The following is a 56,934-nucleotide window of genomic DNA, read 5'->3' as shown; positions in this document are numbered from 1 at the left end:
CTAGAAGACTTCCTTTCTCAGCATGAACCCCCCGAATCCAGAACTCGGGGGGTTTTCTGTTAGCTAGATTTGCTTGGTCTAGAGCGTCTTGAGAATGGCCAGGGCCTCTTCGATGTGGGCCTTGGGCTTGAACTGGGAGGAGAAAATGTGGCGCACCACGCCCTCGCGATCGATCACGTAGGTGACGCGACCGGGCAGCAGGCCGAGGGTGCTGGGAACGCCGTAGCGCTTGCGGAGCTCGTTGTTGGTGTCGCTCAGCAGCTTGAAGGGAAGCTGGTACTTGGCGGCGAAGCGCTGGTGAGAGTCGGCGGAGTCACCGCTGACGCCGAGGACCTCGGCACCGGCCTGCTGAAACACGGTGTACTGGTCCCGGAAAGCGCAGGATTCGGTGGTGCAGCCCGGCGTGTCGTCCTTGGGATAAAAGTACAGCACCACGGCGGACTTGCCGCGAAAGTCTTGGAGGCTGACGGATTCACCAGTTTGGCTGGCCAGGGTGAAGTCGGGGGCGACGTCGCCGACTTGGACTTTGCCGTTGACTGCGGAGTTAGATGCCATGGTTTTTCAAAGGTTGGGTCAACAAAAGATGGCGGCTAAGGGAGCGATCGCCCTTGTCTGCCGCCGAGCGTAATGAATGTTTCCCATGCTAGCGCGATCGCCACAGAGTCCGGATCTCTCGCCACAGCGGAATCTCCAGGCTGCCCCGCCCCGGCTGGGTCAGCACCCCATAGAGCGGGCTAAACAGCAGCGCCAGCACAAAAAAACCCGACACCACCAGCACGATGGCCGGCCCCGACGGGAGGTTGTACCAGTAGCTCAGGTACATGCCGCTGATGCTGGAAATCACGCCAATCACGGCTCCCAGCAGCATCACCTGATGCAGGCGCGGCACCAGCAGGTAGGCCGTTGCGCCCGGCGTGATCAGCAGAGACAGCACCAGGACGACGCCAACGGCTTTGAGGCTAGCGACGACGGTGAGGGCGATTAGGGCCATCAGGCCGAAGTTCAGCAGGTTGACCGGCAGGCCCACGGCCTGGGCACCCAGGGGGTCAAAGGTATAAAACAGCAGCTCTTTGTACAGCAGGCCGACGGTGATCACGACGATGGCGGCAATAATGGCGGTGTCGCGCACGTCGCCCCCGGTCACGCCGAGGATGTTGCCGAACAAGAAGTGGTTGAGGTCGATTTTGTTGTCTTTTTGCACCACGGTGATCAGCGTGATGCCCAGGGCAAAGAAGGCCGAAAAAACAATGCCCATGGCGGCGTCTTCTTTGATGGGCGATCGCGTGCGAATCCAGGCGATCGCCACCGTGCTGAGCATCCCAGCAATAAAGGCGCCAATAAATAAATTGAGATCCAGCAAAAAGGCGATCGCCAGCCCCGGCAAGACAGAGTGGCTAATCGCGTCCCCCAGCAAAGCGAGGCGCTGCACCATCAGATAGCTGCCCACCAAGGCGCACACGATGCCCACCAGCACGGCAATAATCAGCGATCGCTGCATGAAGCCGTACTGCAAAGGCTCCAAGAGCGCCTCCATCAAGCCGCCCCCGCCGCAAAGAACTGGACCCGCCCGCCATAGGCCCGGTCCAGATTGTCGCGGTTGAGCACCTCCTGGCGCCGTCCGTGGGCCAGCAACGTGCGATTGAGCAGCACCAGATCGTCAAAATGGGTGATCGACTCTCCGAGGTCGTGGTTGACCACCAGCACGATCTTGGCCTCGGCGGCGAGCTCCTGAAAAATCCCAAACAGGATCGCCTCGGTTTTTTGGTCCACGCCCACAAAGGGCTCGTCAAAGCAGAAAATGTCGGCTTCCTGGGCCAGGGACCGAGCCAAAAAGACGCGCTGCTGCTGGCCGCCCGACAGCTGACCAATCGGGCGATCGCGAAGCTCGGCCATGCCCACGCGCTCTAGGGCCGCCAGGGCCGCCTGCCGACTCACCGCCGAGAACCGCCGAAACCAGCCCGACTGCCGCACTCGGCCCATCATCACCACATCCCAGACCGTCGCGGGGTATTGCCAGTCGATCTGGGTGCGCTGGGGCACGTAGGCCACGCGCTGCCGCTGCTCGACCAGGGGGCGATCGCCGTAGATCACCTCGCCCGCCGTCATGGGAACCAGTCCCAGCAAGCTTTTCATCAGCGTGCTCTTGCCGGCCCCGTTGGGGCCGATGATGCCCGTCAGGCGACCGGGCGCAATCCGAAGGCTGACGTCACTGAGGGCGTGAACGTCCCGATAGCGCACATCCAGGTGCTCCACCGTCAGCATCGGCATCGAGCGCAGGTTTGGAAAGGCGAGGGTTCCCATGCAAGCAGTCTCCGGGATAGGCCAAGGCGTCGAGGTAACTCGACAATAAATGAAAGAATTATGAAAAATTCTAGCGAACCTGGCCTGAGAAAGTGAAAGAATTATGAAAACAAATGTGAAGCGGCGATCGCAGTCCCGACTCACAGGCGCGCAATATCGCGACCAAAAACACGCCAAAAACAAGTCAACTTGAGAAATTGGGAGCCCTGCCCATGCCATCAACCCTGCAATCAACCTTCTCTAGCGGCCAGCGGTGGGCCAAGGTGTGGCCCTGGGTGCTGGGCCTCTGCCTGACTGGCTGCGCCACGCCCCAGGGGAGTGACCCCGCCCCTGCCGAGCCCAATGTGGTAGCCACCAGCACGATCATTGCCAGTCTGACCGCCGAAGTCGGCGGCGACGACATCCAGCTCACCAGCCTCCTGCGGCCCGGAGCCGATCCCCACGTCTACGAGCCCGTCCCCCAGGACAGCCGCGCCCTCGAACAAGCTGATCTCATCCTCTACAACGGCTACAACCTAGAGCCTGGCCTGATCAAGCTCATGAAAGCGTCCGGTACCCAGGCCCGCCAGCTGGCCGTCGGTGAAGTGGTCACCCCCCTGGACCTCGAAAAAGAAGGCCAGAAAGTCCCCGACCCCCACGTTTGGGGCGATGTCAGCAATGCGATCGCCATGACCGAGGCGATCCGCGACGCCCTGATCGAGATCTCGCCCGAGGACGGCGATCGCTTTCGCCAAAACGCCGATCGCCTGATTCAGGAGCTGCGCCAGCTCGACGCTTGGGTGGGCGATCGCATCGCCACCATCCCGCCCCAAAATCGCCAGCTCATCACCACCCACGACGCCTTCCAGTACTACGCCAACGCCTACGGCCTGACCATCGCTGGCACCCTGATCGGCATCAGCACCGAGGAGCAGCCCAGCGCCCAGACCGTACAGCGCCTCGTCCAGGCCATTCAGCAAACCGGCGTACCCGCGATTTTTGCCGAAACCACCATCAATCCCCAGCTCATCACCACCGTCGCCGAAGAAGCCAAGGTCCAGCTCGCTGATCCGCCTCTCTACTCCGACTCCGTCGGAGCGCCAGGGACCCCAGGCGACTCTTACCTGAAGATGATCGTCTCTAACACCCGCAGCATCGTGAAGGCTCTGGGCGGCCAGGACGCTCCTTTTCCGGCCAGCCCCACCAACTGAAACCCTGGCCGGCGCTTCTGGGCAGGGGCCGCTAGGTCTGCGCGTGCCATAGGACTGTAGGGGTGAGGTTAGCCAGCAGGAATGGCAAAATGATCGAGGCGGCTGCTTTTGCATCGGGAAACTCGCGTTGTGCCGAGAGCGGTGGGCCGCCGTCCCCGCAGCGCACCCCACACCCTAGGAATCGGTTGGTACCCATGAGCCTCGTTTCAGACCATCAAGACATCGACCTAGCGCCGCTAATCGACCATGCGGTCCTGCATCCAGCGGCCACGCCCCGCGATATTCAGCAGGCCTGCGACATTGCCCAGCAGTTCAAGTTTGCGTCGGTGTGCCTGGCGCCGGTCCACGTCAAGCAAGCGGTGGATCTTCTCCACGGCAAGTCGACGCAGATCTGCGCTGTGATTGGGTTTCCGATGGGGGCGACCACCAGCGCCGTCAAGCTCTACGAAGCCCAAGAGGCGGCGGAGTACGGCGCGACAGAGCTGGATGTGGTGATCAATTTGGGATTTCTCAAGAGTGGCCAGACGGATGCGCTGCACCACGACATTGCCCAGATCTGTGACGCAACGGGTCGGCCGGTCAAGGCCATTTTGGAGATGGCGCTGCTGACCCCCGACGAAAAGCGCCTGGCTGCCGAGGTGTGCATGGATGCGGGGGTGGCGTTTCTGAAAACGAGTACGGGCTGGCAGGGCGGCGCGACGGTGGAAGACGTAAAATTCTTAAGAAATATTACGAAAGATCGGGTGGGGATTAAGGCTTCTGGGGGAATCAGGACCTTCGAACAAGTTCTAGAATTAGTGTTGGCTGGAGCCACTCGCATCGGGACTTCGCGGGGCGTCGAAATCCTGCGCCAGCGCGATAGGCTAGGAGAAGAGACCGCAACGTAACTTAAGAAAATCGTCCACTTCAGGTTAATCTTTGTGGAGCGCTCCTCAAGCGGCCCATGTCTCTAGATTGTTGTGCAGATGAGACGCAATTCCCTCTATGAGTCGGACCTATAAAGTCACTGGGATCAATCTCAAGGGAATGCCGCTGGGGGAATCGGATCGGCTGTTGACGATTTTGACGCAGGAGCAAGGACTGATCCGGGTGGCGGCGCCGGGAGCGCGCAAACATCAGTCGCGGCTGGGAGGCCGCAGCGGCCTGTTTGTAGTCAATGAGCTGCTGATTTCTAAGGGGCGATCGCTCGATCGGATTACCCAGGCTGAAACACTCGCTTCTTATCCTGGGCTGAGTCTGGATCTGGGCAAGCTGACGGCCAGCCAGTATTTGGCAGAGCTGGCGCTGTGTCAGGCCCTTGACGATCATCCGCAGCCGGAGCTGTTTAGCCTGTTAACCGAGCATTTGGGACGTCTGGAGCGATCGCCTGCAACAGAGGTGCTGCCCCGGCTCACCCATGGCCTGTATCACCTCATGGCCTTGGCGGGGGTGGCTCCCAATGTTCAGGTGTGCTGCCTGTCCCAGCAGCCGGTGCTGCCGGATCTCAGCGGTGCCGATTGGCAGGCGGGTTTTAGTATTCAGGCGGGGGGAGTGGTGCACCCCGAGGCCCTCGACCAGCTTCTCCAAGAAGGCGGGGTGGTGCGGCGATCGCCCGCGATTTCTCGCGCTGCTGCTCCCCAGTCAGCCCCAGCCAAGCCCCGCCCCAAGCTAGCCCCCCGGGCGATCGCCGCAGTGTCTACCCTCAGCGCCGCTGAGCTGTCGCTGCTGCAGCAGCTGCCCCAGCCCTATTTGTTCCCGACGGATGCTCCAGCGGCCCAGAGGATGGAAGAATTGCCAGAGGGGGTGACGTTTCTCGCTCCAGAGACGTGGCGCACCCTAGAGCAGCTGCTGCGCCAGTATGCTCAGTACCATTTCGATCGCACCATTCGTTCTGCCAGCCTGATTGATGCCTGTCTTTGATAGTTGTCCCTAGCCAAGATCATGAAGCACTTGCCTAACCCCGACCCGGACGTTCTCAGCCTTTCCCAGTCCCACCGATGGCATCACTTGCGTGACGAAGGAAACTATGAAAGGCCTCAAACGACTGGTCGGGTGATGGAAACCATGGCGGCGGACCCGTTTCAGAAAGAGTGTCAGGCGGAGCAAGAGACTACGGAAATCAAGGCGGCGCCTGCGGAGGCAGAGCCTGCCTGGCCCAGCTGGGCACCGCCCGCAGAGGAGCCTGCGGAGCCTGTAGGGCCATCACCGACTCAGGAATCGGGTGAGGGACCGGCGGATGGAGACCCGCCCGAGGCGATCGCCGATGACCCCGAGCCAGAGAGCGGCATCCTGGCGGTGCTCAAAAACCGTCAGTTCCTGGTGCTCTGGAGCGGTCAAGTTTTTTCTCAGCTCGCGGACAAGGTGTATCTCGTGCTGATGATCGCCCTGATCGCCAGCCGATTTCAGGTGGAGGGGCAGCCGATCAGCGGCTGGGTCTCCTCGATCATGATTGCCTTTACGGTGCCAGCGGTGCTTTTCGGCTCGGTGGCCGGGGTCTATGTCGATCGCTGGTCCAAAAAAACGGTGCTGGCGGCTACTAACCTGCTGCGGGCGGGGCTGGTGCTGATTTTGCCGATCTTGCTGTGGCTGTCCCAGGGCCACACGGGACTGGCCGGGATGCCCTTGGGCTTTTGCTTCTTGCTGGGCGTGACCTTTTTGGTCTCGACGCTGACGCAGTTTTTCGCGCCCGCGGAGCAGTCGGCGATTCCGCTGATTGTGGAGCGGCGGCACCTGCTGTCGGCCAACTCGCTCTACACCACCACGATGATGGTGGCGATGATTATTGGCTTTGCGGTGGGAGAGCCGGTGCTGGCGATCGCCGATTCTCTGCTGGCGAGCTTGGGTAGCGCCGACCTGGGCAAAGAGCTACTCGTCGGGGGCAGCTATGCGATCGCCGGGGGCCTCTTGCTGCTGCTCCAGAGCCGCGAGCAGCGTCCCGCCTCAGCCCAAGAGCCGCCCCACGTCTGGGCCGATATTCAAGATGGATTGCGCTACTTGGGCAAACAGCATCAGGTGCGCAGCGCTTTGTTACAGCTGGTGATTTTGTTCTCGATTTTTGCGGCCCTAGCGGTGCTAGCGGTGCGCCTAGCCGAGATTATTCCTGATCTAAAGGCGCCCCAGTTTGGGGTGCTGCTAGCGGCTGGCGGCCTGGGAATGGCCGTGGGTGCAGGGCTAATTGGGCAGTTTGGCCAGCGCTTTTCGCGATCGCAGCTAAACCTGTTCGGCTCGGTGGGCATGACCCTGTCCCTGACGGCCCTGTCCCTGTTTACCCATCAGCTGTGGCCAACCTTGGGGGCGATCGCCGGTCTTGGCACCTTTGCCGCCGTCGTTGCCATCCCCATGCAGACCACCATCCAGGAAGAGACCCCCGAAGAGATGCGGGGTAAAGTTTTTGGCCTCCAGAACAACGCCATCAACATCGCCCTGAGCTTGCCTCTGGCTCTCGCTGGCGTGGCAGAATCGTGGCTGGGCCTCAAGACCGTTTTCTTGATTCTGGCTGCCATTACCCTCGCCGCTGGTCTGTTGACCTGGTATATTTCCGGTACAGGATCAACGGCCTCCGACGCAGAACTCACGCCTCTCGACCAACCGCCGTTTTGAAAATCCCCTCTTTCTCTCTTCCTTTCAAATTACCTCTTTAATGCATATCGCCTGGCTGGGAAAAAAATCGCCTTTTTGTGGCAACGTCACCTATGGTCGCGAAGTTACCAACGCTCTTCTAGACCGGGGACACCAGGTTAGCTTTTTGCACTTCACCCAAGACGAAAAGTTCGTTCCCAACTCCCCCGACTTCCAGGAAGTTTCCCTGCCCTTCCTGTTCAAATCGCAAATCTATACCATTCCAGCACCCCGCTCCAAAGAAGTGCTCTCCCAGGCCCTCGAAGCGCTGCGGCCAGACATCGTCCACGCCTCCTTGACCCTGTCGCCCCTGGACTTTTTGCTGCCGGAGATCTGCGAAGAGCTGGACTTGCCCCTGGTGGCGACTTTTCACCCAGCCTTTAACCGCAAACTCCACAACATCACCTCCGGCACCCAACACCTGACCTACCGGCTCTACGCGCCCTTCTTGGCCAACTATGACCGCGTGATTGTCTTTTCGCGGATTCAGCAAGATTTGCTGGTACGGCTGGGCGTGCCCCTGTCGCGGGTGGTGGTGATTCCCAACGGCGTGGACTCCCAGAAGTATGCTCCCGGCCCCTCAAAGCTGCGCGACAGCCTCAACGTGGACTGCGTCTTCGTCTATCAGGGACGCATCGCCCCAGAGAAAAATGTCGAGTCGCTGCTACGGGCCTGGCGTCAGGCGGGCATGGGCAAAAACAGTCGCCTGGTGATTGTGGGCAATGGTCCGCTGAAGTCTTCCCTAGAGGCGTTCTATGGGGAAGAGCTGGGGATTATTTGGAAAGGATTTGTGGCCAGCGAGGACGAGCGCATTGATATTTTGCGGGGGTCCGATGTGTTTGTGCTGCCGTCGCTAGTCGAGGGCCTGTCGCTGTCGCTCCTGGAGGCAATGGCCTGCGGCGTGACTTGCCTGGCGACTGACGCGGGGGCCGACGGCGAGGTCCTGGAGCAAGAGGCGGGGGTGGTGATCAGCACGCAGCGAGTGGCGTCGGAGCTGAAGACCCTGCTGCCTCAGCTGCAAAATCACCCCCACTGGCGCAAGATGCTGGCCGATAATGCGCGCCAGCGTGTGCTCGATCGCTACACCCTCGACAGCAACATCACGCAGCTCGAAGCGCTCTATGACCAGACGCTGCGGGAGCCGCGCCACCGGGGAGTGCTGCCGACGGGAACGCCGTCACCCCTATTGCCCTAGGGGCCAGCCCAGACGAGTGGGCTGCTCGTAGACGCGGCGCAGCGTATTGAGGTCTCGCTCGGAGATGGCGGCGGGTTCGCGGACCTGAGCAAAATACAGGGCATCGGTGGCGACGGGGCTGTGACCCCAGATCCCGAGGGCGTGGCCCAGCTCGTGGCGGGCGGCGGCCTGGAGATAGGCCGGCGTTTGGTGGGGATTGAATCGGAGGGTGCAGCGAGGTAGCAGCGCCAAAACCCCCTGGCGATCGCGCTTTTTGACCAGTTCGTAGCGGGTTTCGGCGGAGCGAATCCGGTCGAGGGTGCCGTCGGGGCGTCGCCGCAGGGGCGGGGGCGATCGCAAGATTTCGATATCGGCGATCGCGCGATCGTCGACGCGCTCCATCGGCAAAAAGGGCTGCCACTCTGCGATCGCGGCTAGGACTGCTGTCTCCCACTGGCGGGCCTTCTGGAGCGCAAACGCATTGCCCTCAGCGGGCGGCGGCTCGACGTACACCCAGATCGGAAACTGCGACCACTGCAAATAGCCAGCGTCCGTCGGCTCGATCGCCTCGAAGTAGTCCCCCGCTGGCGTGGGCTGCCACTGCACCAGCCCCGGCGGCAGCGGATGGAGCGCAGCGGGGCTCTGGGACCAGGCGCGATCGCCTCCGCCCCCCACCAAGCTGAGCACCAAAACCACAAAGCCCAGCAGGGCCGCCCCTCGGGGCCGCCACTGCCGGGCTCGCGCAATTTTGGGCCAGACAAACGCTGCCACAGCGATCCCAGATCCCCTAGCCAGGAATCCAGCCAGCGCCGAGGACCACGGTCAGGCCAAGAAAAATCACCGTCAGCGCCCAGGTCAAACGGTTGAGCGTGGTTTCAGCGCTCTTGGTGCTGGTAAACAGCTGCGCCTGACCGCCCAGGCCGCCCAGGCCGTCGCCCTTGGGGCTATGGAGCAAAACCAGCACCGTCAAACCCAGCGCCGAAAAGGCCCAAATCGCTTCCACAATGTTGCTAATCATCGTCGTCCATTCATTCCAAAACGGTTTAACAAGGGAGCCACTACGCTCTAGCCAGAGATCTGCACAGGGGTCCGGCTCGCGCGAAATTCAACTTGGACCGGCTTCAGCATCGATCGTCCGGTCATCTCAGCGGGCTGCGGCAGCTGAAGGATCTCCAAAATCGTGGGGGCAATGTCGGCAAGGCAGCCATCGGATCGCAGCTGGACCTCAGCGCCGTGGCCCGGGATCTTGATTTTTTCGCCTTCTACGAGGATAAACGGCACCAGATTGGTGGTGTGGGCCGTCCAGGGATTCCCCTGCTCGTCCTCCATGGTTTCAGCGTTGCCGTGGTCCGCTGTGATCAGCACGGTGCCTCCGGCGCGGTTGACGCTGCTGATCAGCTCGCCCAGGCACTGGTCAACCGTTTGAATGGCTTCGACGGTGGCCTCCATGTTGCCAGTGTGGCCCACCATGTCGGGGTTGGCGTAGTTGATGACGATCAGCGAGTAAATGCGTTGCTCAACGGCGGCGATCGCCCCTCGCGTCACCTCTTGGGCTGACATCGCTGGCGCGCGATCGTAGGTCGCCACCATCGGGCTCGACACGAGCGCCCGGTCTTCGCCCTCAAAGGGCTCCTCGATCCCGCCATTAAAAAAGTACGTGACGTGGGCGTATTTCTCGGTCTCGGCGGTGCGAAACTGCTTGAGGCCGTGGCGAGCGACCACCTCACCCAAGATATTGCTCAGGTTCTGGGGCTCAAAGGCGACCGTGACCTGTAGCTCCGGATCGTACTGGGTGAAGGTCACCAGGGTTAGGGGCGTAACGAACTTGCGCTCGAAGCCCGCAAACCCCTCGCTCGCCAGGGCGTGGGTCAGCTGGCGGGCGCGATCGGGTCGGAAATTGAAGAAAATCAGGCCGTCTTCGGGCTCCACCGCTCCCGGCGCCAAGCGCGTGGGATCAACAAACTCGTCGGTTTTGCCAGCCTCGTAGGAAGCCTTGAGGGCTTCGAGGGCCGAGAGTCCCGTGCCCGGACCGTCCTCGGTCATGACGCGATAGGCGCGCTCGGTCCGGTCCCAGCGATGGTCGCGGTCCATGCTGTAGTAGCGGCCTGAGAGGGTAACAATCTGGCCGACGCCAGCCTGGGCGATGTAGCTCTCTAGCTTGGCGATCGCCTCCACTCCCTCGGTGGGATTGGTGTCGCGGCCGTCGGTAATGGCGTGGATGCAGACCTGCGTAATGCCCTGGGCTTTGGCCAGATCCAGCAGGCCCATCAAATGATTGAGGTGGGAGTGGACGCCGCCCTCGGAGCACAGCCCCACCAGGTGCAGCTTGGAGTTGCGATCGCGCACGTCGTGACACACCTTCAGCAGCGCTGGGTTTTGCAGCAGCGTGCCGTCTTCCACAGCGTCCGAAATGCGCACCAATTCTTGGGGGACGATGCGACCTGCCCCAATGTTGAGGTGTCCGACCTCGGAGTTGCCCATTTGTCCCTCCGGCAGGCCCACGTCTTTGCCGGAGGTACGGATCAAGGTGTGAGGGTATACCTCCCAGAGGCTATCCATCACCGGCGTCTTGGCAGCAGCAATGGCATTAGCTCTGGCATCTTCTCGATGACCCCAACCATCTAGGATGACGAGCACCACCGGTGAAACAGGTGCTTCAGCCATATTCAGTCGCCCTTCCGTTCTTGAATTCCTCAGCAATGATACCATTCGCGTTTACATCCTTAAAAATGCGACAATACGGGACTTTCAGCGATTCTTGAGCTTGACAATCCATGCCAAAAGACGCTCACAAAGCGAAGTGGTAATGATTCCAGCTATGACAGAACCTGCATGGAAACGGATTCTGAGTCCGGCAAATTTCACGCTGATGCTCGATCCCGATCGGGAACGCTCAAAAATCTCAAAATGGCGGCTGGTAGTTTGCGAAGGGGGCGATCGCGCTGCGTTTTGGCTCTGGGGGGCACCTGAGCCCTAGATCTGGCCTGTGGGCGATCGCGCTAGTTGGCGCTGCGCGTCTTGCGCTCCCGTTCCTTGGCCTTTTGCTTGTCGCGCTTGGCGGCGGCTTTAGCGGCCTTGGCAGCTTCGACAGCTTCTAGATGCGCCCGCTCCCGCTCTTCCACCAGCTTCGCTTGGTAGTAGTGATAATCCCCGAGATACACGCGGAATTCGCCATCGCGGATCTCAACAATCTTGTTAGCAACCTGAGAGATAAAGTACCGGTCGTGGGAGACCAAAATCACCGTGCCGTCGTACTCTCGCAGCGCACCCTCCAGCATCTCTTTGGCTGGGATGTCGAGGTGGTTGGTCGGCTCATCCAAAATTAGCAAGTTGGCCGGCTGTAGCAACATCTTGGCCAGAGCAAGGCGGGCTTTCTCGCCCCCGCTCAGGGCTTCGACCTGTTTGAAAACAGTCTCGCCGCTGAAGAGGAAACGGCCCAGCAAGGTCCGGACTTCCTCGTTTTTCCAGTCTGGCACCTCGTCATGAATCGTGTCCATGACAGTTTTGCTCAAGTCTAGCGCCTCGGCCTGATTTTGCTCGAAGTAGCCGGGGATGACGTTATGATCCCCTAACTTGACGACGCCGTCGGTGGGCTGCTCCATGCCCGTCATCAGGTGCAGCAGCGTGGACTTGCCAGCGCCGTTGGGGCCGAGGAAGGCCACGCGATCGCCCCGCTCGATCAGCAGGTCAGCGCCGAGGAACAGGATCTTGTCGCCGTAGGTGTGGGTCAGCTCCCGAATGATCACGACTTCCCGGCCGCTGCGCGGGGCCGGAGGAAATCGGAAGTGCAGACTGCGCACGTCGGCAACGGGAGCGTCGATGCGATCGATTTTGTCGAGCTGCTTCTCGCGGCTCTTGGCCTGGGTGCTGCGGGTGGCGCTGGCCCGGAAGCGATCGACAAAGGCTTGCTGCTTTTCGAGTTCCTTTTGCTGGCGCTCGAAGGCACTCATCTGGGCGTCGCGCAGCTCGGCTTTTTGCTGGAGATAGGCGGAGTAGTTGCCCAAATAAGTCGTGGAGACGCCGCGCTCGGTCTCGACGATCTGGGTGCAGAGGCGATCGAGAAATTCCCGGTCATGGGAGACGATCACCATGGGAGTGGTGAGGTTGCGCAGATAGTTTTCGAGCCACTCGATGGTCTCGAGGTCCAGGTGGTTGGTCGGCTCGTCCAGAAGCAGAAGATCGGGGGCTTGCAGCAGGATTTTGCCCAAGCTCATGCGCATCTGCCAGCCGCCGCTAAAGGCGCTCACTAGGCGATCGCCGTCTTCGGCCTCAAAGCCCATTTCTGGCAAGATTTTCTCGATGCGGGCTTCGAGGCCGTAGCCATCGAGGGCCTCAAACTGGCGCTGGGCGCGATCGAGTTTGCGGATCAGCTGATCGAGGGTGTCAGGATCGGCGTCTTCCATTTGCCGGGACACCAGATGGATTTGCCGCTGGGCTTCGTTGGCCTCCGTGAAGACGGTCCAAAACTCTTCCCGCACGGTCCGGGTGGGATCCACTTCGAATTCCTGCGTCAGGTAAGCGATGTGAAGGCTGTTGGGCCGAATGATTTCGCCGCTGGTCGGCTCCATTTCGCCAGCGATGATCTTGAGCTGGGTGGATTTGCCAGCGCCGTTGACGCCCACCAGACCAATGCGATCGCCCGGCTTGACCTCCCAGCTCACGTCTTTGAGGACTTCCCCAGTGGGATAGATCTTGCTGATGTGTTCGAGTCGCAGCATTGGGAAGTCTCCAGACGAGGGTCGGCAAAAGGGCGGGCAGAATTCATACGAATCGTAACAAAGTTAGGGGTCTGTCGTCGGCCCTCGGAAATTGCGGAGTTCTCACCCAACTGCCCTCTAAACGGCCCCCTAAACTGGAAAATATGGAGTCTTTGATTCAAACATTACCGGCGGAGGTGGTGCACCTGATCGCGGCGGGGGAAGTGATTGATTCCCTGGCGGCGGTGGTGCGGGAGCTGGCCGAAAATAGCCTGGACGCGGGGGCGACGCGGGTGGCCGTCTCGGTGTGGCCGGACCAGTGGCGCGTGCGGGTGGCGGATAACGGGGCCGGGATGGGGCTGGCGGATTTGCGCCGGGCGGCGACGCCCCACAGCACCAGCAAAATCCGCGATCGCGACGATCTATGGAAAATCAAAAGTCTTGGCTTTCGTGGGGAAGCCCTCCACAGCTTGGCTCAGCTGGCGTCTTTGGAAATTTGCAGTCGCCAAGCCAGCGACGGGGCGGGGTGGCGCGTGGCCTATGACGGGGACGGGACGGCCCAGACCCCGGAGGCGGTGGCCATGGCGCCGGGGACGATCGTGACGATCGCCCGACTGTTTGAAATCTGGCCAGCCCGTCGGGAAGGGCTGCCGCCGCTGGCCCAGCAGCTGCGGGCGATCCAGCGAGTGATTCAGCAAATGGCGCTGTGTCATCCGACGGTGACGTGGCAGGTGGAGCAGCGCGATCGCCCCTGGTTTAGTCTGTGGCCGGGAGAAACGGCTCAGGCCCTGATTCCGCAGATGCTGCGAGAGGTGCGCCCCGGCGATCTCCAGACGGTGACGCTGCCGGTCTTGCTCGAGGATGACCTGCCCGCAGGCCAGATCGAGGCGGTGGTGGGGCTGCCCGATCGCTGCCATCGTCGCCGCCCGGACTGGGTGTGCGTGGCGATGAATGGCCGCATGGTGCGATCGCCCGAGCTGGAACAGGCGGCTCTGGGGGCGTTTCGGCGCACCCTCCCGCGCGATCGCCATCCGGTGTGCTTTTTGCACCTCCAGGTGCCGCCGGAGGCGATCGACTGGAACCGCCACCCCGCCAAGGCCGAGATTTACCTCCACCAGGCGGAGCGCTGGCAAGACTGCGCCCGAGAGGCGATCGCCCAAGCCCTGCACCTCAGCGCGGCCCAGCTTCCGGCGGGCCACTACGCCGACCGGGTGGGCAGCGTCCTCAAGGCCGCCGAGGCGGGCGGGGCTTATCACGCCAGTCGCACGGTCCAGCCCGCCGACACTCCGCCCAGTCTCCGGGGCCTGCGGGCGATCGCCCAGGTCCACAATATGTATATTTTGGCGGAGCACCCCAGCGGGGTGTGGCTGGTGGAGCAGCACATCGCCCACGAGCGGGTGCTCTATGAGGAACTGCGCGATCGCTGGCAGACGGTGCCTTTGCCGACGCCCGTTGTGCTGAGCCACCTCAGCCCGGCCCAGCGCGAGCAGCTCCAGCGGCTCGGCCTAGACGTTGATCTGTTTGGGGAAGACCTCTGGGCGGTGCGCTCAGCCCCCGAGCCTTTGGCGGCGCGGCCAGACTGCGCCGATGCCTTGATCGAGCTGAGCCTGGGCGGGGATCTGGAGACGGCGCTGGTGGCGGTGGCCTGCCGCACAGCGATTCGCAACGGGACGCCCCTAAGCCTGCCGGAAATGCAGACCCTGCTCGATCGCTGGCAGCATACCCAAAATCCCCGCACCTGTCCCCACGGACGCCCCATCTATCTGTCCCTCGAAGAATCCTCCCTCGCTCGCTTTTTTCGCCGTCACTGGGTGATCGGCAAAAGTCACGGCATTTAGACGGTTTTTCCTTCGATGGGATTGAGGAAGCAGCCCTGAATGCGCCACGTGCCACTGGGCTGCTTTTCCATGGGGTAGTGGGCGCTGACGAGATGGCCGTTGGGGCTCAGCAAAAAGAGCTTTTGGGAGGGGGTGCCGTCGATGATAGCCACTTGCTCAAAGATCACGGCCCGGGGACGGTAGACGGCGCTGTAGGAAGATTTCACCATCGCGACAAACTTTTCGGGCGTGCTGAACTGGGCCTGAATACCGGGGCTCGCGAGGGCAAAGGCTCCGGCTGCATCATCGCGCTGAAAGGCTTCTAGCTGCTGCTCTACGATGAGTCGGATGTTTTGGCGATCGGTTTCGCTAAGGGTCATGGTTCTGCCTCTGGATTCACGGCAAGGGCACCGGCGATCGCCCTTTTGCTGAACGAGAGCACCCTAGCGCTGAGAGCCAGGGGCGATCGCAGATGCCTGAGTGACAGGAGAAGACGTTTGTGAGCACCCTAGCAGCCCCCCGAGGGGAAAATCTGTTTATCTGGCGACCGTTTGGGGGTTAGCTGGCCTGAGATCCCATCCAGGCGATGCAGGCTTCTAGGGAGCGGTGCATCGTCTCGCGATCGCCCTGGTGGCGGTGTCCATGGCCCGGCAAGACCCACTCAAAGGGATAGTCCAAGAGGCGACGCATGGAGTCGATCTGGACCGGCCAGGAGTACCAGCAGGCCTGCTTAAAGGCGTGGAGATGGCCCAGATCCGGGGACCAGGCCAAGTGGTCGCCGCTAAACAGAAACCGCTGGGCGTACCAGAGCACGGTGTGGCCGCGAGTGTGGCCAGGAACGGGAATGATCGTCAGATCGGGGGCCAGAGCGATCGGGTCTTGGCCCGTCAGGGGAATCTCCACTTGGCGGGTGGCCTCGGTCATGTCGTCTACGTGCAGTAGGCGATCGCACCCGAAATGCTCGTGAAACTTGGCGTGGTCGGCGACATCATCCCGGTGAGTCAGGTAGAGATAGCGCACGCCGCCGAGCTCCTCGAGGCGCTTCACCAGGGGCGGCGTGAACCGGGGAGAATCCACCATCACGTTGCCCTCGGGGCGCGTGATGAAGTAGCTAGCGGCTCCGAAGGACGAGCGGGCGTGGTAGCCGCAGTGGTAGACCGTGTCGGCGATCGCCAGCGGGAAACTGGCCTGGGCCGCCTGAATGTCGGTGGGTTTCTCGACGGTGCCAATGGAGCCGGTGGGGCAGGCCAGCAGCGCCTGGAGGGCGCGCTGACGCTCCGCTGGGGTGGTCGGTTGGTGATAGACTGCCGACTGATCTCCCGCCTGCCGAAAAACCTCCGGCGTCATCCAGCGACAGGTGTCGCAGTCGATGCAGGTGGTATCAACGTAGAAATCGCCCTTCACGTTTTCGAGACGCCGTTGATGAAGATGAGCCACGGCTTTTCCTCCTGCAAGCTTCTGTTTTCCAGTCTAGGCCGCAGCCTCCCCAGTCTGCTGGGAGCGGCTCTGGGTATGCTGGGCTCGGCGATCGCCTCCTCAGCGACGCCCTCCGCGAGCGAGTACCGCGCCCTGGGCCTCCAGTATCGCCAGCAGGGCCAGCTGCCAGAGGCGATCGCCGCCTTTGAGCAGGCGGTGGCTCTAGAGCCCGAGAACCTCGATGGGCGAGTGCTTTTGGGCTGGACCCAGCACCTAGCGGGCCAAGAGGTGGCTGCGGCCGAAACCCTGCGGGCGGCCTGGCTCCGTCAGCCGGGAGCCGTACCGGTGCTCAATGCCCTCGGGATCGTGTACCTGGTCCAGGGAGAGCTGCGATCGGCGGTGTGGACCCACACCTGGGCGGCCTGCCTGGCCCCGGACAACGAAATTGCCTGGTACAACTTGGCCCTGGCGTTTCATCGCGTCGGGACCCATGATTTGGCGATCGCGGCGGCGGAGCGGGCGGCGGCTCTGGAGCCCACCAACCCCCACCCCCGCTGGATTCAGGCGCTGGCCCTCTGGGATCGGGGCGATCGCCCTGCGGCCCAGGCCCTAATCCAAGAAACCCTGGACCTCGCCCCCCAGTTTGGCGATCGCGCCTTTTTGCAGGAGGATCTCCAGGCCGCCGCCTTCAGCCCTGAGCAAATCCAAGCCCTCGATCGCCTGATCTTGTCGCCCTAAAACACCAGCCGCTGGCCCTGACCGTCATCCACCAGTCGCTGCTCGCCCAGACCCACCACCTCCACGATCAGATCCCGCGTGGGGGGCTGCCAGGTGCCAGCGCGAGGCGCGATCTCGACCACCACGTCGCCCCGCGTCTGGGACACCCGGTAGGTCGTGGTGGCCCAGGGACTGTCGGGTCCCAGGCTGCGTCCGTCGTCTTCGTAGAGCTTCCAGGTACCGTGTCCCGGCCAGACCCGCAGCCGCAGCTCGTCTAGGGGCCGCTCCTCGGTGTGCTGCATCACTGGCCCCAAGGGAACCACGGCCCCAGCCCGCACGTACAGCGGCAAAACCTCTAGAGGCGCATCGGCCAGGAAGTAGCCCGGACCCACATAGCGCTGGCCGTTCCACCAGTTGTACCAAATCCCTTCCGGCAGATAGACCGTGCGGCACTCCACCCCGGCCCGGCACACCGGCGCCGCCATGATGGACGGCCCCAGCATGGCTTGGTCGTTGATGCTGTAGGTCTTGGGGTTGTTGGGGAAGTGGTAGAGCAGCGGCCGCAGGATCGGCGCGCCGGTAGTCGCCGCCTCCCAAAAGAGGGTGTACAGGTAGGGCATCAGGCGGTAGCGAAGCTCGATGTAGCGCCGACAGATTTCTTCGACGCGATCGCCGAAGCTCCAGGGCTCGTGGCGATGGGTGCCAATCATCGAGTGCCCCCGCATCAAGGGGTAGAGCATGCCCATCTGCATCCATCGCGCAAACAGCTCCGGGCTGGCATTCCCGGCGAAGCCGCCGATATCCGCCCCCACAAAGGGCACCCCCGACAGCCCCAGGTTCATCAGCATGGGCAGGGACAGCTCTAGGTATTCCCAGCGCGAGTGGTTGTCGCCGGTCCACACCGCCGACCAGCGCTGCACCCCGGCAAAGCCCGATCGCGTCAGCACAAAGGACCGCTCCTGGGGCCGCAGACGGGCCAAGCCCTCCGCCGAAGCCCGCGCCATCATCAGGCCATAGAGATTGTGGGTTTCGGCGTGGGTTCCCTGCTCCTCGGGCGGCCCCTGGGGGGCGTCCTCGGGGAACCAGACCTTCTGGCCCGGATCGCCAAAGGGGCGATCGTTCATGGCGGGCTCATTCATGTCATTCCAGACGCCCGCGACCCCGGCCTCGGTCAGGGCGCCCTGGAGCTGGCCCCACCACTGGCGCACCTCGGGCCGCAAAAAGTCCGGGAAAACGGCGCGATCGGGCCAGACATACCCGTGAAAGACCTTCCCTGCGCGATCGCGCACCAGATAGTCTCGCTCCAGCGCGTCATCGAGGGCTTGGTAGCTGGCCTCGGGGTCGTACTTGATGCCGGGATCGACGATGGTCACCACCCGAAACCCATGGTCCCGGAGGTCGTCCAAGAGCCGGGCTGGGTTAGCAAAGCGCTGCCTGTGCCAGGTAAAGACCCGAAACCCCTGCATGTAGTCAATGTCGAGGTGGATCACGTCGCAGGGAATCTGGCGCCGCCGAAATTCCTTGGCGAGCTGCTGCACTTCGGCATCGGAGCCGTAGCTCCAGCGCGACTGGTGATAGCCCAAGGCCCAGCGGGGCGGCAGCGGCATCCGGCCCGTCAGCTCGCTGTAGGTCTGGAGAATCTGTGCGGGCGTCGGCCCATAGATCACGTAGTAGTCCAGCTCCGGGCCCTGGGTTTCCATGGACCACTGCTGGATTTCGCTAGCTCCCAGGTCGAAGTGGCTGCGGTAGGTGGTGTTGAAAAAGAGGCCGTAGCCCAGGCCGGGCCGCAGGGACAGAAAGACGGGAATGGCCTGGTACATCTCGTCGCTGAGGACGGTGTAGTCCAGACTGTCAAAGGTCCAGTGGGTGCGGCGATCGCCCCGCTGATCGAGGTTGCTGCACCGCTCCCCCAGCCCGAAGAAGTGCTCCTCTGGGTGCAGGTGCTTCCAGGCGGCGATCGCCCCGGTCCGCCAGCCCATCCCAAAGTCGGTATCCTCCGCAAACGTCCGACCATCGCGATCGCAGAAACTGACGCGGCACGGCGTTTTTTCCACGCGCACCGATAGCTGATCGGTTTGCAGCTCTAGGGCGTCGCCCGGCTCCTTGAGGTGCCAGGGACAGGCGGACCACGCCTCGTCGGGTTGGGTCACGTCCCAGGATCGCCGCGGCCTCAGAGGCTCTTCGGGGCTCAGGCGGACGTGCACAAGGTTCGGGGCCAAAATCTGGATGCTGAGGAGGGCAGAGTCACATTGCAGCAAGACCCCTTGGGGGAGGGATTCTACGGCTGTAACGGCACCCAGCATCGTCCACGGCTGCTCCAGACGGGGCAGCTGTCCAAAAAACTCAGGCATGTTGAAAAAATTGAATAGGCGTGAGAAAGCGAGATTGAGCGCCCGGACCTTGTAGCGCTATCGGGCCCGGGAGCCGTCTCGGTTTCTTTAATCTTGGAAAGAAATCCCCAACCCTTCCCTAGAAAAAAGCTGAAGAAAATCCGTGTTTCCCCCATCGGGCGATCGCCTGCCAAGAGTTTTGAGACGCGCGATCGCCCATCCTGTGCTCATTTTGCCCAAAGTTTTGTCCCCAGACCCGCCACAAAGCGACCGAAAAACCGCTGTAAACTGGGGTGTTATTGAAATCGGACACCAAAAGGAAACCAGCGATGCGACTGTCTCAGATGCTCTTTGTCACCCTCAAGGAAGATCCGTCAGAGGCAGAAATCCCAAGCCACAAGCTGCTGCTGCGGGCCGGATTGATTCGCCGGATCGGGCGGGGCATCTACGCCTATCTGCCCATGATGTGGCGCGTCCTCCAAAAAGTCTCCCAAATCGTGCGCGAGGAAATGAACGCCACCGGGGCGCAAGAGTGCCTGCTGCCCCAGCTTCAGCCTGCCGAACTGTGGCAAGAGTCCGGTCGCTGGGACACCTACACCAAAGCCGAAGGCATCATGTTTGCCCTGAGCGATCGCGTTCAGCAGGACATGGGCCTCGGTCCCACCCACGAAGAAGTCATCACCGCCGTTGCGCGGGACATGGTGCGCTCCTACCGCCAGCTTCCCGTCAACCTTTACCAAATCCAGACCAAGTTCCGCGACGAAATCCGGCCCCGCTTCGGCCTGATGCGCGGTCGCGAATTCATCATGAAGGACGCCTACTCCTTCCACGCTGACGAAGCCAGTCTCAAGGAAACCTACCGCGCCATGGACGGCGCCTATCGCAAGATTCTGAGCCGATGCGGGCTGGCCTTCCGGGCGGTCGAGGCAGACTCCGGGGCGATCGGCGGGTCGGGCTCCCAGGAGTTCATGATCCTGGCGGAGGCGGGCGAAGACGAAATTCTCTACACCGCCGATGGCCGCTACGCCGCCAACGTCGAAAAAGCGGTGTCCCTGCCAGCGGACGCTGAGCCCTCGACCTTTAGAGCTTGCGAAAAGCGCGCCACCCCCGACACCGACACCATCGAGAAGCTGTGCGCCTTCCTCCAGTGCTCGCCCACCCAGGTGGTGAAAAACGTCCTCTACCAGGCCGTCTTGGACAATGGCAAGACCCTACTGGTGCTGGTGAGCATCCGGGCCGACCAGGACGTGAATGAAGTGAAGCTGACCAACGAGCTAACCAAGCGGGCGGGCGACTACGGCGCGAAAACCCTGATTGCGCTGACGGTGCCGGATGCCGAGGCCCAACAAAAGTGGGCCGCCAAGCCCCTGCCCCTCGGCTACATGTCGCCAGCCCTGGCCGATGACTTCATTCGCGGCGGCCAGGACGTGAGTCCGAAGTTCCTGCGCTTTGTGGACGCGACGGCGATCGCCCTCCAGAACTTTGTCACGGGAGCTGACGAGGCGGGCTACCACGTAGTCGGCGCGAACTGGGGCGAGGACTTTGCCCTGCCGAAACAGCAGGTCGACGTGCGCACCGCCAAAGCAGGCGATCGCGCAGTGCATGACCCCACCCAGACCCTGGAGACAGCGCGGGGCATCGAGGCGGGCCACATTTTCCAGCTCGGCACCAAGTACTCCAGCGCCATGGGAGCCACCTTCACCAACGAGGCCGGAGAATCGGTGCCCCTGGTGATGGGCTGCTACGGCATCGGGGTGTCTCGTCTGGCCCAGGCGGCGGTGGAGCAGTCCCACGACAAAGACGGCATTGTCTGGCCGGTGGCGATCGCCCCCTACCACGCCATCGTGGTGGTGCCCAACATCGCCGACGCCGACCAGATGGCCGCCGCCGAGAAGCTCTACACCGAGCTGAATGCGGCGGGCATTGAGACCCTGCTCGACGATCGCGACAGCCGCGCAGGCTTCAAGTTCAAAGACGCGGACCTGATCGGCATTCCCTACCGCATCGTCACCGGGCGATCGCTCAAGGACGGCAAGGTCGAAGTGGTGCAGCGCGCCACCCGCGAATCCCAGGAACTTCCCGTGGAAGCGGTGGTCTCTACCCTCCAGCAGTGGATTGCTGAGGCTTGCCGCGTCTAAGGGCGATCGCAGGCCAGAGCCGCTCCCGTTCGTTGCAGTGTCTTGGGGGAACCCATGGAATTTCTGGCGATTTTGCTGTCTGGCCTGCTGGGTCTGGTCTCGCCCGCTGGCTTTGTGGCGGACCAGCTAGCCGAAAAAGCAATCCGCAACCAGCTCTCGTCCGTTGAGCAGCTCCAGGTTCGCATTGACAACAGCCCCACCCACCAGGTGCTCCAGGGCAACCTGGATCAGGTGCGCATTGCCGGGCGGGGCGTGTTTCCGATTCCCGAAGTGCGCATTGCCGAGCTAGAGGTGGAGACCGACCCGATCCACCTCGACCCCCAGGCCCTGCGCCAGGGCAAGCCGCGCCTCGAAGCACCCGTCCAGGCCGGAGTGCGGCTTGCCCTCACCGAAGAAGACCTCAACCGCGCCCTGCGATCGCCTACCGCCGTCCAGCGCCTGCAAAAATTCGGCATCAGCTTTTTTCGCGATCAAGAAGCCCAGGAAATCGAGCGCTACGACTTCATCGAGCCCCAGATCGAATTCCTGGGCAACAATCGCCTGCGGGTCCAAGTGGGGCTTTTGCAGGAGGGCGACACCCAGCCCACGGTGGTGGTGGCGGAGACGGGTCTCGAAGTCTTGGCCGGTCAGCGCCTCAACCTCATTGAGCCCGTGATGACCGTGGACGGTCAGGCGGTTCCGGACCGTCTGGTCCAGTCCATCTCCAAAGGCATTCGCGATCGCGTAGATTTGGGTCGTCTGGCAGAGGGCGGCATCGTTGCTCGCCTTCTACAATTGGAGATAGATGCTGACCAACTGCAAGCTGCCGTATTTGTTCGCGCAGAACCCAGCGTCCTAGTATCAGGAAAATGATCCTTGGGGCCTGTAGAGATTAGTAGCGCCCCTTTTGTCCCTGGGCGATCGCTTCCGACCCAGGACAACGCAAACAATCAGGGTTCGCACAGTTAGACCTAGGGTGTACTTCGAGAAATTGCCAGCGTAGCTTTCCGCCAAAAGGCCATCCAACAGAAAGCGACAAAGGCCCTATCTCCCGCTTCAAAATCAGTCCCATCGGTGTAGGAGACTCAAATCATGCAAGACCATTCCCGTTACTCTGAGCACACTTCTCGCTTGCCCATCATCTTGGTTGCGGGAGTCTCAGCCCTAGTCGTTGCCCTTGGGGGTGGTACAGCGGCTTTCTTGTCTCGGCAGGCCCTATTGCCTCAGTCGACCCAGACCACCCAAGGCCCCTCAGACCAGGCCCTTGATCCGGCCTCCGAGTCCACCGCGCGAGTGTACTGGCTCCAGGACACCGGCACGAGCCTAGAGCTTGCGCCCCGCCCTGTGCAGGTCGCCGCCAACGCTTCTCCTTCTGTGGCCCTTGAGCGAGCCTTTACCACCCTGCTGACGGCTCAGCCGACGGGTGAGCAGGCCTCGACGATTCCTGCTGGCACTCAGCTGCGCAGCCTCAGCGTCAAAGAAGACGGCGTACACGTGGATTTGTCCGAGAACTTTACCCAAGGGGGCGGTAGCGCCTCGATGACGGGTCGGGTGGCCCAGGTGCTCTACACAGCCACCAGCCTGGATCCAGATGCACCCGTTTGGATCTCCATAGAAGGGAAGCCGCTCGAAGTCTTGGGCGGTGAAGGCATTACGGTTGCTCAGCCTCTGACCCGCGAGGCTTTCCAGCAAGATTTCCGCCTCTAGATTTTTCAGAAGTTTGATCAGGCTCTAGGAAGTGCTCCCACGCCGCTTCCTAGAGCAATTTTGCTGTCCGGAGCCGCAGCTCTGTCGGCGGTCCTGGACTCGCAAAACGCTTAAATTTGGGCTGGGCGAACTAGGGGGTGGCGTCTGATACGGCCCGCTCTACCCCTGGTGCATCTTCGTAAATGCTGGCGGTGGCGCGGCTGGCCATGCTGAAGTCTCGGAACTGGCGCGCCTGCTCTTCGATACGGCTCGCGAGGCGATCGCACACCAGCGTGCACAGCTCGAAGGTCAGCTCGTCTGCGACTCGGTAATAGGCCGATGTCCCTTCGGTGCGTCGGCTGAGGATACCCGCTTGCAGCATCACCTTGAGGTGCTTGGACACATTCGCCTGGCTTGTCGCCGTTGCGACAACTAGATCCTGCACACATTTCTCTTCATCCCGCAGGAGGTTGAGGATGCGCAGCCGCATGGGCTCGCCCAGAATACTAAAGTACTCTGCGACCTGCTGTACAACCTCTTGGGCCACAGGCTTTCCTAAATCCATGCCCGTCCTGTCATCAAAAGCATTGATCCCCAGATTCTAGCAGTTCAATTCTATCAAGTGATTAATGGTGATAGAGCGATTTAATCAGAATCTGTCCATGGTTGTAGATGCTCCTGCGCGAGGGAGCGAGACCTCGCCTCATCCTTTGAGTCTTGCAGGGCATTAAAGAAGCTGAAAAAAAGCCGAGCCAGCCAGGAATTTTGGGTGCCTGATGGGTCTACCTCTGCATCCGATTCCTCAAGCTTGTACCCTTGTGTCAGAGAGGAATCTCTGTTTTTCAGCGTGCCCCCAGCTACACCGGTCTAATGGCTTTTACCTACACCCGAATCATCCGCTTCCAGGAAACTGACGCAGCGGGCGTCGTGTACTTCGCAAACCTGCTCACGCTCTGCCATGAGGCTTACGAGGCTTCTCTGGCGGCATCCGGAATCAGGCTCAAGCAATTTTTTGGCGGGGGCTCGGTGGCGGTGCCGGTGATTCACGCAGAGAGCGATTTCCAGAAGCCTCTGTTTTGCGGCGATCGCGTTCGGGTGAATCTGAGCCCAGTCCTGCTGCGGGAGTCGGAGTTTGAAATCTCCTACACGGTCAGCCGCATCGAGTTTGAGCAGGACCCCCTGCCTCAGTCTGTGGCCCACGTGCTGACGCGCCATGTGTGCATCCAGACGGAGCCTCGGCAGCGGGTGCCGCTGACGGAGGAGCTACAGCGCTGGCTGGGGCAGTGGCAAGAGTCCGCTGGGTGATGGCCCAGGCTCGCAGCTCGGCCCGATCGAGTTTGCCCTGGCGGTTGCGGGGCAGAGGAGCGCGGACGAACCAGTGCTTGGGCTGCTTGAAGCGGCTAAGCGCGGGGGCGATCGCCTGTTGGAGATCAGAAGGCGTGACGGGGCGATCGGGCCAGGGCGCGTAAACCGCGACGACGACCTCTCCCCACTCGTCATCGGGCAAGCCCACCACAGCCACATCTGCCACCCGTTGGGTGGCCCGGATAGCGGCCTCGACCTCCGCCGGAAAGACATTTTCGCCCCCCGTCAGAATTTGCTCCTGCTGGCGACCGACCACGTGCAGGCTGCCCTGGTCATCCCAAAAGCCCAGATCTCCCGGCTGAAAGACGCCGTTAAAGGGGCGATCGCCGTAGTAGCCAAGCCCCAGGGAAGCTGCTCGAATCGTAATCAGGCCGGGGGCTTCAGCCGTGCTGTCGGGCGGGTCAAGGGCGATCGCGGCGTGGGGCAAGCTTGGCCCACTGCCGGTCTGCCCAGCCAAAAAGTCTGCGGGCCGGAGCGTGACAATTTGGGACGCGGTTTCGGTCATGCCGTAGGTAGGCGCTAGCGGTAGGCCGGAGCGCCGAGCCTCGTGCAGCAAACTGGGCCAAGCGGGAGCGCCTCCCAGCAAAATCGCCCGAAATGGCCGTAAAAGCGCGATCGCCTCGGCATCAGCCAGGGCACGCTGGAGCTGGGTGGGCACCAGGGACAGGAAAAAATCTGGCGCCTCAAAGCGGGGGGCACGGTGAAGATCGGCCAACACCTCCTCTAGGCGCTGGCCCAAGACCAGCTGGCCTCCCGAGCAGAAGGCCCGCAAAAACTGCATCAGGCCGCTGACGTGGTAGAGGGGCAGCACGCAGCAGGCATTGACCTGCGATGCCTGGAAGTGCTGCTGAAAGCCCGCGACGGAGGCCATCAGGGTCTCCCAGGTGTGGACGACAAAGCGAATCTGGCCCGACGATCCGCCCGTAGGAATCAGGATGCCCTGGGCAGGCGGGCGATCGCCCTGAGTTGGGCGCTTCCAGGCGGGGCTGCGGGCGACGGTGTCGGCCTCTGCCCAGATCGCGTCGGGCTGGACCTGCTCCAGGACCGTTGCCCATTCCCGGTCTGCCCAGCGGGGATTGGCCAAAAAGACGGGGTGCCCAGCAGCGCAGGCAGCCATGAACCCCGCCAAGAACTTGACGGGGTCGGCTTCTGCTAGCAGGATGCGCCGGGGCTCGGGGCCAAGCTGGGCCTGATAGTGCCCGAAATGAGCCCAGAAGGCCGCGCGATCGCCGCCGATCAGCCAGTCATCCTGGGCGCGCTGGGCTAGGACGGCGGCAGGTGACGCCAGAGGTCCTCGAAGGGGGGACGAAAAAACCATGGAGTTTCGGAAGCGTTGGCAAACCAGTGATCAATGCCGTAGCCCACGGCGCGGCCCGGCGTACCTATTTCAGCAGCCAGAGCGAGGCCAGCTTGCTGGCCGACGACGGTTTCGAGGGCCGAGGAGACCACCACGTCCAGGGCGTGCTGCTGGCAAAACTGGCGCACCTGGGACGGAAACCCGGCGATCGCAGGCTTGATCACCACAATGCCCCGCCAGCCGCGATCGTGGCAATCCCGCAGCTGCGCCAGCGTGGCCACGGACTCGTCGAGGGCCAGGGGCGTGCGAAACTGGGCCGCCAGCGCCAGCATGAGGTCCAGCTGGCCTGGAGCCAGGGGCTGCTCAAGAAATTCGAGATTGGGCAGGCGATCGCCCATCGCCAGCCACTGCTGCGCCTGCTCCAGGCTGAGGCCCCCGTTGGCGTCGAGGCGCAGCTTGACCCCCTCGGGGAGCTGGCGGGCGAGGGTTTGCAGCCAGACTATTTCGTCCTGCGGCTCTGCCATCCCGACCTTGACCTTGAGGGTGCGGACGCCTGCTGTGACGGGTGCTTGCCAGGCGCTCAGGGCAGCGGGACCGGTGGGCAGGAGGTGACAGCAGGGCCGCTTACCCAGGGGCGATCGCAGCCCCAGCAGGGCAGACTCTAGGCCAAACTGACAGGCTGGGTGCGTCTCGGGAATGGCGGCGATCGCCCCTGGACTCACGGTTGGACCGAGCGCCTGACACAGGCTCCAGGCCTCCTCGAGGGTTTCGGTGCCAAACCAGGGAATCGGCGCGATCTCTCCAAAGCTGACCTCGCCGCTGTCTCTCGTCAGCCGCACCAAAATGCCCTCCCGGGCCGTCCAGCTCCCGTGGTGGGTGCACAGGGGCCGCTGAAAGGGGCGGCGGTAGCGGCGAAACTCGCAGCGATAGGCGATCAAGCAGCCGCGACCCAGTAGCCCAGGCCAAACATCAGGCCGTACCAGAAGTGCAGCCCCACCGCGATAAATTTGCAGTTGCTGACCTTCTCGGGCTGGTCGTGGAACTGCCGGACGTGGCGTACGAGCTTGTGGGCCAGGGGCACGCTAATCAGGCTCAGCAGCGTCCACGGCGGCAAAATCCCGGCGATCGCCAGCATCGCATTCAGGCCGTAGGTGACCCCGCAGATCCACGGCAAAAGCCGCGCCCCGCGCAGGGTTCCCAGCCGCACAATGGGCGATCGCTTGCCAGCGGCGACGTCTTCTTTGACCTGGTGAAAGTGGGAGCAAAACAGAATCACGCTCGTGAGCACACCAACAATCACCGAGGCGGCCAGGCTGTTGCTGGACCAGGTTTGGGCCTGACTGTAGTAGGCTGCCGCCACCGCCAGCGGCCCGAAGGTAAAGAAGCAAATAATCTCGCCCAGCCCCTGGTAGCCCAGCCGGAACGGCGGGCCTTGGTAGGTGTAGCCCAGGGCGCAGGCCACCAGCACCAAGCCAATGACGGTGAAATCCTGCTGCCACCAAGCAATGGAAAGCACGCCGAGAATGCCAGAAATCAGGGCCAAGTTGGCAATCCAAAAGACTAGGGACTTATTGCCCGTGAGATTGACAACCGAATGGGGTTTATTAACGTCGATGCCGGTTTCAGAATCAAAAACATCGTTGCTCAAATTGAGCCACGCAATGATCAAAACAGCGGATCCTAAGAAGGTCCAGAAAATAGTTTGATTAATACCTTGAAGATCGAAGAATGCGATCGCAGTTCCGACCCAAATCGGAATGACAGCAACGGTATACATGGGAGGTTTGATTGCTGCCATCCACAGTTTTTTTCTGTTAGTTGGCGTAAGCGATTGTGTTGTCATTCGACCATGGGAGGTGATAGGCACAAGCCCACTAATTCTACGATCTGGAGGCCAGTGCCGGGATATTTCTACGGGCCTAGCTTAACTAAGCTTCGCAATTCGAGCGATCGCCTTGGGATCGCCTAGCGTCGTAGATTAGAGCAAGGCACAAAGGGAGCGATCGCCCTCAAGCCTTGTAAACTGGAGCTTTGAGGCTGCTTGGGTACCCGGACGAATGGGCGCTGGAGAAGAGGCCCGATCGCCAAAAACCGCCGCTAGTCGACTGGCCAACGGTTGCGAGATCTCCTTTGATGGCTAAGGAGGGAAGCAGACACGGCACAATACTACATAGAGCTTCGGTGCGATTGCAGACTGCGGACTGCCTGAGCTTCGGTGCTTGGATGAGAGCCGGGGGTTTTCCCTCGGGTGACGCCACATTGTTTAATCCCGTTTGCAGGATTGCAGAAACCTTCGTGATTCATCTCTCCATGCCAGCTACACCGTCTTGCGCGAATCTTCTTCAAAGCCGTCGAGAACTGTTGAATCTTCTGCTGGCTTCTCACCAAGTGGCGAGCCATGAAAATCAACAGCAGCTCATTAGTATTTCTCTGGAGATCAACACAATTGATCCGCTTGCATTTTTAGAAAACTTCTACCAAGAAAATCAGCTTCATTTCTATTTTGAAAAGCCCTGTCAATCTGTGGCGATCGCCGCAATCGACAGCGTTATTCACTTTCAATTAGAGGGCCAAAATCGCTTTCAAATTGCGCAGCAGCGAATCCAACAAGAGCTCAAGAAAATTGTTGCTGTTGGCGCATCAGAAACGCCCTTTGCTGGCCCGCACTTTTTCTGTGGCTTTACCTTCTCGGAGGCTGAGCGATCGCCCAAGGCGCCTTTTCCGGCGGCGACGGTGTTTTTGCCGCGCTGGCAGGTGGCCCGCCACTACCAGCGCACGGTGCTGGTGGCCAATGTGGCGATCGCGCCCCAGGATTCGCCGGAGCCTTTGGCCGACCTGCTGTGGCAGCGCATTCAGGCGATCCAGGCCGTCTCTTCCCTTTCGCCCTCCCCGCGATCGCGGCCGTCCCAGACCTTCCAGCAGCGGGACGTGGTGCCGGTCAGCCAGTTCCAGGCGTCGGTGCAGCGCGTACTTCAGGACATCGCCGATCAGGCATTTCACAAAGTGGTCTTGGCCCACGCGGTGGACGTGACGGCGGCGCGGGCCTTTCGGCTGCCGGCCTGCCTAGATAACCTGCGCCGCCTCTACCCCGACTGCCACGTCTTTTCCATGGGCAACGGCCAGGGCCAAAACTTCCTGGGAGCCAGTCCCGAGCGCCTGATCAGCATCCGTCAGCAGCGCCTCAAAACCGATGCCCTGGCCGGGTCAGCGCCGCGCGGCGCCACGCCCCAGGAGGACCTGCGGCTGGCCCAGGATCTGCGCCAGAGCGTCAAGGAGCGCCACGAACACCAGCTGGTGCTGGATTTCATTTTGCAGCAGCTGCTGGCCCTGGGCTTGGTGCCCCAGCGATCGCCCCTGCCCCGGATCTTGACCCTGTCGAATATTCAGCACCTGTGGACGCCGATCCAGGCGCCGGTGCCGCCGGATGTCCACCCCCTCGAAATCGTGGCGGCGCTGCACCCGACGCCTGCTGTGGCCGGGACGCCGCGGGCGATCGCCTGCCAGCAGATCGGCCACCACGAGCCTTTTGCGCGATCGCTCTACGCCGCACCCCTGGGCTGGGTGGACTACCAGGGCAACAGTGAATTTATTGTGGGAATTCGATCTGCCCTGCTCGAAGGACGCCACGCGCGCCTGTACGCTGGCGTGGGCATCGTGGCCGGGTCGGAGCCTGAACGGGAGCTGGCAGAGATTAAACTAAAGCTTCAAGCTCTCCTGTCAGCACTGGTTTAGGCGATCGCGATGGCGGTGGATTTTAGCAATCCCAACTCGATTTGGGCGTCGGTTTTGGCTGAGACGCTGGCCCGTCTGGGGCTAGAGCTGGCGGTGATTTCGCCGGGGTCGCGCTCGACGCCCCTGACCGTGGCTTTGGCGCGCCATCCGGCCATCGAAGCGATTCCGGTTTTGGATGAGCGATCGGCTGCTTTTTTTGCCCTGGGGGTGGCGCGCCAGACCGGCAAGCCGGTGGCCCTGGTGTGCACCTCGGGCACGGCCGCCGCGAATTTTTTCCCGGCGGTGATCGAGGCGCGCCAAAGCCAGGTGCCGCTGCTGGTGCTGACGGCCGATCGCCCGCCGGAACTGCGGGACTGCCACGCAGGCCAAGCGATCGACCAAATCAAGCTTTATGGCGCCTATCCTACCTGGCAGGCGGAGGTGGCGGTCCCCGAACTGAGCCTGGACCTGCTGCACTATCTGCGCCGGACCCTCACCCACGCCTGGGAGCGATCGCTGTTTCCGACGCCGGGGCCGGTGCACCTCAATCTGCCCCTGCGCGATCCCCTGCCGCCGCTGCCGGACTCGGCGGCCTTGGCCTGGGCCGAGACCTTTGATTCAGCAGCGTTTTTTGCGTCGGTGCGGCCGCCGGTGCGGCCCGACCTAGCGGCGATCGCCCCGGCGGTTTGCGCGGCCTGGCAGGGGTGCGATCGCGGCCTGATCGTGGCGGGTCCGGCCCAGCCCCGACTCCCGCGGGCCTACTGCGAGGCGATCGCCCAGATTTCTCGCGTCTTGGGCTGGCCGGTGCTGGCGGAGGGCCTCTCGCCCCTGCGCAACTACGCCGACCTCAACCCCTACCTGATCGCCAGCTACGACCTGCTGCTGCGCAACCGGGACTTTGGGGCGGCGATGGTGCCGCGCATGGTGCTTCAGATCGGCGAGCTGCCCACCAGCAAAGAGCTGCGCCTTTGGCTGGAGCGATCGCAGCCCCAGCGTTGGCTCCTGGACCCCAGCGACCAAAATCTCGATCCGCTCCACGGCCCCAGCCAGTCCCTGCGCCTCAGCGTCGAGCAGCTGGCCCACGCTTTGGCCGATCGGTCGCCCGCGCCGCCCGCGCCCTACCTCGATCGCTGGTGCCAGGCCGACAGCAAAGTCCAGCAGGCGATCGCCCGCACCATGACCACAACGACGGACCTGATCGAGAGCAAAGTCGCCTGGCTGCTGGGGCGATCGCTCCCCCTCGGCACCCCGCTCTTTATCGCCAACAGCATGCCCGTGCGCGACGTCGAGTGGTTTTGGCCGCCCGACAACACCGCCATTCAGCCCTACTTCAACCGGGGCGCCAACGGCATCGACGGCACCCTCTCCACGGCTCTGGGCGTGGCCCACGGCCGGTCAGCAGTGCTGCTGACCGGCGATCTGGCCCTGCTCCACGACACCAACGGCTTCCTGCTGCGCCAAAAATTCCGGGGCCACCTCACCATCGTCCTGCTCAACAACAACGGCGGCGGCATCTTCGAGATGCTGCCCATTGCCCAGTTTGAGCCGCCCTTCGAGGAATTTTTCGCCACTCCCCAAGACATTTCCTTTGCCCAGCTCTGCGCCACCTACGGCGTCGAGCACCACTACATCACCACCTGGGAAGCGCTCCAGCAGACCCTGAGCACTTGGCCCACCACGGGCATCCGGCTCCTCGAAATCCAGACCTCGCGCCGCCGCGATCGCCAGTGGCGCCAGGAAACCCTAGAGGCGATCGCCCGCACCCTCTCCTGAAAAGCTCTCCCAAGCTCACTCAAAAGCCACGGCTCTACCCACCATAAAATTCTCTGATACGCTGAGCCTTGCTATTTGTTGAAGATTCGCGCTTTGGTATTGGTAGGACTCCTATAATATTTGCTTAAGGTTTGAGGTCTTAGCCTACAAAAACGCAATAGCTTTGGAGCCATTCCCGCGAGCTTTGGTTGTGGCGATCGGATCTCAAGGCAAAAAGATAGACCCTGCCTGTTTTATATCTTTCGTCTTAGAGTTGGGGGCCCAACTCTTTGCTGATAAAGTTCAAATAACCGGCAAACCTCAGACTTGAATTGCCTTTTCAGGAACAATAAAAGTCTGTAAAGCATTGCTAGCCCTTATTGCTAGCTGCTAACTCACCGACACCTTGATGGGTTTTGCACGAAATTCTGTAAGATTCCCCTTTTAGAAATAGCGATACGGACGTTTTAAGGTCTTCGTTCATGAGCTCTAGTTCTAATTCCTCCTCGTCAACCGGCCCAAGCAATGGTCGGCGGGCTCGCAGCTCGGCTCCCAAGCCGCCTGCTGAAACCCCCACCATTGATGTTGAAGGCCGCGCTGTCAAAGAGGAGGCCACCCCCGCGCCCATAAAGGCCGCCGAAGCGAAAGCATCGGAAAAGCCTGCGCCTGCGGCACCGCCCAAAGCGGAGACGCCCAAGCCTGAGGCTCCCAAGGCCGAGCCTGCCAAATCGGAGGCTCCCAAAGCCCCGGCGCCCAAAGCTGAAGTGGCTAAGGCCCCGGCCCCCAAGCCGGAAACGCCCAAAGCTCCAGCGCGCGAAGCTGAGGCTCCCAAGGCTGCCTCTTCCAAAGTGTCCACCCCTTCCAAGCCCGAAGCACCTAAGGCCGAAAAAGCGATGACTCTCTCCAACAAATCCGATACCAAAAAGTCTGAGTCCGGCGCGATTCAGCTCAGCACCTCTTCCTACTTCTACAGCCGTCCCGTAGAATCTGCGGGTCTAGTGATTATCGATACCTCCAGCCTGCCGGAGCACCGTCCCATTGTGGCCAGCGGCTTGCAGCTGCTCGAGGATCACTTCTACGGCAACCGCCCTGTGCAGGCTCGCCGGCTTCCCCTCCAGGAAGACAGCCCCCTGCCCAATGCGCGCCCCATCGCCTCGAACGAGATTGACGATCCGCGCGAGCTGATGGGCTTCCTAGACTAGGGCGATCGCGCTTTAGAGCTCATTATTTTTTGCACGATTCGGGATGCTGTAAAGCCGTCAGATCGTGGCAGAGTGACCCCCAGGTCTGGATCTCAGTCTGGGGGTTCGTGTTTGGGGGCTGCCACGCGGCGATCGCCCCAATGCGCTAAAATGCCTGTGCCCAGACCGAGGCCTCGGCCCGCCGTCGCGCCAGGATTTCTGGGCTGTTGAAATGTGCGATCGCCCCGAAAGTATGCAAATCGACTGGCACCCGGTCAAAACCTACGAAGACATTCTGTATCACAAGGCAGACGGCATCGCCAAAATCACCATCAACCGTCCGCACAAGCGCAACGCCTTCCGGCCCAAAACGGTCTTTGAGCTCTACGACGCCTTTGTCAACGCCCGCGAAGACAGTCGCATCGGCGTGATCCTCCTGACGGGCGCTGGGCCTCACACCGACGGCAAGTACGCCTTTTGCTCCGGCGGAGACCAGAGTGTGCGGGGCGAAGCGGGCTACCTCGACGACGAAGGGGTGCCCCGTCTGAATGTGCTGGATCTCCAGCGCCTCATTCGCTCTATTCCCAAGGTCGTGATCGCCCTAGTTGCTGGCTATGCCATTGGGGGCGGCCACGTTTTGCACCTGCTCTGTGACCTCACGATCGCCGCAGACAACGCGATCTTTGGTCAGACTGGCCCCAAGGTGGGCAGCTTCGACGGTGGCTTTGGGGCCAGTTACCTGGCGCGCATCGTAGGCCAAAAGAAAGCCCGGGAAATCTGGTATCTCTGCCGCCAGTACGACGCTCAGCAAGCCCTGGAGATGGGCCTTGTCAACTGCGTGGTGCCCGTGGCGGACCTGGAAGCGGAGGGAATTCGCTGGGCTCAGGAAGTCCTGGAAAAAAGCCCGATCGCGATTCGCTGCCTCAAGTCTGCCTTCAATGCGGACTGCGATGGGCAGGCGGGTCTCCAGGAGCTGGCCGGCAACGCAACCATGCTCTACTACATGACGGAGGAAGGCTCCGAGGGCAAACAGGCATTTCTCGACAAGCGATCGCCTGACTTCCGGCAATATCCCTGGCTGCCCTAGGGCCAATGGCGAAATTATTCATGAGCGATCGCCTCTGTAAGGGGCGATCGCTCGTTTTTTATGGCTCTAGCGAGCCTCAGATAATGCTTAACCCCTAGGACCTACAAAGCAAACTCACCCTGACTCAAAGGGCTCAATCGCCTCAAATTCGTAGAAACTTTTGTGTCAGATTTATTGAGTTTTAATCCAAAAAAATAACTTTTTACAGCCAATTTTAGGCAAAAAGAAAGACGTGTCTGAGATAGAGTCACGTCTAAAATTTGAGTTGCTTTTAAAGATGTTCTGGAGCTGAATTTCTAAGCAATAATGCCTAGCAAACTGCTAGAGAATCAGAGGCGCTTTCTCGGCCTCCTAAAGGCGTGGCGAGAGTGTCATCTTCGCGGGCAAATTTCTCTAACAGAGGCTGCATCGCGATCGCTAGCTGGGGCTCAAGCAGCGCCTGATGCCAGTGGACCACTTCCTCAATCCGTTCCCAAGAGGGCGCAAAGGGGGGCATCGCCAATGAGCAGGCCTTCCATTGCCCTTGTACCGGTACCCCGAGCGGGCCGCATTGACCCCCTCGACGCCCTTCTGGGGTGTAATACCGACAGTGACGGCAGGCCGTAGCTAGCGTGTTAAAGGTTCGCATAGGCGTCTGAAAAAGCTTATCTATTGCCTATCATCGAGCCTTGTCAAAGAGGACAAAATCCCTTAAAAGAGCTTTCAAGATATGATGAAGCCTAGATTCTAGCGATCCCCAAGCGCAATTCCCGCTTCACTTTGTCTTTAGAATCTTGTTAAAAAGGGACATATAGGACTTTAAAAAAAGATCTTTCTATCGCTACCAAAGCGGGTGATTTGGCTTAAAAATTAGCGGGGATCAACCAAAAAATAATTGAACAGATTTTCAGGATTGAGAGATTTGTGTCCTGTTTGAGGGTTATTGATAAGGCAAAACGATATTCCTAAAGCGCATAGCGTCAATGCTAGAAGCGATCGCTCGGTCTACCACTCCTTGGCGGCGCAGGTGGCGCACATCGACCAGCGCTCAAGCTCGCCCGGGGGTGCTGGGCACTGGCAGCGGGGGCACAGGGGCAGGTGCCGCGATCGCGCCTGAATCGAGGCGGCCCAGTTTTCATAGGCAGCTTGGGGTGAGTCTGCGGGCGGACTGGCGGGCTGGAGCGGCTGGGGAAGGCGGCTGGGGTGCCCCTGCCAGAGGGTCGACGTCACGCTGGTGCTGTCTCTGCGCGCGGCAGCTCTGGCGGCGCGCCACTGGGCCGTCGAGAAGCGGATATCGTCTAGGGGCGTCTCGATCTGGTCGTTGAGCTTTTTGAGGATGCGCTTTCGCTCGAAGACGAGGGTTTGTGCCCAGCTGGCGCTGGAGGTCGCGACTTGCAAGACATTTCGGTAGATGGTGACTGGCCGGGTTTGGGCCGCCACCACTGGGCCGACGATCGCGGCCCACGCGGTCACCGCTTGCTGGTACTGCTGTCGCTGGTGCCAGCGCGATCGCGTTTCGAGATGGGTCAAAAGGTTGTGAATCTGATCAAAACCCATGGACAAATTCGCGCCTCCAATGCATTGTTGAACCCATTAAGCGTTATTGGCCGCCGTCAAGCAATCGAGCTGAGGACAGCCGGTAATATCAATTTTCGTCAGCGCTAGGGTGCCCGCGATCGCCGCTTTTGATCTTTGCCTGTTGCAAAACGTATGCTTTGCCTGGCAACGGCGACAACCTGTGTAAGATTTAAGCCAAAGATTTGTCAAATATTTCTGTAGATTGACTAGACACAATGGGTAGGAGCACGGCAATGAGTCAATTCCCCACGATGGAGTCTCCCCCGCGCGCGGCCCAAGGGTCAGCGCTCAAGCCTGCTCTTCAGCAGGCATTGCAGGGGCTGGATGTGCAGCTTGAGGAAGAGCTGACTCGCTACCGGCGATCGCGCGCTGGTAAGCCCTCGGCGCCTCGCCGGACTGTGCCGCGATCGCCTGCCCGTAAATCCCTAGATCTGATCAACATCAAGGCCGTGGGCGGCCGGACTCAGCCGCAGCAGCCGGCCCCAGCAGCCGAAGCCTCCCCCGATGTGTCGACCGTCGTCTTGCCGCTGACGCCCGGTCTGGGGACCGAGGCCGAAGCCCAAACTTTCACGGGCGGTGCCCTAGTGGCCCTGCCCACCGAAGAGCCCCAAGCCCAGGCCGCTCCCGAGCCCCCCGCAGCGGGGGGTCAGCTGGTGGACCCGTCGGTGGCAGCACCGCTGGATGACTACCTGGAGTCCTCAGAAGAGCTGCTCCGTAGCCTGGAGGACCAGACAGAACTCTCGCCCGCTGATGCCTCGTGGGCCGCCAAGGTGATGACGCCCCTGGGCATCGGCTCCATGGTGCTGTTTCTTCTAGCTTGCGTCAGCTTTGGGGTCGTGATTGTCAATCCGTCGATTTTGGCGCGGCGATCGGCTCCAGCCACCTCGACGGCCGAGACCCAGCCCGAGACCGTCGATCCCAAGAGCCTGCCCCAGTCGCCCAACTTGGCGTCCCAAGAATTTGTCGATCTTCAGCTGGGCAGCCTGAGCACCCTAGACACCAAAGGCAAGCCTACTGCGCCAGCCGCAGGCTCGACGGTGCCAGTGCCGTCTGCCCTGACGCCGCCCCAGACGGCCACGACTCCGGCTGCTGGGCGATCGCCCTCGCGGCCCGCTACCGGATCGGGCGTGCTGTCTTCTTTGGCCTCGGCGGTGGGCATCCGGCCTCGAACTCCCGCTGTGGCGCCAGCGCCGGTTCAGCCTGCGCCAGTCCAGCCCGCACCGGCCCAGCCCCCCGCCGCCTACAATCCGCCGCCCGTGGTGTCGGTGCCCCAGGCCCCTGCCTACCAGCCCCCCGCTCCGCCCCAGGCCCCCGAGCCGCCGAGTGTCGAGCCTCAGGCCGCTGAGCCTGCGCCGCCCGAGCCGCCCGCTGAGGTGGCCGCAGCGCCCACGGCCCCCGATACCGACTACTACTACGTGGTCGGTAACTACAGCGGCGATCGCAGCCTCGAAGAGGCCCAAGGCGCAGTACCCAGCGCCTACGTTCGCAACTTCGACAGCGGCGCCCAGATTCAGTACGGAGCCTTTACCGATGCGGCTGGGGCCGAGGAGCTCGCAGAGCGCTTGCAGCAGCAGGGACTCTCCGCTGAGGTGTACCAGCCCTAGTGATACCCCTGGGACAGAGGGGCATGGTAGGTCGGTACGGTACGATAAGACTAAAGTCTGAGTTTCATTAGCGTGCCCAATTTTGGGCCTCAGCAGATGAAATTAGACGGCTGACCGCCTGCTAACGCTTGATTGTTCGACGCAAGGAGAGACTCCAGTATGGGACTCTTTGACCGGGTCATGCGCGTGATTCGCGCCAATCTCAACAGCCTAGTGAATCAAGCCGAAGATCCAGAGAAGATGCTGGAGCAGATCGTCTCGGACATGCAGGAGGATCTGATTCACTTGCGGCAGGCGGTGGCCCAGGCGATCGCCACCCAAAAGCGCACCGAGCGCCAGCAGTCCCAGGCCAACGCCACCGCCGACGAATGGTACCGCCGCGCCCAGCTCGCCCTACAGCAGGGCGACGACAACCTGGCCCGCGAGGCCCTGACGCGGCGCCAAACCTACAAGCAGACGGCGGACTCCCTCCAGGCCCAGCTCGGCCAGCAGATAGGCGTCATCGACAAGCTCAAAAAGGACATGCTGGCCCTAGAGAGCAAAATCTCTGAGGCGAAAACCAAGAAAGATCTGTACATTGCCCGGGCGCGATCGGCCAAGGCCTCAGAGCGCCTCAACTCGATGCTCGATCGCACCAATACCGCTGGCTCCATGGCGGCCTTTGAGCGGATGGAGGAAAAAGTCTTACAGCTAGAGGCCCGCTCCGAGGCGATCGCAGAGCTAGGCACCGATGATGTGGACAAGCGCTTTGCGGCCCTCGAGAGCAGCACTCCGGTAGAGGACGAGCTACAAGCGCTCAAAAAGCAGATGCTGTCGGGTCAGGGCAGCGGCGCCTCTTTGCCCGCCGCCTCCGAGAGCACCAAGGCCGCTGTAGACCGGGAACTCGAAGACCTGCGATCGCAAATCGAAGGGTCTTAGAACGTCTCAACGTCGCGAGCTCTGCGGAATGTGCCCTCACCTCTCTGAATTTGGATACAGACGCTAGCGTGAAAAGAGCGGACCCGAGGGTAAGCTCCTCGAAGGAGAGCAGACTTTTGCCAAATTGGTCTGTCTTGAACCCCGCTGATGTGAAAGAAACCCTGTTGAGAGTGACGCCACTCTGAATGGGTCAGTAGAATTGAGCAAAGGGCCGCGGAACTCGCGGGACCAAGCAGGATCATCCTCACACCCTGGGCGTCACGGGTCACTAGTCAATCGCGCAGAAACTCAGACCGCGAAGTTTGGGCTTTTCTACGCCAGCGGCCTAGGGAGAATATCAACAACGCCAGTTAAGGAAGAACAGAGTCATGGGACTATTCGATCGAGTTAGCCGCGTGTTTCGAGCCAACCTCAACGACATGGTGAGCAAGGCAGAAGACCCGGAGAAGATGCTGGAGCAGTCCATCATTGACATGCAGGAAGACCTGATGCAGCTCCGTCAGGCCGTGGCCAGTGCGATCGCCAGTCAAAAGCGGACTCAACAGCAACACAACCAGGCCCAGACCGAAGCCAACAACTGGCAGCAGCGGGCACAGCTAGCTCTGCAAAAGGGCGATGAGAACCTGGCGCGCGAAGCCCTCGTGCGCAGGAAAACCCACACCGAAACTGCGACCACCCTCAAGACTCAGCTTGACACGCAGGCTACCCAGGTGGACTCTCTCAAGCGCAGCCTGATTGCCCTAGAGAGCAAGATTTCTGAGGCCAAGACCAAGAAAGACATGCTCAAGGCTCGCGCCAGCGCGGCCAAGGCCAACGAGCGCCTCCAGAGCACCATCAACTCCCTCAACACCAACAGCTCCATGGCCGCCTTCGAGCGCATGGAGGAAAAGGTGCTGCAAATGGAAGCGCGCTCTCAGGCCGCCGCTGAAATCGCCTCCTCTGACCTCGAAGGCAAGTTTGCGGCCCTCGAGGCCTCGAGCGATGTCGATGATGAGCTCGCCTCCCTCAAGCGCCAGCTCACCGGGGAGCCGGAAGCGGCTGCTCAACTGCCAGCGGCTGGATCTTCTGCGACCCCGCCGAAGGATAATCAACGGTATGTGGATGCTGAGCTAGAGGCGCTGAAAAATCAGCTTGACCAGCTCTAACCTGGCTGAACTCCACTGAAAGTGTGGTTAGGGGTGGTGGCGATCGTCGCCACCACCCCTATTTTTTTATGCAGGTCTGGTAGGGACAGCCGTCTCGAAAAAGCGCCCAACAGAACGCTTTGAAAAAGCTTTAAAACGCGTCAGGGACCCTTCCCGCGAAGAGTCCCTGATAGCCATCCTAGGGGGCGATCGCCCGTCTCAGCTTTGACGGGCAGTTCTAAGAAGCCTGAACCAGTTGTGCACCCTGCCGCTCTCGGGACTCCTGACGGACCTGTCCCACCATCACCGCAGATTGCAGCGCCATAAATGCATTAAAGTCTTCTAGCTCATAGTGCGCCTTCAGCAGGCGTCGGAGCTGATTTTCAGCCTCTAGGCTCAGGTATCCCGTCGCCATGGCTCCACGCGCAATGTCCCGAATTAGCGTCATATCTCGAATCCCCACCAATCATCGATGCCAACGGATCTTGGCGCATCCAGATCTACAACAGCGATAAAACGTTTTCACGAAAAATTGCCTTGTAATTTTAAAAGTTGGATGCGTCCGGCAAAATACGGACGAAGTCGGCCACTCAGCCGCTCTTTCACATTGCCAATCAGAATCAGCAAGAGTGGCCTGTGACCTCTACGAAAAACGGTCGCAGCCCCGAGCCACTCAAAGCCCAGACCCAAAACCCGCAGCCTGAAGCTGCTGCGCTGGCCTTGAGCTTTGCTAGAAACACCCTTCTGCTGCGACAAGCCGAGTCGTCAATGCCTAAACCGGTACAGCACTTGCTTGGGGAACTCCAGACGGACTGAGTGCTGCTGTAGAGTTCTAGGAGACTAGCGCTAGGGGGCAACCACTGTAGCCTAGAAACAGGTCAAAACTTCGATGCAGGAAACACACAAATCGGCGATCTCAATGGGCGATCGCCTACAGGAATAAAAGGGCTTGAGGCGTCTCAGGAAGATTTTGTTGTAGAGGCAATACTCACATATCTATCTTCGCCGTGAATAGTAGTTACACTGAATCTTTATTGAAAATATACACTCTCTCGCCTGGAGAGATTTACGTAGACAGATAAATTACGCCCTTGGGCAGAGCGAAGGGGCTGAGCCCAGCTCGCGATCGCCCAGCTCTACCGCTACTAGAGACGACACCTTGACGGGCTGAAACGTTCGCTAGACAGGTTTCTAGAGATAGCCGTGCTCTGCCAAAAACTCGGGAGTCAGGTCAGCCCACGGAGCCTCTGGGCGATCGCCCTCTGAGGCATCCTCGCCGCTAAAGCGCGATCGCAAGAATTTCTCTACGTATTTCCCCAGGATGTCTCCCTCCAAATTGACCCAGCTCCCGGGGGTCAAATACCGTAAGTTGGTTTCGGCGTAGGTGTGGGGAATCACCGCTACCTTGAACCAGCTACCGGCGCGATCGCACTCCGCAATGGTCAGGCTGACCCCGTTGACCGCAATGCTGCCCTTGGGCAGGACGTAGCAGGCGATCGCCGAGCTGTGCGTCCTGAAGCTCAGCTCCCACGATCGCGCCGTCTGGACCGCCGCCTCCAGCTGGCCCAGCCCATCCACGTGCCCCGTCACAAAGTGGCCGCCCAGCTTGCTGCCCACCCGCAGCGACGTTTCTAGGTTGACCCAGCGCTCCTCCGCCGGTGCCCCAAAGGTCGTGCGCTGGATCGTCTCCGGCGAAATCGACGCCACAAACCCCTGGGACAAAATCGTCTCAACCGTCAAGCAGGCCCCATCCACAGCGACACTATCGCCGATGGCCAAATCTTGCAAAATCAGATCAGCAGTTTCTGGCGCACACGAAATTTTTAGGGCGTCTTCGCCGATGTGCTGATAGGTTCCGAGGGATTGAATCAGTCCGGTAAACACGGCTTTTCCGAAGATTTGTAAGATTGGGGTAGACCTGCCAAAGGGGTCTGTAAGGTAGTCCAAAGGCGCAGTCTAGGCGGACCTGAGCAAAGTATATTTTTCAGTGAATTTGCTAGGAAACCCTTTAGGATCAGAGCACGAATCGGGGCATACTTGAGTTCAAGTAACCTGACTTTGACGCAACGTATAGAGGCCTAGGCTCCCTTAGGGTTCTGTTATTTAACTTTAAATTATTCTTCTGACGCTACGTTTGCACCTTGGACTGACTTCTGATACCCAGTGTCCCTATCGTTTCTGAGGGCCATTGAGGTTTGACTCATTTTGGGGGACTGCATCTCCTTTGCTTCAAGGATCTGAGAGGCCAAGCCAATGATTGAAATGAAAGTTGCCGGTATAGCGCTCGATGCGGTTACTCGTAGCCCGATTGTGCTGCTGAGGGACTCCGATGACCGGCGTGCTCTGCCAATCTACGTGGGGCAGGATCAGGCACGGGCCATTATCAGTGCGCTAGAAGACCAGGTGCCGCCGCGGCCGCTGACCCACGACCTCATGGTGAATATTCTTGAGGAGTGGGATATGACGCTGGAGCGGGTGATTATTCACTCTCTCAAGGACAATACGTTTTACGCGATTTTGACAGTGCGCCAAGGGGAGGCCAAGAAGGAGATCGATGCGCGCCCGAGCGATGCGATCGCCTTGGCGCTGCGAACGGGCAGCCCGATTTGGGTGATGGAAGAGGTGATTGCGGACGCGTCGATTCCGGTGGATCAGGACGCGGACGAGGCGGAGCGGCGAGCGTTTCGCGAGTTTCTGTCGAATCTGCGGCCAGAAGATTTTAGTGAGCGGGGCCGCTCGAGCAGCGGCGAAGCGCAGTAGAATCCTGCGGTGGAGGCTGGCCTAGGGGCGATCGCCTCGGGAGCTGGATTAGGAAAGAAAAGGGAAAGGGCCATGCGCTACCGCCGCTTTGGCAAGACGAATTTGCGGCTGTCGGTGCTGTCTTTGGGGACGATGCGCTGCTTGGCGTCGCCGGAGGTGGCGGCGGAGACCGTGGGAGCAGCGATCGCAGCGGGGGTGAATCACCTAGAGACGGCCCAGGGCTACGGCGAGAGCGAGCGCTATCTGGGAGCAGCCTTGGCCCAGAGGCCGGAGGCGCGATCGCAGCTCTACGTCACGACGAAAGTTTCACCAACGCCTGAGAGGGCGACCATGGAGCGGGCGATCGCAGTCTCGCTGGAGCGCCTCGGGCTGGACTACATCGACTGCTTGGCCATCCACGGCCTGAATACGCCGGAGCACCTGGCCTGGGTGACCGATTCCGAGGGCTGTATGGCGGCGGTGCGGGCGGCGATCGCGGCGGGGCGCGTGGGCCATGTGGGGTTTTCGACCCATGGACCGCTGGAGCTGATTTTGGCAGCGATCGCCACGGAGCAGTTTTCCTTTGTCAGCCTGCACTACAACTACTTTTTCCAGCGCAACGCGGCGGCGATCGCGGCGGCGGCAGCCCAGGATATGGGGGTATTTATCATTTCTCCGGCGGACAAAGGGGGCCAGCTCTACACGCCGCCACCGGCCCTCGAAGCGCTGTGTGCGCCGCTGTCGCCCTTGGCCTTTGGCTACCGCTTTTTGCTCAGTGACCCCCGGATCACCACCCTGAGCGTGGGGCCAGCGTCGCCGGAGGAGCTGGCGTGGCCCCTGAGCGCGATGGCGGAGGCTGGGGACGTGGGGGCGATCGGCGATCGCCTCGAAGCCCAGCTGCAAGAGCGCTTGGGGGCCGATCGGTGCAGCCAGTGCTTTGCTTGTCTGCCCTGCCCCGAGGAGATCCCGATTCCGGAGGTGCTGCGCCTGCGCAATCTGGCGATCGCCTACGACATGGACCGCTTTGGCCAGTATCGCTACCAGATGCTGGAGAACGCAGGACACTGGTTTCCGGGCCGCCGGGGCGATCGCTGCACGGACTGCGGCGACTGCCTGCCCCGGTGCCCCGAGCAGCTCGACATTCCGAAGCTGCTGCGAGACGCCCACGATCGCCTCCAGGGACCGGCGCGGCGTCGGCTGTGGGGATAGGGAACCCAGGATCCCCTTTCTACAGTCCTGCCACACCAGCAGCAATCTATAACACTATCGGCAGGTAAATCACGATGAGGGCGATCGCGTTTTGGTTCGCAATGGGATTGGGGGTGACGGGGGAACCGGTGCTGGCCCAGGCGCTGCCGCCCGCAGAGCAGTTCCCTTTGGATGTTGAGCGGCTGCAGGCCGACGAAATCGCCCAGGTACAGCCCTGCCCCAGCGAAACGGCCACGCCAGAACCCATGGTGGTCACAGAGCGCACGATCTGCCAGACGTCCCTGACGCCCCCCAGCCTTTGGTGGGCCGAGGAGCAGTTTAGCAACAAGCTGGTGTCCGACTGGCTGGCCTATCCCGAGGGCATGGCGGGAGTGTCGCCGTGGATTGACATCGCGGTGAACCGGCAGCTGTGGAGCCTGTACGACTATCTAGAGCGCTACGAGTTCGTGAATCACTTCGGCGCCGTGGCCCGAGACTTTGGCTACAACATTCGGGTTTTTGACCCGATCAACCCCAATGCCGTCGTGGCGTCCTACACCTGCAACTTCCAGGCGGCTCCGGCCCGCTGCGGCGTGTTTATCGACGGGCTGCTGCGGGATGCAGTGCGCGGCAGCGGAGGCAATGGCTTCCAGCCTTAGGGCTAGGCGGTCCGCAGCGATCGCCAGAGCTGGGTGTAGGTCTGCTTCGCAGCCTCCGGCAGCGGCTCCAAAAATTCGCAGCGCTCCAAGACCTCGGGGGGCGGCAGCAAGATCGAGTTGTCCTGGAGCGACTGGGGCAGCGTTGATCGATCGAGGCTGGGCACGATGGGCGACACGGCCCGACTGACCAGGGAAAATTGGCCAGCGATCGCCGGATTCCAGCAAAAATCAATCCATTCATTCATCAGGTCCTGTACCGCCTCCGAGGCAGGCGCTGCGGCCTGGACCCACACATCCGCCCACAGGGCCGTGCCGGACTGGGGCACCACCACCGCCAGATGGCGCTGGCTCTCCAGCAGGGGCAGCACATCGGTCGACCAGCCCACCGCCGCCCAGGTATCTCCCAGCAGCAGGGGCTCCAGATAGGCCGTGGAGTTGTAGAACTTGACCTGCTGATGGAGCGATCGCGCCTCCTCCACCAGGCCCGTCACCGTCGTCGGGTCCGCCACGTTGTAGGACTGGCCCAGTTTTTTGAGCACCAGGCCGATCACCTCTCGCTCTTGGTCCAGCAGCGACAGTCGCCCTCGCAGGCCGGGCTGCCACAGATCCGCCCAGTCCTGGGGTGGCCGGAGGCCGTTGCGCTCGAACTTGTCCTTGCGGTAGGCGATCACCGTCGTGCCCCAGCGGTAGGGCGCGCCCCACACCGAACCGGCGGGCGACACCAGCCCCTGCTCGTTGCGCTGGCTGATGCGCCGCCACGCCTCGGGAATCGAGGCCCAGTTTTGCCAGGTCTCCGGCCGCAGCGGCTGGATTAGCCCCTGCTGGATCGCCGGTTGCAGCCAGGCGTCTCCCAGGGTCACCAGGTTAGCCTGGGCGGGCTGCTCTGCGCTGCCTCCAAAGGCGGGAATCGGGAGCCAGCGCCGCCGCTGCGAAGCTTGGGGGGTTTTCCAGCGCTGGAGCAGGCGAAAGATATCCGCAATCTGGGCTTCGGCCTCGACGCTAAAGGCAGCCGATCGCGGCAGCGTCTTGCGAAATTTGCCCGGTAGCTGGGCCGGAATCGATCGCTTGAGAGAGCGGACCGAAAGGCTGACCGGATTTTGGGCGCAGCCTGTGAGCCACTGACTGGCCCCCAGGGCGACTCCCCCAACCAAAAAAGACCGACGCTTCATAACTGTTGCTGAAAGGGTTTGAGAAGTGGCTGCCCGAGCTGCGATCGCCTGGGAGTCGAGGACAGGCTACGCCTGGGAGTCAGCGGGCTGACGGTTTTCGGCCCCAAAGCCGATCAGGGTCACCTCGGTGGGCGGCTGGGCCGGATCCTCGGGGCGCTGGTAGGTCACGATGGTCCGCAGCCGCAGATTGGGCGCGACAAAGCGCATTTGGTCCACCGCCACGGAGCGGCGGTAGTAGGTAGTCATTTCGAGGACTTGCCGCGCCGGTTGATAGGTAAACCGGCCCGCGATCGCCCCGGACTCGGAGTAGCCCTCATCCCGCAAGTAATAGCCGCGAATAATGCCCGCCTCAGCGTCGCTGCTGTCGGTCACCTGAGCCGCCACGGGCAGCGGCGGCAGGTCCGCCGGATTGGGCGCCTCGATCACGTCGCCATCGGGGACAAACAGCGCCTTCAGCTTCATCGAAACGCGATCGCCCGTTTCGGACACCGTGTCAAAGGCAATGGAGAAGCCCGGCCATTCCTGGCCGCCTGCTTCGGCCTTGGCGCTGTTGACCTGGACTTTGGCCAAGACGGACGCTGCCTGCTGGGCCTTCTCCAGAATTGGGGCTTTGTCGGACCACGTGAGGGGAGCGACCTCGTATTGGGTGAACGATCGCTCGACTTCGCCACCGGGCATGTAGTGGTAGGTGCGCTCGGTGGTCCAGGTTCCGGCGCAAGCGGTAAAAAAGTCGCGAAAACTCAGCATAGGTCTTGGCAGGGCAAACCGAAGAACAGCAAAGGGTGGAATTGCGAGCCGAGAGCGCGCCGAATGCCACCTATCCAGCCTAGCGCCTGGGGAGGATTCAGCTCTAGGGGACGCGAAAGCTTTTGGCGCTAAAGGGGCGATCGCGCAGCTGAAAAGGCTTCAGAATCCATGGGCTGATTTCTTAATAAGTATTTAGACTCAGCAAGGCTGCAAAAGCCCTTTTTTGGAGTTGATTTCATCTGCAAAAAGTATCGAAAAAATTGACTTTGTGCCGATCGCTTTGATCTCCAAGGCTTTCTGGCGATCGACAGGCAAAAAATGGTCATTGACTTTTAATCAATAAATTTCGTCAAAACCTTCAAAAAGTAGTTTAGTTCTTTTGAGTAAACGCTATTAGGCATGAGCTTTTGCTTCATCGATTTTGAGCGCGTAAGCCAGGAAAATCTCCCAAAATCTGGGTGCAGCGATCGCCCCAAAAATCAAAATCAGTGGCGAGGACGATCCGGTGTGGCGAGTCGCGCCTGGGGTTGAAAATTGGTGAGGATCCTAGAGAAATCGATAGATCAAGATCGCTGGCGATCGCCTACCTGAAAAGGTTCCAGGCTTTTGGTTGTTCAGAAATAGCTGCACTCCTGGAGATTCTGATTACAAAATATCTTTAGATTTTATTTAGATTTCATTTAAATTAGCAGTTAAAAATTAGGTGAACAGATTTTGAATGAGAGAGGGTTTGAGCAAGGGTTTGCGTCAATTTTTGACCACAAGAAATGTAATGTTCTCTGGGGAGAAGGCTCACTAAAAGTTAAATGATTGATAAGTAAAAAGCCCCTTTGAAAAAACTTCCCTACGATAGACTCAGCGGACTTAAAACTATCTCAAAACACCTCATGGATTCACTCCAGCACCAGATCAACACCCTCAATGGCAAAGTGGATACGCTCCATCACTTGACTGAGCAGTTGAGCTGCAAGTTTTCGGAGCTGCTGACGGACCTCCGTGTCCAGTCTGACAATGAGCCCGCAACAAGCCTGCCCATTGACCCCTACATCCACTCTGAGCTGCGCAATCTCCGCATGGGTCTGGAGCACAAAGACATTTTGGTGGACAGCGGCTACCCAGCGATGGAGACGCCCCAGGGCGATCGCAAGTTGGCCCCTGAGATTCAGATTCAGCGGCTGACGGCTCAGCTCACGGCGGCTTACAACCGCATCGCAGCCCTCGAAGAGCAGCTGCTGGCCAAACGCGTTTTTTAAGCTGTCTCAGCTTTGTTCTGAGGGGTTGCCCTCGAGTTTCTAGCCTGGACTAGGCGGGTGCGGTTTCCGAAGAAGGATTGCTGAGGTGGGCATGACGATGCGCGATCGCGTCCACTGCTTGCAGAATTTGCTCCGGAGACCAGCCTCGATACAGCTGAGCGGCGATCGCGCAGCCTCCCGCGCCGACGCCCTCTTTAACAAAACCCTGCTCATAAGCTCGCAGCTGTGGATAGCGAGACTGAGCGAAACTCAGCGGTGTGGCCACCAGCGGCACGTCCCCCACTTCAGCCGCTAGGCCCACAGTGTCCCCGGTGGGGTCTTCGATGACCCAGCGAGTCGTGCCGACCACTATTTGCTCGGGTTCCCAAGCCAGCGCTTCAGCTTGGGCGATCGCCCGAGCCAGCGCGAAGACCGCCAGCATTTGGGTACCGCCTGCCAACAAGACGCCTCCGTGCCGGCTAGCCGCGATCGCCATGGCCGCGACCACAACCTGCATCGGATCGCCCACCGCCGCCGCGATCGCCAGCGGATGGAGCAGCCCCCGGGGCAAGCGCCCCAAGCCCTCCTGGACCAGCGCCAGCTTCTGGGCGTGATTGCAAACGACGTGGCTGCTGTTGACCTTGTCGGCAGCCTGAACGCCCAGGCCCAGCAGGACCGCCAGCGCTGTGGAGGTGCCCCCCACGACGCACTCTCCCAAGATGAGATAGTCAACCTCGGCCCTGGTGGCCAGCCGCTCCCCCCACTCCAGACCCTGCTGCCACAGGCGCTGAGCCTGATCGAGAGGCATGGCCTGACCGGTGCTCAGACACGCCGCTGGCTGTCCGCCCAGGTCAATGCTGGGGACGGCGGGAGCCAGGGGCAGACCCGCATGGAAAAGCGCTAAAGGAATTCCCTGGCCCTCGAGGATGGCGCGGGAAATCAGCACTGGGGACGCCCCGGCCGTCAAGGGCGGCAGCGGGTAGCGCGGCGAAGGCTGAGGCCCGCTGTGGAGAAACTCTGCATCGGCGATCGCCGTTCGCTCGCGATCGCGCGGCGTCTTGCCCGCCGCCGAAATCCCCGGCACCAGCCCCGTCGCCGTAAAGCCCAAAACACAGGCAAACAGCGGCCTCTTACCCTGAAAGCGTCTTAGCCACTGCGCTCCTCGTTCGGGCTGGGTATAGACGCGCGGCGTCCTCACCTCAGTCCGCTTCATAGTCCAGCAGGATCTGCACCCACTTGGGCGGGGCCGGGATCGGGTTGCCCAAGCGCTCCAGCAGCCACCACGCCGCAATGTGGACGACGAGTAAATACAGCAGGCTATTGAGCACGATCGCCACCACCGCCACGCTCTGAACCAGCGAGAGGCTCGGCTGCAGCAGTAGCCCCAGCTTCAGCAAGATCCAGTCCAGCAGGCTCGTGATCTGGGTGGTCAAATAAATCCACAAGTCGTCTCCCAGCAGCACCGACAGGAGCCACAGGCGAAAGAAAATCCCGAAGGTGCCCAAAATCGAGCCCAGGGCGATCGCCGTGGTCCAGGTTGCTGCCCGCTGCCACAAAAAGCCCAGCAGCACCCCCAAAAGCCCGTAGGGCATCACAAACAAAACGCTGCGCGTTGGCCCCATCAGCACCGACAGCAGCAGCCCCGACACCAACGCTGACATCCAGGCCGCACGGCCGCCCCAGCGCAGATAGACCAGGGCAATGGGCGTCGGGAAAAAAATCCGCAGCAGCGGCCCGAGGGGAAAGTAATAGTTCACCAGCCAGATCAAGCTGGCCGTGCTGGCCAAAAAAGCAGTTTCGACCAGGCGCAGCGGGGCTAGGGCTGGGTCGCCAGAGCGGGCGCGACTTCCTGACCACGACTGGGCCGCAACGGTGGCTGCTTTGAGCCGAAGGTACTCTTCTGAGGTGCTGTAGGTCGGCTCCTCCGGCGACGCTGCGCCAGGAGACTGCTGGGGATCGGCTGCACCGTTGACTGGGTCGGGAGAATCGCTCATTTAGTCTTTCAATTTGCCGCCATCGCAGAATCTACTCTAGCGCGTCTAGGGAGTTCCAGGCGCGGCCTGGGACGCAGGAGTCTCCTGGGTGGACTCGAGCATCTGGACCACCAGCACCGATCGCTGGGCGTGGTGAACGACGTAGTTGCTGACGCTGCCCAGCAGGACCTCAGCCAAGCCGCTGCGACCCCGGCGGCCCACGATGACGAGGTCTGCGTCCCACATGCGAGCGGCTTCGCAGATGGTGGGGCCAGGGTCGCCGATGCGCTGGTCAAACTCGGTGGCGATGCCAGCTTGCAGGGCGCGATCGCAGTAGCTCTGGAGCAAGTGGCGATCGCCCTCCATCCGTTCTTGAGTTTGGTGCTGATAGGCCTCGTAGGCGCTGTCCATCAGCGAAGGCCGCAGCCCCACCTCCATCGGAATGGGCATCCGCGGCGGCGTCAGGGTATCAGGGGTCAGACAGTGCAGCAGCATGAGGCGAGCCTGCATTGCCTGGGCGATCGCCACCGCCTCCTCAAAAACTGCCGTGTCAAAAGCGGCGAAATCAAGCGCAACCAGAATCTTGTGGAAGCTCATGGCTTGCTCCTGTGGCGACTGATTGGGGTTTCGAGCAACCTGCCCGGTCGTGAGTGCTCCGAAGGGGTGAAGGGAAATCTTCCAGGCGCACCCGACAGCGCCTTAGGCTGTCTACTCTCACGCTACCGCACATCTTTAGTCCCGCCGCGACATTGCAGCAATCCTTGATAGTTGGATAGTTGCTTCGGCGATCGCCTTGGTTCAAAGACTTTGAAGCCTCTTCACGATTGACAGTGAAGAGGCCCCAACAGAAGAATTCCTCTGGAAATATGCTTTGCAAGGTCCGGAGCGGCCCCATCCCAGCGAACCGACTAGACCAACAGCCGCTCCATGGCGTAGGTGTCGGGAATACACAGCACATCCCGCTCACGATAAATCAAGCCCTTCTTCTCCAGCTTGCTCAGGACGCGGGTGACGGTTTCGCGCGCCAGACCGCTCAGGCTGCTCAGCTCCCGGTGGGGCAAGTTGGGGATGCTCACCCCTTCCGAGGTTTTTTTGCCCTGGCCATCTGCCAAAAACAGCAAAATATCAACCACCCGCGACGTGCTGTCCGATTCGCGCAGGCGCAGGCGGCGGTTGACCTGGCGCAGGCGACGGCCCATTAGCTGAGCCAGCCGAATACCGGCGATCGGCTCCGTATTGATGAGCTGCACGAAGTCCTGGGCCGGAATGTTGCCGATGGTGGTCGCTGCCAGGGTAATCACGTCCGTGGAGCGGGGCACCTCGTCGAGCGCCGCCATCTCCCCAAAAATCTCGCCCTTTCCCAAAATGTTCAGCGTGACTTCCTTGCCATCGAGGTTGTAAGTCCGAATTTTGACCCAGCCATCTAGGATGAAATAAACCGAGCTGCCCCAGTCATTTTCTAGCAAGATGACTTGGTTAGCGGGGTGGTTGCGAACGACCACATGGGCCGTCGACTTCTCTACGGCTGCCTCGGGAATCCCTTCAAAGAAGGGGGCAGATCGGATGAGTACGCTGCCAGATTGTGCGTCGCGTTGGCTGTGGCGGTCGTCCATGGAGGCATCGGCTATACGCTGACGGGAAGAAGAAGGCAAGATTCTATAGTCTAGCTACAGGTTGTGCATTCAGGGTACAGCGTTTGGCACCCGGAAAACACAAGGGGCAGGGGAGGGGCAGCGAGGCAGCCTGAAATCAAGCCATGCTGCACCCAGAGGGGCGATCGCCGCAAAGGCAAGCTCTAGGGAAGGAAGCTGTGCCCGCAAATTCCATAAACGCTTTCGCCAAGGTTTATATCTTGCGAGTCCGGAGGAAAATGCGCCTTAGCTCACCAATTATCGCACTGTCGCTGTGCCCTGGGTCTCTATGCTAGGGCATCCTGAAGCCCGATCGCTTTAGAGATCTGTAGAAGGTTAATTTTTCAATACAGCTCCTCCCCTGAGCGCAACTTTGCGTTTTCCTTCGCTTACACTTTGTGCATCGGTGCTCCCAAGGGCTGGAGGTCCTCTGCTGTCTTGCTTCCGGGGAAAATAATGTGGCTTTGTCCTGGGGCGATCGCCCCCTGAGTCACTCCCAGCCAAGGCAAGGAAGCTTACCTCGCTAAAGCCTCACCCTGGGCCTGTTTTGTCCATCTTCGCCAAACCTCTGCAACGTTTGCTATGCTCTCCTTGCAATGGTGCTCTCCTAAAGCTCAAAGCAAATGGCAGGTGACCTTTTGGGAGCAACCTAACCCCCCAGCGTTTTTCACGACGCCCTGGGCCCTAGCAAGCCGCTTTCGGTGGAGTATCTGGGTGACCCAGGCCCGTCAAGAAAATTGCTCCTCCTGTCGCAGCGCCGCATTCCATCTGGCCGCGATCGCCCTGCCCAAGTTTTCGTCAGAGGTTCTACCGTGACTTCTCAGAAGGACCAGATCCAAGCCCTGATCACTGAGATTGACGGCGCACTCCGCAAAGCCAGTCCGCGCCTGCCCTGGGTGGTGTCCGGGGATGCGACCCAGCAGCGTCGCATTTTGGAGCGTGTCCGCACCTACCTCATTGCGCTTCAGCAGCAGGCTGCCGATCCCTCCGACCTGGCGAGAACCCAGCAACAACTGCTCGCCCACGATATCCAGTATCAGCCCCCCACCTCTGCGAGGGAGGAAGGTGCGCCCCTGCCGCGCCCTGAGATATCTGGGAGTGGCGATGCCCAGCAGGTCTTGCAGTCGATGGTGCAGGAAATGAACCTCCTGCGATCGGGCGTGATGCAGACCCTGCAAACCGACCTCGAGATTTTGCGCCAGCAGCGCGATAACTTGGCGCGCGACATTCAGCAGCTGGAGTCTCAGCGCCAAACCTACTCCCTGGCGCAGCAGCAGATCAATCAGCAGCAGCTGATCAACGATTTCTTGCAGTCCTTGATGGGCCGGGTACAGGAGAGCTTGGCGCAGCAGGTCAGCCAGTCCATTGCCAATCTTGAGCAGCAGTCCTTCCGCTACGGGAGCGGGCTACCGGTCGAGGGCCTCGAAGGGGGAGCCCTGCCTCTCGAGCCGGCCCAGCGTCTCGAGCAGCTGCGATCGCTCCAGGTCCAGTCCGACCAGCTCCTGATGAGCCTAGACTCGACCATCAGCGTGGTTTTCGAGGCGATTCAGCGCAATCTCCAGGCCTACCAGGACTCCCTCAGCCAAGGCCTCGATCGGATGCACGGTCTGGGCCAGCAGGGAGAAGTGATGTTCACGGCCTTGATCAACCACTTGGCCCAGCGCCTGGGCCAAGAAGCGTCCTCGTACTTTCAGGCATCGCTCCAGATGCCCAGCCTAGAGGAATCGGGTCCGCCGTCGCTGTCGGTGGGGAGCCTACTGGGGCCGCTGGGCACTGAGGCGGAGCAGCCCTTTTCGCCCAATGAGCCCCTGCTCGACCTGCTGGATGAGGAGGAAACCGAGGAGCCGCCCGCGGGCCTCGGGGTCGGGTTCCCCTATCCCGGAACGGAGCTGACCCAAGAGCTGGGCCAGATGTCACCGGAGGCCGCAGAAAATCTGCTGGCGAACTTGCTGCTGGGAGAAGAGTCTGAGGCGATCGCCCCTCCGATTGAGGTGGCAGAGCCCGTGGGCCTTGGTGACGACGGCGGCCTCAGCGCTGCGATCGAAGCGGTTGACCTCGAGAGCGAGCCGATTTTGCCGCTGGAGTCCGCTGCCTTCGAGTCGCCGCTGTATCAGGTGGATGAGTTTGAGCAAAATGCGCTGGATTGGAGCGCACCAGCGGATGACGCAACGGTGATCGAGCCGCTGCTGCCGGAGGAAGAGACAGACGTCAACCTAGACTCGGCTTTGGAGCTGCTAGAGCGCCTGAGCGGCGAGCTGCAAGAGCCCTTTGCCCCGGAGCCCCTTGACTGGGAGGAGACGCCGTCGCCTGCGGCGGAGTTGGCGGCCCCCGAGGCGCCAGCGAGCCCACAGGTTCCGGAGACGCCCGCAGCCGCGGAAGAGGTGCCGCCCGAGGACCTGACGAGCCAGTACGAGGAGCTAGACGAGTTTTATCAGAGCCTCTTTGGCCAGACTGAGCTGACGGCTCTGGATGAGCCGACGAGTGCGCCAGAGGCGATCGCCTTCCCCGGCGAGTCGACGCTGCCGGAGGTGACGCTGCCCGAGCAGTCCGAAATCTTGGCGGCCAGCGCCCTAACGGACGATCGAGCGGCGATCGCGTCCTCGGTCGAAGAGGTCCTTTTTGAGGGCTTCGAGGTTCCAGAAGAGCCGTCGAGCCCGCCGCCCATCGAGGAAGAGGCGATCGCCTCCCCGACCCTAGATGCCTTTTTGTTTGGCGAAGAACTGACGCCGTCCCAGTCCGCCCGCGCCTCCACGCCCCCGATCGCTGACGGTTTAGAGCTGCTAGAGCCCGCTGCGGAGGCGACGCCGCCAGAAGAGGCCATCGACGCAGTGGCCACCCTGGGTGAGCTGATCGACGAAACCCCGTGGGAAGGCAGCCCCGCCGCTCCCAGCCCTGAGAGCAGCGAAGAAGACTATATTCCCGCTGCTCCCACCGAAAACCTCCTCATCTCCGAAGCTGATCTGCGAGAAGGCCGCAGCCCCGAAATCCAGATCGACGAGGATGTGCTGCTGCAGCTGGATGCAGATCTCTCTAGCCTAGAGTCCCTCGAAGGGGAGGCACAGCTCGAAGCAGGCCTGCTGGACCTCGATGAGACCGGCATGAGCCTGGCAGACCTACCCCCGGCTCCACCGGAGAAGGCAGCCCCCGGACCTGCCCCCTCGGAGCCCCTGCTCGAAGATCTGATGGACTGGGGCCTCGAAGAAGAGCTGCTTCCAGAACCAGATATTGATGTGGAACCCATGGCCATCGAGGTGCCGGATCTGCTAGACCCGTTCCCAGAAACCGACGGGGAGCCTCCAGAGCCACCAGCGTCCCTGGAGGTGCTCGAAGATCTGTTTACGGGGTTCGTAGAGCCTGCTCCCCTAGAAGTTCCGACGCTAGACGTGCCGACGGATGATGGGCTGCCAGAAGTCCCGGAGAGCATTGAGACAGTCTCTGAGGCTGACCTCCTGGAATCGACCGAGCCCCTGCTAGATGAGGATCTTTTCTTGGGGTCTGAAGCGCCAAGCGTTCTAGAGGGAGACCTATTCACAGGGTTTGGGGAGAGTGCAGAGACTCCCGAGGTGGCCCCAGCAGCCGAAGAGCCGCTGCCCCCAGAACCGTCTGAGGAGACGACAACCGCCTCACGCCTGCTGGGCAGCGATTTGTTTGGCACCTTTGCAGCAGCGCCAGAGGAGACGGCAAGCGAAGCCAACGCCCTCACCCTCGAAAACCTGGACACGCTGTTTGGCGACCTGCCGCCGGTGTTTGGGGAGTCCAGTGAGGCAAATCCGGTCCCCGAGCTCGATTCAGCAGAGAGCTTTATCCTGGAGGACGCCTTCGGGGGTTTTGGGGAAGACGAGACGATCCTGCTCGACTCAGATTCGAGCGAAAAAAAAAATTTAGTTGAGGCCCAGACGCCTCAAGCGCCGATGCTGCCGGTGCCAGCAGCGCCGCCAGATCTCGAAAGCCAGCACACGTGGTACCTGGGCCTAGACATCGGAACGACGGGGCTGTCTGCGGTGCTGCTCCATCGTCCCACCGGGGAGCTGTACCCGATTTATTGGTATGAGCCGCGCAACGCAGATGAGCCCGAGGTGACGGCTCCCTGCTTCCGCCTGCCTGCGATCGCCTTTCTAGAGGATCAGCAGCCCGAGCACCAGAATCCCTTGACCAGTCCCTTGGTAGTGGCGACGGCGGCTTTGGCCTCCCTGCGGGAGTCGGCGCTTCAGGGCTCCCTGCTCCAGGGTCTCAAGCCGCTGCTGTCGGTGGGGGTGCCCTTCTACGCCAGTACGGCGACCTGGGAGCCGGTGCTGCAATGGTCGAGTGAGCAGACGCTGCCGCTGGTGTGGGTGCGGCGATCGCTCCAAGACCTGCTGGCGACCCTGACCCAGCCGGGCGATCGCTGCGTGGCGGTGGGCCTAGACCCCGATCGCTTCCAGACGGCGATCGCCCACCTCGATGGCATCATCGTCGGCGACTCGGCCAGCGCCTCGGACACCTACGCCTTCAACGTGCGCGAGGCAATTCTCCAGGCGGGTTTGGTGGCTCACCCAGCCCGCGTTTTCTTCGTTGAAGACGCGATCGCCACGGTCCTGTCCGGCCTGCGAGGCACCCTCGAGCAGGCCCTGAGCATTCCGGGCATTCCCTCCCAAAAACGCACCCTCTTCAACACCGACTGGCGGGGCGCGACCCTGGTCATCGACGCGGGCGCTGCCACCACCGAAATGGCCCTGATCACCCTGCCCAGCAACGGCCAGCCCCTGGCCCACCAGGACTTTACTTGCCGCAGCTTTCCGGGAGCCGGCACGCTCCTAGACCAGGACATCGTCTGTCAGCTGCTGCTGCCGGAGTGGGCCAGACAGCCCCACACGCCGGACGCTCCAGCCGAAGGCGCCCTAGCGCTGCTGCCCGACTGGGATTGGCAGTCAACCTTCCCCGCGACGGAGCCCCTGCCCTGGGAGAGTCTCAACCTCAACGATCTTGATCTGCCCATTCCTGGCGATCCGGACCCCATCGCGCGCCAGCACCTGAGCCAGCGCCTCAAGGGCTCCTCTCTGGGCCAGGCGCTTCTGGACGTGGCCCAGCACCTCAAGCTCATCCTGCGTCACCAAGACCGCTTTACCTTCGAGCTGGGCAATCAGCAGTGGGTGGTGCTGCGGCGCGACCTAGAAAAGCTGGTGTTTTTGCCCTATATTCAGCGCCTCAACCGGGAGCTAAATGCGCTGCTGAGCCGGACCGGCATTGCGGTGCAGGCGGTCAACCAAGCAGTCTGCACCGGAGGAACGGCCACCATTCCGGCGATCGCCCGCTGGCTCCAGCAAAAACTCCCCAACGCCACCATCATCCAGGACACCTACGCCAGCGAGCCCTTCCCGCCCTGCAGCCGCGTTGCCTACGGCCTAGCCGCGGTGCCCCTCCATCCCCAGGTGCTCAACGGCATGCGTCAGCAGTACAGCGACTACTTCCTGCTGCGAGAGCTGCTGCGCGTCGTGCCCCAGCAGTCTTTTTCCGTCGGCAGCATCTTGCAGCTTTTGGAGCGCCAGGGCATCAATACCCAGGCCTGCCAAAACCGCATTTTGTCCCTGCTAGAAGGCAACTTGCCCCTCGGTCTGGTGCCGACGGAGGGCCTAGAGCCCCTCGCCACGGCGTCCGCCCAGCACCCCGATTTGGCGTCTCTGGCCACCGCGCCGCTGTTTGAAAAAGACAGCCAGGGCTACCGGCCCAGCCTCGAGCAGTGCCGCCAGCTCCAGCAGTACCTTGAGACGCTCCTAGTCGCCTCTGTCCAGAAGCTGGAAGACCCACTGACAGCAAATTTGACGGTTCCGCGAGGGCGCTAGGGACGACGCCCTCAGCGCTTTTGCGGGCTCGGCGGCCCGACCATCTGCAAAAATCGGGTCCCAGTCAATCCACAGACCTCGAAAGGCATGGAGATTTGCCGGTGTCGGGCAAGGAAGACCTATAAAGAGTTCAAACTTCCCTCGCGGTAGCTATGGCCGTGCGGATCAGAAGTTAGTACAAAAAATCTACGAGCTTTCACGACGCCCGAAGCAACGGAATTTTGGGAAACTCCCTCAGAGCCTGCCAAAAAGCGTTTGGAGAGGCGAGGGAGCTAAATGTATCTTTTGCGACTTTGTACCGGAATTTTACGGTGAGAAGGTCATCAAAATTACAGGGCTTGGGCACGAAAACACATTAGATCTTTAAAAAGTGAGTCTTCACTTCAAAGATTGGGCGAATCGCGACGCGATCGCTAGGTGGGTCAGATTGGAAGTTTCTATAGTGGCATCGAAGGTTCCTATCGTCGCCCTGTAGGTTAGGCATCGTGATTACGACTTCTCGTTCTCTCCCGCCTGGTTCTGATCTCTCCTTGACTCCGGCTGCCTTGACGTCACCGGATCAACATTTGCAGACTGCCCATCCGTCGGCACGGAGCCGAGCCAAGCGGCTGATTGATGTGCTGGGGGCGATCGCCGGTTTGGCGATTACGGCGGTGGTAGCGGTGCCCGTGGCGATCGCCATTTACCTCGACAATCCAGGCCCCATCTTCTTCGGCCAGGAGCGCTGCGGCCTCAAAGGTCGGCCCTTCCGCATCTGGAAGTTTCGCTCCATGGTGGCCAATGCCGATGACCTCAAGCACCTGGTTCAAAATGAGGCCAAAGGGCTCGTCTTCAAAAACCAGAACGACCCGCGAGTGACCCGAGTCGGTCGATTTCTGCGGCGGACAAGCCTGGATGAGCTGCCCCAGTTTTGGAATGTCTTGATGGGAGATATGAGCCTGGTGGGGACGCGACCGCCGACGGTGGATGAGGTGATGCGCTACGACGGCTATCACTGGCAGCGCCTCGATGTGAAGCCCGGTATCACGGGCGAGTGGCAGGTGAATGGCCGCTCATCGGTCAAGGATTTTGAAGATATTGTGCAGATGGACTTGGACTATCAGCGCAAGTGGTCGGTGACCTACGACCTCAAGCTGCTG

47 protein-coding genes and 1 pseudogene (1 of these 48 running past the window's edge) are annotated in these 56,934 nt (G+C 61.2%); 24 read left to right on the top strand and 24 right to left on the bottom strand.

The window, feature by feature from the left end:
• Window positions 1-78 precede the first annotated feature (78 nt).
• From GEI7407_RS02995 to GEI7407_RS02985, 3 genes are all read right to left on the bottom strand, one after another.
• Entirely contained in the window at window positions 79-555 is a 477-nt protein-coding gene (locus tag GEI7407_RS02995; RefSeq protein ID WP_015170647.1) for a peroxiredoxin, read from the bottom strand.
• An 88-nt stretch (window positions 556-643) separates the two neighbouring features.
• Window positions 644-1,534: a metal ABC transporter permease gene (locus GEI7407_RS02990; protein WP_015170646.1), complete on the bottom strand. Its 891-nt coding sequence runs from the start codon at window positions 1,532-1,534 to the stop codon at window positions 644-646.
• A complete protein-coding gene (locus GEI7407_RS02985; RefSeq protein WP_015170645.1) occupies window positions 1,534-2,301 on the bottom strand; it encodes a metal ABC transporter ATP-binding protein in 768 nt (255 codons plus the stop codon). The genes GEI7407_RS02990 and GEI7407_RS02985 overlap by 1 nt, the downstream gene beginning before the upstream one ends.
• A 212-nt stretch (window positions 2,302-2,513) precedes the next feature.
• Here GEI7407_RS02985 and GEI7407_RS02980 point away from each other — a divergent pair, with 212 nt between their 5' ends.
• From GEI7407_RS02980 to GEI7407_RS02960, 5 genes are all read left to right on the top strand, one after another.
• Complete coding sequence (locus GEI7407_RS02980; RefSeq protein WP_015170644.1) at window positions 2,514-3,491, top strand: metal ABC transporter substrate-binding protein; 978 nt, start codon at window positions 2,514-2,516, stop codon at window positions 3,489-3,491.
• 194 nt (window positions 3,492-3,685) lie between these two features.
• Window positions 3,686-4,378, top strand: a complete 693-nt coding sequence (gene deoC, locus GEI7407_RS02975) for a deoxyribose-phosphate aldolase (protein WP_015170643.1) — start codon at window positions 3,686-3,688, stop codon at window positions 4,376-4,378.
• Window positions 4,379-4,475: 97 nt separating this feature from the next.
• Window positions 4,476-5,390, top strand: a complete 915-nt coding sequence (gene recO / locus GEI7407_RS02970) for a DNA repair protein RecO (RefSeq protein WP_015170642.1) — start codon at window positions 4,476-4,478, stop codon at window positions 5,388-5,390.
• A 21-nt stretch (window positions 5,391-5,411) separates the two neighbouring features.
• The gene (locus GEI7407_RS02965; protein ID WP_015170641.1) at window positions 5,412-7,070 is read left to right on the top strand and encodes an MFS transporter; all 1,659 of its coding nucleotides are present in this window, start codon (window positions 5,412-5,414) and stop codon (window positions 7,068-7,070) included.
• 40 nt (window positions 7,071-7,110) lie between these two features.
• Complete coding sequence (locus tag GEI7407_RS02960) at window positions 7,111-8,283, top strand: glycosyltransferase family 4 protein (protein ID WP_015170640.1); 1,173 nt, start codon at window positions 7,111-7,113, stop codon at window positions 8,281-8,283.
• Here GEI7407_RS02960 and GEI7407_RS02955 read toward each other — a convergent pair.
• The 4 genes from GEI7407_RS02955 to GEI7407_RS02940 form a co-directional block, all read right to left on the bottom strand.
• On the bottom strand, window positions 8,272-9,033 hold the full coding sequence (locus GEI7407_RS02955) for a peptidase (RefSeq protein WP_015170639.1): 762 nt from the start codon (window positions 9,031-9,033) through the stop codon (window positions 8,272-8,274). The two genes, GEI7407_RS02960 and GEI7407_RS02955, sit on opposite strands and share 12 nt — an antisense overlap.
• Before the next feature lie 16 nt (window positions 9,034-9,049).
• The gene (secG, locus tag GEI7407_RS02950) at window positions 9,050-9,280 is read right to left on the bottom strand and encodes a preprotein translocase subunit SecG (RefSeq protein WP_015170638.1); all 231 of its coding nucleotides are present in this window, start codon (window positions 9,278-9,280) and stop codon (window positions 9,050-9,052) included.
• A 47-nt stretch (window positions 9,281-9,327) separates the two neighbouring features.
• A complete protein-coding gene (gpmI, locus tag GEI7407_RS02945) occupies window positions 9,328-10,926 on the bottom strand; it encodes a 2,3-bisphosphoglycerate-independent phosphoglycerate mutase (protein WP_015170637.1) in 1,599 nt (532 codons plus the stop codon).
• A 335-nt stretch (window positions 10,927-11,261) separates the two neighbouring features.
• Window positions 11,262-12,980 (bottom strand): ABC-F family ATP-binding cassette domain-containing protein, encoded by a 1,719-nt coding sequence (locus GEI7407_RS02940; RefSeq protein ID WP_015170636.1) that lies wholly within the window; start codon window positions 12,978-12,980, stop codon window positions 11,262-11,264.
• Window positions 12,981-13,123: 143 nt separating this feature from the next.
• Between GEI7407_RS02940 and mutL the strand changes: the two genes are divergently transcribed.
• Entirely contained in the window at window positions 13,124-14,797 is a 1,674-nt protein-coding gene (gene mutL / locus GEI7407_RS02935; protein WP_015170635.1) for a DNA mismatch repair endonuclease MutL, read from the top strand.
• On the opposite strand, the gene GEI7407_RS02930 is transcribed toward mutL, so the two are convergent.
• Both GEI7407_RS02930 and GEI7407_RS02925 read right to left on the bottom strand, forming a co-directional pair.
• On the bottom strand, window positions 14,794-15,156 hold the full coding sequence (locus GEI7407_RS02930) for a DUF4864 domain-containing protein (protein WP_015170634.1): 363 nt from the start codon (window positions 15,154-15,156) through the stop codon (window positions 14,794-14,796). The genes mutL and GEI7407_RS02930 overlap by 4 nt on opposite strands.
• Window positions 15,157-15,334: 178 nt before the next feature.
• Window positions 15,335-16,213, bottom strand: a complete 879-nt coding sequence (locus GEI7407_RS02925) for an MBL fold metallo-hydrolase (RefSeq protein WP_015170633.1) — start codon at window positions 16,211-16,213, stop codon at window positions 15,335-15,337.
• On the opposite strand from GEI7407_RS02925, the gene GEI7407_RS02920 reads away from it, so the two are divergent.
• The gene (locus GEI7407_RS02920; protein ID WP_015170632.1) at window positions 16,199-16,930 is read left to right on the top strand and encodes a tetratricopeptide repeat protein; all 732 of its coding nucleotides are present in this window, start codon (window positions 16,199-16,201) and stop codon (window positions 16,928-16,930) included. The two genes, GEI7407_RS02925 and GEI7407_RS02920, sit on opposite strands and share 15 nt — an antisense overlap.
• Here the strand turns inward: GEI7407_RS02920 and GEI7407_RS02915 are convergent.
• Entirely contained in the window at window positions 16,927-19,260 is a 2,334-nt protein-coding gene (locus tag GEI7407_RS02915) for a glycoside hydrolase family 31 protein (RefSeq protein ID WP_015170631.1), read from the bottom strand. The genes GEI7407_RS02920 and GEI7407_RS02915 overlap by 4 nt on opposite strands.
• Window positions 19,261-19,568: 308 nt before the next feature.
• On the opposite strand from GEI7407_RS02915, the gene GEI7407_RS02910 reads away from it, so the two are divergent.
• The 3 genes from GEI7407_RS02910 (at window position 19,569) to GEI7407_RS02900 (ending at window position 23,063) form a co-directional block, all read left to right on the top strand.
• Window positions 19,569-21,377, top strand: a complete 1,809-nt coding sequence (locus tag GEI7407_RS02910) for a proline--tRNA ligase (RefSeq protein ID WP_015170630.1) — start codon at window positions 19,569-19,571, stop codon at window positions 21,375-21,377.
• Window positions 21,378-21,431: 54 nt separating this feature from the next.
• On the top strand, window positions 21,432-22,229 hold the full coding sequence (locus GEI7407_RS02905; RefSeq protein WP_015170629.1) for a DUF2993 domain-containing protein: 798 nt from the start codon (window positions 21,432-21,434) through the stop codon (window positions 22,227-22,229).
• A gap of 219 nt (window positions 22,230-22,448) precedes the next feature.
• Entirely contained in the window at window positions 22,449-23,063 is a 615-nt protein-coding gene (locus GEI7407_RS02900; protein WP_015170628.1) for a GerMN domain-containing protein, read from the top strand.
• A gap of 130 nt (window positions 23,064-23,193) precedes the next feature.
• Here GEI7407_RS02900 and GEI7407_RS02895 read toward each other — a convergent pair whose 3' ends face one another.
• Complete coding sequence (locus GEI7407_RS02895; RefSeq protein WP_015170627.1) at window positions 23,194-23,607, bottom strand: metalloregulator ArsR/SmtB family transcription factor; 414 nt, start codon at window positions 23,605-23,607, stop codon at window positions 23,194-23,196.
• Window positions 23,608-23,912: 305 nt separating this feature from the next.
• Here GEI7407_RS02895 and GEI7407_RS19845 point away from each other — a divergent pair, with 305 nt between their 5' ends.
• Window positions 23,913-24,347 carry a thioesterase family protein gene (locus tag GEI7407_RS19845; protein WP_015170626.1) on the top strand — a complete coding sequence of 145 codons (435 nt, stop codon included), beginning with the start codon at window positions 23,913-23,915 and terminating at the stop codon, window positions 24,345-24,347.
• Window positions 24,348-24,390: 43 nt separating this feature from the next.
• On the opposite strand, the pseudogene GEI7407_RS02890 reads toward GEI7407_RS19845, so the two are convergent.
• The 3 genes and pseudogenes from GEI7407_RS02890 to menA all read right to left on the bottom strand — a co-directional run.
• A pseudogene (locus GEI7407_RS02890) lies at window positions 24,391-25,725 on the bottom strand (AMP-binding protein); the annotation flags it as partial.
• Window positions 25,671-26,642, bottom strand: coding sequence for an o-succinylbenzoate synthase (locus GEI7407_RS02885; RefSeq protein WP_015170624.1), 972 nt, complete (start codon window positions 26,640-26,642; stop codon window positions 25,671-25,673). The gene GEI7407_RS02885 and the pseudogene GEI7407_RS02890, both read right to left, overlap by 55 nt.
• Window positions 26,639-27,547 (bottom strand): 2-carboxy-1,4-naphthoquinone phytyltransferase, encoded by a 909-nt coding sequence (gene menA, locus GEI7407_RS02880; protein WP_015170623.1) that lies wholly within the window; start codon window positions 27,545-27,547, stop codon window positions 26,639-26,641. Before menA ends, GEI7407_RS02885 begins: the two co-directional genes overlap by 4 nt.
• A 680-nt stretch (window positions 27,548-28,227) precedes the next feature.
• Here menA and GEI7407_RS02875 point away from each other — a divergent pair.
• The 4 genes from GEI7407_RS02875 to menB all read left to right on the top strand — a co-directional run bounded on the left by GEI7407_RS02875 (window position 28,228) and on the right by menB (window position 33,435).
• The gene (locus GEI7407_RS02875) at window positions 28,228-29,436 is read left to right on the top strand and encodes an isochorismate synthase (protein WP_315863836.1); all 1,209 of its coding nucleotides are present in this window, start codon (window positions 28,228-28,230) and stop codon (window positions 29,434-29,436) included.
• Between the two features lie 9 nt (window positions 29,437-29,445).
• A complete protein-coding gene (gene menD, locus GEI7407_RS02870) occupies window positions 29,446-31,188 on the top strand; it encodes a 2-succinyl-5-enolpyruvyl-6-hydroxy-3-cyclohexene-1-carboxylic-acid synthase (RefSeq protein ID WP_015170621.1) in 1,743 nt (580 codons plus the stop codon).
• Between the two features lie 461 nt (window positions 31,189-31,649).
• Window positions 31,650-32,369, top strand: a complete 720-nt coding sequence (locus tag GEI7407_RS19275; protein ID WP_015170620.1) for a hypothetical protein — start codon at window positions 31,650-31,652, stop codon at window positions 32,367-32,369.
• Between the two features lie 232 nt (window positions 32,370-32,601).
• Window positions 32,602-33,435: a 1,4-dihydroxy-2-naphthoyl-CoA synthase gene (gene menB / locus GEI7407_RS02860; RefSeq protein ID WP_015170619.1), complete on the top strand. Its 834-nt coding sequence runs from the start codon at window positions 32,602-32,604 to the stop codon at window positions 33,433-33,435.
• Window positions 33,436-33,745: 310 nt separating this feature from the next.
• On the opposite strand, the gene GEI7407_RS21955 is transcribed toward menB, so the two are convergent.
• Entirely contained in the window at window positions 33,746-34,063 is a 318-nt protein-coding gene (locus GEI7407_RS21955) for a hypothetical protein (RefSeq protein WP_071880800.1), read from the bottom strand.
• 356 nt (window positions 34,064-34,419) lie between these two features.
• Complete coding sequence (locus tag GEI7407_RS02850) at window positions 34,420-34,971, bottom strand: DUF721 domain-containing protein (protein WP_015170618.1); 552 nt, start codon at window positions 34,969-34,971, stop codon at window positions 34,420-34,422.
• A 254-nt stretch (window positions 34,972-35,225) separates the two neighbouring features.
• On the opposite strand from GEI7407_RS02850, the gene GEI7407_RS02845 reads away from it, so the two are divergent.
• The 3 genes from GEI7407_RS02845 (at window position 35,226) to GEI7407_RS02835 (ending at window position 38,659) form a co-directional block, all read left to right on the top strand.
• Window positions 35,226-36,596, top strand: a complete 1,371-nt coding sequence (locus GEI7407_RS02845) for a hypothetical protein (protein ID WP_015170617.1) — start codon at window positions 35,226-35,228, stop codon at window positions 36,594-36,596.
• A 159-nt stretch (window positions 36,597-36,755) separates the two neighbouring features.
• Complete coding sequence (locus GEI7407_RS02840; protein ID WP_015170616.1) at window positions 36,756-37,514, top strand: PspA/IM30 family protein; 759 nt, start codon at window positions 36,756-36,758, stop codon at window positions 37,512-37,514.
• 368 nt (window positions 37,515-37,882) lie between these two features.
• Window positions 37,883-38,659 (top strand): PspA/IM30 family protein, encoded by a 777-nt coding sequence (locus GEI7407_RS02835; RefSeq protein ID WP_015170615.1) that lies wholly within the window; start codon window positions 37,883-37,885, stop codon window positions 38,657-38,659.
• A gap of 217 nt (window positions 38,660-38,876) precedes the next feature.
• On the opposite strand, the gene GEI7407_RS02830 is transcribed toward GEI7407_RS02835, so the two are convergent.
• Together GEI7407_RS02830 and ribE are read right to left on the bottom strand one after the other, a co-directional pair.
• Window positions 38,877-39,086 carry a hypothetical protein gene (locus GEI7407_RS02830; RefSeq protein ID WP_015170614.1) on the bottom strand — a complete coding sequence of 70 codons (210 nt, stop codon included), beginning with the start codon at window positions 39,084-39,086 and terminating at the stop codon, window positions 38,877-38,879.
• A 743-nt stretch (window positions 39,087-39,829) separates the two neighbouring features.
• Window positions 39,830-40,522, bottom strand: a complete 693-nt coding sequence (gene ribE / locus GEI7407_RS02820; protein ID WP_015170613.1) for a riboflavin synthase — start codon at window positions 40,520-40,522, stop codon at window positions 39,830-39,832.
• Window positions 40,523-40,891: 369 nt separating this feature from the next.
• Here ribE and GEI7407_RS02815 point away from each other — a divergent pair, with 369 nt between their 5' ends.
• From GEI7407_RS02815 to GEI7407_RS02805, 3 genes are all read left to right on the top strand, one after another.
• The gene (locus GEI7407_RS02815; protein WP_015170612.1) at window positions 40,892-41,398 is read left to right on the top strand and encodes a bifunctional nuclease family protein; all 507 of its coding nucleotides are present in this window, start codon (window positions 40,892-40,894) and stop codon (window positions 41,396-41,398) included.
• A gap of 72 nt (window positions 41,399-41,470) precedes the next feature.
• Window positions 41,471-42,586 carry an aldo/keto reductase gene (locus GEI7407_RS02810; protein WP_015170611.1) on the top strand — a complete coding sequence of 372 codons (1,116 nt, stop codon included), beginning with the start codon at window positions 41,471-41,473 and terminating at the stop codon, window positions 42,584-42,586.
• A gap of 74 nt (window positions 42,587-42,660) precedes the next feature.
• Complete coding sequence (locus tag GEI7407_RS02805; RefSeq protein WP_015170610.1) at window positions 42,661-43,224, top strand: hypothetical protein; 564 nt, start codon at window positions 42,661-42,663, stop codon at window positions 43,222-43,224.
• Window positions 43,225-43,226: 2 nt separating this feature from the next.
• Here GEI7407_RS02805 and GEI7407_RS02800 read toward each other — a convergent pair whose 3' ends face one another.
• Both GEI7407_RS02800 and GEI7407_RS02795 read right to left on the bottom strand, forming a co-directional pair.
• Window positions 43,227-44,393: an extracellular solute-binding protein gene (locus GEI7407_RS02800; protein WP_015170609.1), complete on the bottom strand. Its 1,167-nt coding sequence runs from the start codon at window positions 44,391-44,393 to the stop codon at window positions 43,227-43,229.
• A 66-nt stretch (window positions 44,394-44,459) separates the two neighbouring features.
• Window positions 44,460-45,140 (bottom strand): phycobiliprotein lyase, encoded by a 681-nt coding sequence (locus GEI7407_RS02795; protein WP_015170608.1) that lies wholly within the window; start codon window positions 45,138-45,140, stop codon window positions 44,460-44,462.
• 887 nt (window positions 45,141-46,027) lie between these two features.
• Between GEI7407_RS02795 and GEI7407_RS02790 the strand changes: the two genes are divergently transcribed.
• Window positions 46,028-46,393: a hypothetical protein gene (locus tag GEI7407_RS02790; protein ID WP_015170607.1), complete on the top strand. Its 366-nt coding sequence runs from the start codon at window positions 46,028-46,030 to the stop codon at window positions 46,391-46,393.
• A 49-nt stretch (window positions 46,394-46,442) separates the two neighbouring features.
• Here GEI7407_RS02790 and cobT read toward each other — a convergent pair whose 3' ends face one another.
• The 4 genes from cobT to GEI7407_RS02770 form a co-directional block, all read right to left on the bottom strand.
• The gene (cobT, locus tag GEI7407_RS02785) at window positions 46,443-47,585 is read right to left on the bottom strand and encodes a nicotinate mononucleotide-dependent phosphoribosyltransferase CobT (protein WP_015170606.1); all 1,143 of its coding nucleotides are present in this window, start codon (window positions 47,583-47,585) and stop codon (window positions 46,443-46,445) included.
• Complete coding sequence (locus tag GEI7407_RS02780; protein ID WP_015170605.1) at window positions 47,572-48,366, bottom strand: DUF2232 domain-containing protein; 795 nt, start codon at window positions 48,364-48,366, stop codon at window positions 47,572-47,574. Before GEI7407_RS02780 ends, cobT begins: the two co-directional genes overlap by 14 nt.
• 45 nt (window positions 48,367-48,411) lie before the next feature.
• A complete protein-coding gene (locus GEI7407_RS02775) occupies window positions 48,412-48,942 on the bottom strand; it encodes a universal stress protein (RefSeq protein ID WP_015170604.1) in 531 nt (176 codons plus the stop codon).
• Window positions 48,943-49,253: 311 nt separating this feature from the next.
• Window positions 49,254-49,958, bottom strand: coding sequence for a Crp/Fnr family transcriptional regulator (locus GEI7407_RS02770; RefSeq protein ID WP_015170603.1), 705 nt, complete (start codon window positions 49,956-49,958; stop codon window positions 49,254-49,256).
• Between the two features lie 830 nt (window positions 49,959-50,788).
• Here GEI7407_RS02770 and GEI7407_RS19270 point away from each other — a divergent pair.
• Together GEI7407_RS19270 and GEI7407_RS02755 are read left to right on the top strand one after the other, a co-directional pair.
• The gene (locus GEI7407_RS19270) at window positions 50,789-55,795 is read left to right on the top strand and encodes a hypothetical protein (protein ID WP_015170601.1); all 5,007 of its coding nucleotides are present in this window, start codon (window positions 50,789-50,791) and stop codon (window positions 55,793-55,795) included.
• Window positions 55,796-56,325: 530 nt separating this feature from the next.
• Window positions 56,326-56,934: the 5' portion of a sugar transferase gene (locus tag GEI7407_RS02755; protein WP_051030663.1), read on the top strand. Its footprint extends 45 nt past the window's final position; 609 of the gene's 654 nt are visible here — the first part of the coding sequence; it begins with the start codon at window positions 56,326-56,328; its stop codon lies off the right edge, out of view.

It is taken from the genome of Geitlerinema sp. PCC 7407, assembly GCF_000317045.1.
In the GTDB taxonomy this organism is placed as follows: Bacteria; Cyanobacteriota; Cyanobacteriia; order PCC-7407; family PCC-7407; genus PCC-7407.
This window is presented reverse-complemented; position numbering and strand designations above follow the sequence as displayed.

What these genes read in the sequence shown, in the direction of transcription:
- GEI7407_RS02905 (WP_015170629.1), top strand. Translation starts at nt 21,432, where the DNA reads ATGGAATTTCTGGCGATTTTGCTGTCTGGCCTGCTGGGTCTGGTCTCG.
- GEI7407_RS02795 (WP_015170608.1), bottom strand. Translation starts at nt 45,140, where the DNA reads ATGCTGAGTTTTCGCGACTTTTTTACCGCTTGCGCCGGAACCTGGACC.
- GEI7407_RS02775 (WP_015170604.1), bottom strand. Translation starts at nt 48,942, where the DNA reads ATGAGCTTCCACAAGATTCTGGTTGCGCTTGATTTCGCCGCTTTTGAC.
- recO (WP_015170642.1), top strand. Translation starts at nt 4,476, where the DNA reads ATGAGTCGGACCTATAAAGTCACTGGGATCAATCTCAAGGGAATGCCG.
- menA (WP_015170623.1), bottom strand. Translation starts at nt 27,547, where the DNA reads ATGACAACACAATCGCTTACGCCAACTAACAGAAAAAAACTGTGGATG.
- GEI7407_RS02940 (WP_015170636.1), bottom strand. Translation starts at nt 12,980, where the DNA reads ATGCTGCGACTCGAACACATCAGCAAGATCTATCCCACTGGGGAAGTC.
- GEI7407_RS02835 (WP_015170615.1), top strand. Translation starts at nt 37,883, where the DNA reads ATGGGACTATTCGATCGAGTTAGCCGCGTGTTTCGAGCCAACCTCAAC.
- GEI7407_RS02995 (WP_015170647.1), bottom strand. Translation starts at nt 555, where the DNA reads ATGGCATCTAACTCCGCAGTCAACGGCAAAGTCCAAGTCGGCGACGTC.
- deoC (WP_015170643.1), top strand. Translation starts at nt 3,686, where the DNA reads ATGAGCCTCGTTTCAGACCATCAAGACATCGACCTAGCGCCGCTAATC.
- GEI7407_RS02810 (WP_015170611.1), top strand. Translation starts at nt 41,471, where the DNA reads ATGCGCTACCGCCGCTTTGGCAAGACGAATTTGCGGCTGTCGGTGCTG.
- GEI7407_RS02815 (WP_015170612.1), top strand. Translation starts at nt 40,892, where the DNA reads ATGATTGAAATGAAAGTTGCCGGTATAGCGCTCGATGCGGTTACTCGT.
- gpmI (WP_015170637.1), bottom strand. Translation starts at nt 10,926, where the DNA reads ATGGCTGAAGCACCTGTTTCACCGGTGGTGCTCGTCATCCTAGATGGT.
- GEI7407_RS02895 (WP_015170627.1), bottom strand. Translation starts at nt 23,607, where the DNA reads ATGGATTTAGGAAAGCCTGTGGCCCAAGAGGTTGTACAGCAGGTCGCA.
- GEI7407_RS02780 (WP_015170605.1), bottom strand. Translation starts at nt 48,366, where the DNA reads ATGAGCGATTCTCCCGACCCAGTCAACGGTGCAGCCGATCCCCAGCAG.
- GEI7407_RS02900 (WP_015170628.1), top strand. Translation starts at nt 22,449, where the DNA reads ATGCAAGACCATTCCCGTTACTCTGAGCACACTTCTCGCTTGCCCATC.
- GEI7407_RS02985 (WP_015170645.1), bottom strand. Translation starts at nt 2,301, where the DNA reads ATGGGAACCCTCGCCTTTCCAAACCTGCGCTCGATGCCGATGCTGACG.
- mutL (WP_015170635.1), top strand. Translation starts at nt 13,124, where the DNA reads ATGGAGTCTTTGATTCAAACATTACCGGCGGAGGTGGTGCACCTGATC.
- GEI7407_RS02960 (WP_015170640.1), top strand. Translation starts at nt 7,111, where the DNA reads ATGCATATCGCCTGGCTGGGAAAAAAATCGCCTTTTTGTGGCAACGTC.
- GEI7407_RS21955 (WP_071880800.1), bottom strand. Translation starts at nt 34,063, where the DNA reads ATGCGAACCTTTAACACGCTAGCTACGGCCTGCCGTCACTGTCGGTAT.
- GEI7407_RS02850 (WP_015170618.1), bottom strand. Translation starts at nt 34,971, where the DNA reads ATGGGTTTTGATCAGATTCACAACCTTTTGACCCATCTCGAAACGCGA.
- GEI7407_RS02830 (WP_015170614.1), bottom strand. Translation starts at nt 39,086, where the DNA reads ATGACGCTAATTCGGGACATTGCGCGTGGAGCCATGGCGACGGGATAC.
- GEI7407_RS02910 (WP_015170630.1), top strand. Translation starts at nt 19,569, where the DNA reads ATGCGACTGTCTCAGATGCTCTTTGTCACCCTCAAGGAAGATCCGTCA.
- GEI7407_RS19845 (WP_015170626.1), top strand. Translation starts at nt 23,913, where the DNA reads ATGGCTTTTACCTACACCCGAATCATCCGCTTCCAGGAAACTGACGCA.
- GEI7407_RS02800 (WP_015170609.1), bottom strand. Translation starts at nt 44,393, where the DNA reads ATGAAGCGTCGGTCTTTTTTGGTTGGGGGAGTCGCCCTGGGGGCCAGT.
- GEI7407_RS02770 (WP_015170603.1), bottom strand. Translation starts at nt 49,958, where the DNA reads ATGGACGACCGCCACAGCCAACGCGACGCACAATCTGGCAGCGTACTC.
- GEI7407_RS02980 (WP_015170644.1), top strand. Translation starts at nt 2,514, where the DNA reads ATGCCATCAACCCTGCAATCAACCTTCTCTAGCGGCCAGCGGTGGGCC.
- GEI7407_RS02840 (WP_015170616.1), top strand. Translation starts at nt 36,756, where the DNA reads ATGGGACTCTTTGACCGGGTCATGCGCGTGATTCGCGCCAATCTCAAC.
- cobT (WP_015170606.1), bottom strand. Translation starts at nt 47,585, where the DNA reads ATGAAGCGGACTGAGGTGAGGACGCCGCGCGTCTATACCCAGCCCGAA.
- GEI7407_RS02990 (WP_015170646.1), bottom strand. Translation starts at nt 1,534, where the DNA reads ATGGAGGCGCTCTTGGAGCCTTTGCAGTACGGCTTCATGCAGCGATCG.
- GEI7407_RS02805 (WP_015170610.1), top strand. Translation starts at nt 42,661, where the DNA reads ATGAGGGCGATCGCGTTTTGGTTCGCAATGGGATTGGGGGTGACGGGG.
- menD (WP_015170621.1), top strand. Translation starts at nt 29,446, where the DNA reads ATGGCGGTGGATTTTAGCAATCCCAACTCGATTTGGGCGTCGGTTTTG.
- GEI7407_RS02790 (WP_015170607.1), top strand. Translation starts at nt 46,028, where the DNA reads ATGGATTCACTCCAGCACCAGATCAACACCCTCAATGGCAAAGTGGAT.
- menB (WP_015170619.1), top strand. Translation starts at nt 32,602, where the DNA reads ATGCAAATCGACTGGCACCCGGTCAAAACCTACGAAGACATTCTGTAT.
- GEI7407_RS02845 (WP_015170617.1), top strand. Translation starts at nt 35,226, where the DNA reads ATGAGTCAATTCCCCACGATGGAGTCTCCCCCGCGCGCGGCCCAAGGG.
- GEI7407_RS02920 (WP_015170632.1), top strand. Translation starts at nt 16,199, where the DNA reads ATGAAGATGAGCCACGGCTTTTCCTCCTGCAAGCTTCTGTTTTCCAGT.
- secG (WP_015170638.1), bottom strand. Translation starts at nt 9,280, where the DNA reads ATGATTAGCAACATTGTGGAAGCGATTTGGGCCTTTTCGGCGCTGGGT.
- GEI7407_RS02915 (WP_015170631.1), bottom strand. Translation starts at nt 19,260, where the DNA reads ATGCCTGAGTTTTTTGGACAGCTGCCCCGTCTGGAGCAGCCGTGGACG.
- GEI7407_RS02930 (WP_015170634.1), bottom strand. Translation starts at nt 15,156, where the DNA reads ATGACCCTTAGCGAAACCGATCGCCAAAACATCCGACTCATCGTAGAG.
- GEI7407_RS19275 (WP_015170620.1), top strand. Translation starts at nt 31,650, where the DNA reads ATGAGCTCTAGTTCTAATTCCTCCTCGTCAACCGGCCCAAGCAATGGT.
- GEI7407_RS02965 (WP_015170641.1), top strand. Translation starts at nt 5,412, where the DNA reads ATGAAGCACTTGCCTAACCCCGACCCGGACGTTCTCAGCCTTTCCCAG.